The organism is Corynebacterium sp. HMSC036D03, from assembly GCF_001836185.1.
Classification (GTDB): domain Bacteria; phylum Actinomycetota; class Actinomycetes; order Mycobacteriales; family Mycobacteriaceae; genus Corynebacterium; species Corynebacterium simulans.
The window spans coordinates 1-57671 of the sequence record NZ_KV827749.1 but is presented as its reverse complement, the minus strand read 5'-3'; the positions used below and the strand labels follow the sequence as shown (position 1 = coordinate 57671).

Genomic DNA, 57671 nt, shown 5'->3' with positions numbered 1-57671 from the left:
CCGCTGAGCTGCGCACCCTGGGGGTTAAGGGCTTGTCGATGCCGGATTCTATCGGCGCTTTCCAAACCAACGGTCAAACCTATTTCGCCACCGCAAACGAGGGCGACGCCCGCGAGTGGGGCATCGATGAGAAAGATGGCGGCACGGGTGTCTACTCCGAGGAGGCCAAGCTGAAGGACCTCATTGAGGCAGGAAAGGTATGTGAGGGCGCGCTTGGCGACGCCAACCTCGACGAGCTTGCCAGCAAGAAAGTCGCCGGCAACCTGAAGGTCACCACGGCTTCCGGCTGGAATGCGGACAAAGAATGCTTCGATACGGTCTATAGCTTTGGCAGCCGTTCCTTTTCTATCTACGACGCCGCCGGCAATGTTGTATTCGATTCTGGCTCCGAGTTCGAGAAAATCAGCGCCAAACTGCATGCCGAAGGCGTCTTAAACCACAACGCCGACAATGAGTCTGCGGAGTTTGATGATCGCTCTGACAATAAGGGCCCGGAACCAGAGGCACTTGCTGTTGGCAAGGTTGACGACAGGACCTACGCATTCATCGGCGCCGAGCGCCTCGGCGGCATCTTTGTCTACGACGTCACCGACCCCACAAATGCTAAGTTCACCACCTACGTCAACAACCGTGACTTCAGCACCGATGAATTTTCCCAGGCCGGCGACCTAGGCCCTGAGGGCTTTGCGTTCGTGGACAAGAAGGACTCCCCAACCGGGCGTTACATGCTTATCGTCGGCAATGAGGTCTCCGGCACGACCACCACCTACGACATCGAAGACCTCACCTCGGCAGACGATCCCGCGCGCGCCTCTTCCGGGGCTTCGTCGCAAGGTTCTTCCCTGAGCTCGACCGGAAGCTCCGTGCATGGCTCCTCCGTGGGCGCGGCGCTGAGCATCTTCGCTTTAATCGCAGCGGTGGTGGGCGTGGCCTTCACGCCGGGCCTACGTGACCAGGTTCTCGGCTTCCTGCCTGGACATCTGCGCTCTGAACTGGAAAAATTCTTCTAGTAAAATTTTAGGCTCTTGATTCGCGCGAGCTTGCTACGGTAGATGAGTTATTAATTGCCTTCACTGGCTCCCGCGCCACACTCCAAGGAGAACTAATTCTCATGCGTCTTTCCACCACCATGGTCGCAGCTTGCGCCACCGGTCTCGCTCTCATCACCCCTGTCGCCGCAAACGCCGCTCCAGCTGCTCCCACGCCAGAACTATCCGCTGAATGCCAGGCCCAGGTAGATAAGGCTGTTCAGGACCACAAGGATGCTGTTGAGGCCGGCACCGCGGGTTCTTCTTTCATGGGCCCACAGGAGCTGCTCAAGGGAATCCTCAGCGGCTACGGTTCCTCCGGCATGCCGGCAACCCCGCCATGCGTTGCTGCAGAAAAGGACGCCGCCGCTAAGGCCAAGGAAGAGGAAAATTGGTCAAAGATGCCGGAGTGGGCACAGTCCGCTCGCCCATCTGAGGAGACCAAGGAAGTCTTCGCTTGGGTCTCCATCGCCCTGACCGGCGTCGCTACGGTTGTCCAGGTCCTCGCAATGGTTGCTAAGGCTAACCCGGCCATCCTCGAGCCGGTCAAGCAGATGCTGCGCAACGCAGGCGTCAAGTTCTAAAACCTTAAAGAAGCGGCACGCGCTCCTCACTTTCGCGGGGTAGGGCGCGTGCCGCTTTTCGTATGTGGAAGACCTATTCAGAAGGACTAGAACAGTTCGCGGGTGGCGAGCTCGGCGCCATCGACAAGCGCTTGTAGCTTTGCCCACGCAATCTGATAGTGCAGACGCCCACCCAGGCCGCAGTCAGTCGAGGCCACGACGTTTTCCGGGCCTACCAGCTCGGCAAACTTGATGATGCGATCGGCCACGAGCTGCGGGTGCTCCACCGCATTGGTGGAATGCGAAACCACGCCCGGGTAGATGACGGTTCCCTCCGGCAGCTTGTGGTCCTGCCACACGCGCCACTCGTGGGCATGGCGCGGCGAAGCGCCCTCGAAGGAGAAACCACCGACCTTGGCCTGCAGAATCTCTTCGATGATGTCACCGAACGGGATGTCGGTGACATGCGGTCCATGCCACGATCCCCAGCAGATGTGCAAGCGGGTCTGCTCGCGCGGGATGTCCTTGATGGACTCGTTGAGCACCGCGATGCGCTCATGCAGGAAAGCCTGGAAGTCAGCCACTGACGGCTCCGGCACCACGCTATCCCAGGCCTCTGCCAGGTCAGGGGCATCGAACTGAACAGTCAGACCAGCATCGGTGATGGCCTTGTACTCCGCTTTCAGGGCCTCACCGCAGGCGCGGACCAGGTCGATGTCTTCCTCATAGAACTTGTTGGGAAGGCGCGCCGCCGAGCCCGGCGACAATGCCGCCACGAAGCCGTTGCTGGCCCCTGCCTTGCTCATCGCCTGCTTCAGCAAAGAAACATCCGCATCCACCTGGTCATGGCCAATGTAGGTCACGGGACCGGTGAACTCTGGGTTCGCCACCTTCTTGCGACCGGTAAAAATGCCCGAGTCAGGGTCGTTATAGGCCTCCGCGAAAAGCGCTCGGTCACGGCGATCCTTCATCGAAGAAAGGCGAATCTTACCTGGCGCTTTACGACGTCGTCTACCGAGCGCTCCAGGATCTCGTGAAAGGCTTCGTCGCTAATTTCTCCGGCAGAACGCTGAAGGTTAGCCTCCAGCAGTTCCTCCGTACGCGGCAGCGAACCCACGTGGGTAGTGCGAATCTTGTTGACCATAAGTGCGTGTACCTCCGATTTTTCACTTCTAGACTGTGCTGTCTAGATTAACCGAAGGCTCCACGCGCGTTAAGGCTTTTGGCGCTTTAGATTCACCTGCTAAGTTCACCCATTAAAGTCACGCGGCCGTCTAGCCCAGAATTCCGGCACCCATCGTGGCCTTCAAGTCACCCATCAGGTTGCCCGAACGCTCCACGCGCAGGTGTTCGCCAAGGACCATCATGGTGGACTCCGCGCCGTCGACAAGCGTTAAGTACACATCCGACTCGCCCTTGTTGTTGACCAGCACCTGCTTGAGCTTGGCGATGTTTTCCATCGTGCACTGATCCGTGCGCATGGTAAGGCGCAGCGGCAGGCCCGCTCCCCCACCTGGCCCCAAATCCGGCACCCGGATATCGGAGCAGAACAGGGACATACGCTCGTCACGAATCTTGACCTGTACTTTGGCCAAAATGATGTTGTCTTCCGCAATCTGCGGTGCCACCAGCGAATAGACCTGGTTGAAGACCAGAATATCCACCTGCGCGCCGTTGTGGTCTTCCATATTCACGATCGCCCACGGAGAGCCATCACGCTTGGAAAAGCGCCTGTCAACGCCCGAGATGATGCCGCCGATAACCAGCTCCTGGCCGTTGTGAACCTCGCCGGAGAGAATCTTCGGCAGTGGCGTATCCGTCTGCGACTCAAGTGCTTCCTCGAAACCGTCCAGCGGATGGCCGGAGACGTAAAGACCCAGCATCTCGCGCTCCAAGGCGAGCTCATGCTTGCGCTCCCAGTTGTCGTCCGGGATATCAATGGCGAAGGCAGAAGCCACTTCAGATTGCTCATCGCCGCCGAAGCCAGCAAAAAGGTCGAACTGCCCCTTGTCCGCTGCCTTCTTCGTGGTCTGCACGGCATCGACTGCATCCTCGTGGATGAGCATCAAGCCCTTGCGCGGGTGCTCCATGGAATCGAAGGCGCCGGCCTTGATGAGCGATTCCGTCACGCGCTTGGTGCAAGCGGTCAGCTCAATCTTGTCGAGGTAATCCGAAAAAGAGGTAAATGCGCCCTTTTCCTTGCGGGTCTTGACGATGGACTCCACCACTTCCGAGCCGACGTTACGGATAGCGCCCATGCCGAAGCGAATATCCTCACCGACCGCCTGGAAGTTCTCCACAGACTCGTTGACGTCGGGCGAAAGCACCTTGATGCCAAGGTGGCGGCAATCGGAAAGATAGATAGCGGACTTATCTTTCTTATCGCCCACCGAGGTCAGCAGTGCTGCCATGTACTCCGGCGCGTAGTAGGCCTTGAGATACGCGGTCCAGAAGGAAACCAGGCCGTAGCCTGCGGCGTGGGACTTGTTAAACGCGTAGGAAGCGAAGGGCTCAATCGTGCCCCACAGCGCATCCATGGCGTCCTTGGAGTAGCCGTTTTCCTGCATGCCGCCCCAGAACTTGTCGTACTGCTGGGCTAGGACTTCCGGCTTCTTCTTACCCATGGCCTTGCGGAAGCCATCTGCCTCACCAGCGGTGTAATTGGCTACCTTCTGGGAGATACGCATGATCTGCTCCTGGTAGACGATAAGACCATAGGTCTCATCGAGGATCTCACGCAGCGGCTCCTCCAGCTCGGGGTGAATCGGCGTGATTTCCTTGCGGCCGTTCTTGCGGTCCGCATAGTCCCAGTGTGCGTTAACGCCCATCGGGCCCGGGCGGTATAGCGCCAGCGACGCGACGATGTCTTTAAAGCCCGTCGGTTTCATGCGCTTAAGCAGCTCCTGCATGCCGCCGGAGTCCAGCTGGAACACGCCCAGGGTCTCGCCGCGGGAAAGCAGCTCGTATACCTTTGACACGTTAGGGTCGTCGGCGTGGATTTCCTCCAGTTGGATTTCCTCGCCGCGGTTTTTCTTGATGTTTTCTAGGCAATCGCCGATGACTGTGAGGTTTCGCAGTCCCAGGAAGTCCATCTTCAGCAGGCCAATGGCCTCGCATGCCGGGTAATCCCAGCCGGTAATATACGCGCCGTCGGCAGGCCTTTGCCACATCGGAATGTGGTCCATCAGGCGCACGGACGCCATAATCACCGCACAAGCGTGCACACCGGCCTGGCGGACGACGCCCTCGAGACCACGCGCGGTCTCATAAATCTTCTTGACGTCCGGGTCCGTCTCAATCATCTGCCGGACCTCGGTGGCCTCTGAGTAGCGCTCGTGCTCCGGGTCCATGATGCCCGATAGCGGAATGTCCTTCGCCATGATGGCAGGCGGCAGCGCGCCGTTGATGCGGTCAGCCATCTGGAAGCCTGGCTGGCCAAAGTGCACTTTCGCGGAGTCCTTGATGGCCTGCTTGGTCTTCACGGTGCCGAAGGTAATCACCTGCGCGACCTTGTCCTCGCCCCAACGATCGGCGGCGTACTGAATCATCTCGCCACGGCGGCGGTCGTCGAAGTCGATATCAATATCCGGTGCGGATGGACGCTCCGGGTTGAGGAATCGCTCGAAGAGGAGGTCGTGCTCAATTGGGTCAATATTCGTGATGGTAAGCGCGTAAGCCACCAGCGCACCTGCCGCGGAACCACGCCCCGGCCCCACGCGAATGCCCACGGATCGCGCATGCTTGATGAGCTCGGCCACGATGAGGAAGTAGGAAGGATAACCCTTCATATCGATGACGCTGATTTCATACTCAGCGCGCTTCACGTACTCCTCCGGCACCTCCTTGCCCGGGAAGCGATCCTGCAGGCCCTCCATCACCTCGTGGGTCAGCCAGGAAGTTGGCGTGTGACCTTCCGGCACGTCCGCAATCGGCATGCGGTCGTGGGTATGCTCCTCCCAAATCTCGCCGTAGTCCTGTACGCGTTCGGCGATCCACAGGGTGTTATCGCAGCCGTCTGGAATCATGTCATCCCAGATCTCACGCATCTGCGCTGCGGATTTGATGTAGTAACCGGTGCCGTCAAACTTGAAGCGATCCGGGTCCATGAAGGTCTTGCCGGTCTGCACACACAGCATTGCCTCATGCGAGGGCGCCTGGCTTTCCAGCACGTAGTGGCAGTCATTGGTAACAAGCGGCGGCAGGTCCAGTTTGCGGCCGATTTCCAACAGGCCGTCACGCGTGCGCTTCTCGATGTCGAGCCCGTGGTCCATGAGCTCCAAGAAGAAGTTATCCTTGCCATAGATGTCCTGCCACATCGCGGCAGCCTCCAGCGCCTCGTCGAACTGGCCTAAGCGCAGGCGAGTCTGGACGTCGCCAGACGGGCAGCCGGTAGTGGCGATGATGCCTTCTGCATGCTCTGCGATGAGCTCGGCATCCATACGCGGCCACTTACCCAATTGGCCCTCATAAGAAGCCAGCGAGGAAAGCTTGAACAGGTTTTTTAGGCCCGTCGCGTTTTCCGCCAGCATCGTTTGGTGCAGGTAAGCACCCGATGCGGAGACGTCGTCACGCTTTTGATCAGGAGTGCCCCACAGCACGCGCTTTTTGTTAAAGCGCGACTCCGGCGCCATGTAGGCCTCAATGCCGATGATGGGCTTCACACCCGCGCTGGTCATCCTCTTATAGAAAGCGTTAGAGCCATACATATTGCCGTGGTCGGTCATGCCCACGGCCGGCATCTCCTGGCGCACCACCTCATCGGCGAGCATGTCCACCTTGGCCATGCCGTCCAACATCGAGAACTCGGTGTGATTGTGAAGGTGAACAAAGGAGGAGTTTTTCGCCATGCGGGTTAGTTTAGCGGGCGCGTCAAACCCCGACGCCGCGCCGAAAATACTGACAAGAATTCTTCGCAGTTTCGGCTGCCAACGAGTACATTATTTCCCGATGATTTACACCATTGCTGCCTATCTCATGTGGGGCTTCTTCCCCGCTTTCTTCCCGCTTTTGCTGCCAGCGAGCCCGCTGGAGATTCTGGCGCACCGCATCGTGTGGACTGCCGTGCTGGTTACCGGTTTCCTTTTCCTCACCGGCGGTTGGCGCGAGTTACGGGCGTTTAGCGCACGCACGTGGGGATGGATGCTCGCGTGTGGTGTCGCCATTACGGTCAACTGGGGCACTTACGTCATTGCGATTAACTCCGGGCATGTTGCCGACGCCGCGCTGGGCTACTTCATCAACCCGCTTGTTTCGGTGGCGCTCGGCATCATCTTCTTGAAGGAAACGCTCAACAAGGCGCAGGCGGCATCGGTTGGCGTGGCCTTCATCGCCGTTATCTGGCTGACGTTTATGACCGGCCAGGCACCGTATATCTCCCTGGCTTTGGCGTTTAGCTTTGGCATCTACGGCCTTATGAAAAAGCGCATCCACGTCTCCTCTACTGGTTCGGTGGCGGCGGAGACCATCGCGATGCTGCCGGTGGCAATCGGCTATCTGGTCTGGCTAACCTTCCAAGGCCAATCCACATTTGCCAGCGAAGGCCCCAGCCACATTGTGCTTCTGATTGCCTCCGGCCTGATCACCGCTTTGCCGCTGCTGTGCTTTGCCAAGGGCGCCAAACAGCTACCGCTGGCCACAGTGGGCATGCTGCAGTACATGACCCCTATCATGCAGATGCTCTGGGCACTGTTTGTCAATCACGAGCACATGTCCACCGCCCGCTGGATTGGCTTTGGCATCATCTGGGTGGCGGTTATCATCTACCTCGCGGATCTGGTCCGCACGCGCCGCGCTTCCCGACGCCGCGCCCGCTAACGCATCTCTTTCCGCGCTGCCTTTGCTCGGCGGCGCCTTTCTTTTTCTTCCCGCGCATCAAGCGCCCAGCGCGGCATCTGAAAAATCATAAACAAGCAATAGACGGCCACGAAGGCACAGATGCCAATCGAAAGCGGCTCACCGGAAGTAAAAAACAGAAACACCAGCCCAATAAGACAGAACACCAGCCCCGCCCACACGGCAATGTAGGCAAAGCGGTAGTTCGGCATCCAGGCGCTGGTATCGGCAAAAATGCGCATCTTTATCCTCTTCTGTGTTCCTTCTTCCGGTTCTTTTGCGAGCCCTTTCGCGAGAGCCCGTGCTTGAGCATGCACTAGTACTGCAAGGAATTTAGGGGCCGGACGCCAAAGCTGCCCCAGGCGGCGTCGGCAGGCGCGGGTTCTACTGCAGCAACCAACTCGTTGCCGGCAATCTCGCGCAGGCTATCGCCATCAGCCCAGACGATGACCGCATCCACCTTCGACGGCACATTCGCTTGGCCTACTCCCGCATAGGAATCGCGCAGGCGCTTTATCTCCGTATCGATAACGCCAGCGCGGTCTGCTCCTGCAGTAGGCTCCGGCACTGCCAAAGGTGCCGCCATCCCTAAGATGATGGCGCTCATGCGCGGGGCCGGCTCCGCCAGAGCGGCGACCTGCTGCGAGTTCAATGACTCGTCAAAGCTGACCAACGCATATGCTGGTTCATCGGCAGCAGCAAGCGCGTCTGCTGCCCGAGCTACGTATTCCTCCCGCGACTCGTTATCGGGGCCTAGCTGATCCCCCTGCAGAGCCACCGTGGACTTGGTACCGAAAAGCCCAAAGCACAGCAGGATGAATAGAACAAGCATTACTGCCATAACGCCCGCTGCTATCCGACGCCGCCGATAAATCTCCGGTGGATGCTTCATCCGCGTAGTTCCTCCAGCGCAAAGCGCAGATCATCCGGATACGGCGCCGACACCTCGAAGTACTTGCCCGTTCCCGGGTGGGCAAAGCCCAACGTCACCGCATGCAGCCACTGCCTAACCAGCCGCAGGCGCTTGGCCAGGTTCGGATCGCAGCCATACATGGGATCGCCCACGCAGGGATGCCCCGTTGCCGCCATGTGCACGCGAATCTGGTGGGTGCGCCCAGTTTCTAGGTGTACCTCGAGCAGGCTGGCCTCGCGAAAGGCTTCAAGTAGCTTGTAGTGGGTCACGGCGTGCTTGCCATCGTCTACCACCGCAAACTTCCAGCCGGAGGAGGGATGGCGGCCAATCGGCGCATCGATGGTTCCCACAATCGGGTCCGGGAGGCCCTGGACCACCGCGTGATAGGTCTTGGTCACGGTGCGTTCTTTAAACGCTGCCTTCAGCTGCGAATAGGCGCGCTCACTTGCGGCCACCACCATCACGCCCGAGGTGCCGACGTCAAGGCGGTGGACGATGCCCTTGCGTTCGGTAGGCCCGGCGTCGGCAAGCTGGTAGCCCGCCGCGCGCAAACCGCCGATGACTGTGGGGCCTTCCCAGCCCAGCGTCGGATGCGCCGCCACGCCCACCGGCTTGTGCACGCAAATGACATCGTCATCGGCATAGAGCACATCCATGCCCTCGACGAGTTCTTCCTTCGGAATCAGCGGCTCCTCCGGCGCGGGCATCATGACGTCAATCCAGCCGCCTGCCTCCAAGCGGTCGGACTTGGCTACCGCAGCACCGTCCATCTCGACGTCGCCAGCCATGCACAAATCCGCAGCCTTTGCCCGGGAGATACCGATGAGCTTGGCCAAGGCGGCGTCGGCACGCATGCCCTCGAGGCCTTCTGGAATCGGAAGTCTACGACTCTCGCGCATCGCCACCTGCCTTTTCTGCTTGCTTCTTTGTATCTTCCAGCAACATCGCCACAATGAATACCACTACGCCGCAGGTAATCGAGGCATCCGCCAGATTAAATACTGCGAACCGTCCCACGGAGATGTAATCCACTACATGACCAAACCAAAAGCCCGGCTCGCGGAAGAGTCGGTCGATGAGGTTACCCAGCGCGCCGCCGGCGATCATGGCTAAGCTCACGGCCTGCCATTTGTCCTTCATCCGCGGCGCCGCGATAGCCACGCCCACGACGAATGCCAGCTGAATGGTGGTAAACAGCCAAGTACTGCCCTCGCCGCCCATAGAAAAGGCCGCGCCGGGGTTAAACAGAAGGTAGAAGCGGAACCATCCGCCGATAATATTCATCGGCTCCCCCTCAGTGAGGATGGACAGCATTATTTGCTTTACTGCTTGGTCAATGACGGCCACCGCGGTAACTACCGCGGCCATCAGCCCAACGAAACTCCTTCTTTTTTGACTCACCCAAGTCATTCTAAACACCCGCTTCCGGTAATTTGGAATGCTGTGTTCCGTGTTAAAGCTTTAGCCACCGTTTCTGTCCTCGCGCTCGCCGCCTCACCGCTTAGCGCCTGCTCCTATGAAAAGCCTGCGCCAACCGTTGAGCAGCCGGTGGGCCTGCCAATCGACGCCCCGCGCATCACCGTCGAATCCGCAGGCAGCGGAGAAAAGCGGGTGCTTTCCTACCACGACATCGATGCCGAGCAGAAAGTCACCTATTCCGTAACCGAGGGCTTTAGCCAGGACCTGATGAAGTCTTCTGCGGCCAAGGACTTCAATGCCTCCAAGATTAAGGCGGCCACCACGACGCTGCCGCTAGAGGCCAGCGTCGATGAGGCTACCGAGAACGTCGAGGGCCAGCTGCCTGCTACCCGCAACGTTTTTGCCACCAGCGGCACGCCGGAATACTCCGGGGATGCTGATGCTTCCTCCGGCGAGGGATTCCAGTTTGGCTGGCGTGCCGAGGACTCGGGCCAGATGTCTTCGCTGCGCTTGGCCGCGCCGCAAGACGGCACCGACGAGGCCCGCGGCATTACTGAACAGGCCATCATGAAGCTGACTTCCCTACCTGTAGTCTTCCCGGACGAGGAAATCGGCAAGGGCGCAAAGTGGTCAGTGGAATCCCGCGTGGCCGGCGAGTCCACGTTGCTACAAACCGCAACTTATACGCTGGATGAGCAGGACGGCGACGTCGTCAAGCTCAGTGTTTCTGTAAAGCAGCGCCCATCCCTGGGCGCGCTGTCTTTCGAAGGGCAAGCCGCGGGCACGGAGCTGGCTGATAAAGAGCTCAAGGTCATGGACTCCACAACCGATTCCTCTGGCCAGCTGACCGTGGACCTATCGCAGCCGCTGCCAACCGACGGCGAGGTGGCCATCGACACCAAAATCACCTACGGCGCCGACTCCTCCGACCTGCGCGTGGTGCAGTCCACCACCACAGATCTGAAGTTCTCCCCAGCTAAGTAGTTCCCGGCTTCGAGTTTTAGCTCTTCTTTTCTAGCGCTTGTTCGCTTGTTACTGCGCCGGCTGCTCGGCCGGAGCGCTTTCTGCCGGCGCACCTGCAGCGCCGCCTGCGGTATCCGCGCACATCGGCGGGACTTGCTCTGGCGGCACGATGTTGGAAACCAGGATGCAGGCCCAGTTCTTCGACAGCTTCCAGTCGCCGTTTTCGAAGACAAACTCAACCTGGTCTGCGGTCTGGCCCTGGCCGTCCGGGGTAGAGAAGTTAACGGTAGCCAGCGCGGATTCTGGGCTGTAGCCCGGCAGCACTGGGTCGACGACCTCAAAAACTGCGCCGGACTCTGCCTGGGAGGCTGCCATGACGTCGAAAAGCTCTGGCGCCTCCTCGGAGCCTTGCACGGTCTTGGTCTTTTCCTCGACCGGCACGTTCGGGTCGGTGGCCTTGGTCAGGATGGCGTTGAGGGCAGCTGCATCCGGAATCTCAGTGGAGGCAATTGAGGTCTCCTCTGCACTCGAGGACTTCTCAGCAGATGATGGTTTAGCCTTGTCAGCTTCATCGGAAGAAGAGCAGGCAGCCAAAGCGGTAGCAGCACTAACGGCCATGAGAGCGGCCCCGAGCTTGGTGAACTTCACTTTTTCTCCTCACGTTGGGTGGCGCGACTTCGCATCTTAGCGCACGATAATTGTCGCTTTTCTTCACACCACATTACCCACGCCACTTCCATTTCCGTGCGCCCCGCGCCCACCAACACCATCTTTTTCGCTACTAATACCCCGCCGCTAATCGCTAGGGTGGAGTCCATGACTATCGCGCTTATCGCCACCGGCGGCACCATCGCCTGCACCGCGGCCGCGGACGGCTCGCTCATTCCAACAGTCACCGGCCAGGAACTGGCCCGTAGCCTTTCGGCAGACATTGAAGTCATCGAATTCCGCCAACTCGACTCCAGCTCCATCACCTTGGCGGATCTCGATGAGCTGCTCGGCACCGTCCACGTGCAACTCACCCGCACCGACATCGACGGCATCCTCATCACCCATGGCACGGATTCCATGGAAGAAACCGCCATGGCGCTTTCCATTTTTGATCCGGGCACAAAGCCCGTTGTTCTCACAGGCGCGCAGCGGTCTTTCGATCATCCCGGAGGCGACGGTCCGCGCAACCTCCACGACAGCCTGCACCTCATCGAGCAAGGAACCCCCGGTGTTTATATCCAGTTCGGAGGCATGACCATCCCGGCGCGCGGGGCACGCAAGAACCACACCTTTCATCTCAACGGCTTTGAATCGATGCCCGTTGGCGAATCCAATCTCTTTCCCCTACCGCTTGCCCCACTCGCACCACACCCGGTTGCCATCCTTGCCGCGTACCCCGGCGCTGACGCCACGCTTGTCGACGCCGCCATTCCCCACTTTTCGGGCCTCGTCATCGAGGCGCTCGGTTCCGGAAACATGGGCGAAGGTATGGGCGAAGGCGTAGCGCGCGCACTCGAAGCAGGCCTTCCCGTTGCCATCAGCACCCGCGTGCCCTACGGCACTACTTCCCTCGCCTACGGCGGCTCCGGTGGTGGTGCAACGCTTGCCGATAAAGGCGCGGTTAGTGCTGGCGCTTTCCGCCCCGGTCAAGCGCGAATCCTTCTCGCCGCCGCCCTCGCCACCGGCACTCCCGTCTCCGAAGTTTTCGCCGCCAAAGCAGCGCCGAAACAATACTCGCGCTAGCTTTACACAGCGCCTGACTCAGTGCCTGGTTCAGCATCCGGATCAGCGTCCTGCGCAAACCACTCCGGCCATACCAAAGAATCAAGTGGGTCCCCGGGCATTAGATCCGGATCATCAGCAGCAAAGGATTTGGTGCGGCCGGGGCCTGTCGCACGCGTTTCAAACCGCACGCTGACCACACCGTGACCGGCGCCCTGAATCCAGCCGTGGCCATAATCGGGATGATAAACGTCTTGCGTTGCCCGCCACGTGCTATCGGGTTCGTCCTCGATGCTTACTTCCACGCGCCCCTCATCAAGTGCGTTGTCCGAAACTCCGGCCTCGTAGTCATCGTCCGCTTTACTCGGCGGGCGCACCACCACGCGGTCCAGCTCAGGAAAGAGTACGTCTTGGCGCGCGGCCTCCAAGCCCGAATAGCTCACGCCCACCAAACGAATCGGACCAAGCTCATCGGGATAGCGCGCGAGCTTGAATGCCGTTGCTTTTAAGGTTTCCACATCATCCGTGGCATAAGGAAGCGTGGCCGAGCGCGATTCGATGTGGAAATCTGCCATCCGCAGTTTGACGGAGACGGTGCGGGCACCGCGGCCGTCGCGAAGCAAGCGCCGATGCGCGCCCTCCGCCGCCCTCACAATCGCAGCGTCTACCTCCGCTACCGTGAGCAAATCCTTAGGATAGGTATGCTCCGTGGAAATCTGCTTGGCCACTGCGCGCGGGGCCACCGCCCTGTCGTCGATGCCTTGAGCGAGCTTCCACAAACCCACACCAATCGTCGCGCCTAAAGAAATCTCCACTTCTTTTTGCGACATCGCCGCCAGCTGCCCGATGGTCTCCACACCGATAGCCGCGAGCTTCGTCCTCGTTACAGGCCCTACGCCCCACAGCTTTCCCACCGGCATGGGGTGGAGAATCTCCAACTGTTTTTCTGCTGGAATCACAAACGTGCCGTCCGGCTTCGCCTCCCCAGAACCAATCTTGGCAAATTGCTTACCCGAACCCGCCCCAATCGAACTCGGCAGGCCAGTCTCCGCACGAATCAGCTCCCGCAGGTTATCTGCCCATTCTTTTACTTCTTCTGGGCTCGCGCCGATCAAAGCTTCAGGCTCCATAAAGGCCTCATCAACGGAAAGCTGCTCTATAACTCCCACGTGTTCCGCGAGAATCTTAAACACTCTTTTCGACGCCGCTGAGTACACCACGTGCCGCGGCTGCACCACCACTCCGCGCAGGCCAACCAACTGCTGGGCGCGGAAAGTGGGCATGGCTGAGTGGGCGCCAAAAACGCGGGCCTCATAGGATGCGCCCGCCACGACGCCGCGCCCGCCGACGCCCGCGACCAACACCGGGCGCCCACGCAACGTCGGCCGGGTCAGCTGCTCGACGGACGCGAAGAAAGCGTCCATGTCGATGTGTAAAACCCAACGCTGCATGCGCCCCATTTTAGAACATGCGTCCTAAATGTCACGCACTGCCCAGCTTTCTAGCATGGAAAACACGCGAAAAGTCTTGCAGATCTCATAAAGCACGAAGGTGATCACCGCCTCACTAATAGCACGATTTTTTAGACAACGCCCGTGGCTTGTATGCAAGATGAATGCATGTCGAATGCAAGTACGCCAGCCGCCGAGCGCGCCTATGAATGGGTCAAGCGTGCAATCATCGAAGGTGACATTGCCGAATCCGAGATGCTCTCCGAGGCAGTCATCGCTTCAGAGCTCGGGATGAGCAGGACTCCCATGCGCGAGGCCTTCCTCCGCTTGGAAGTTGAGGGCTTTTTGAAGCTCTATCCCAAACGCGGCGCGCTGGTGGTCCCGATCAGCCCGCGCGAGATTCGCGAGGTCTACGAGGCGCGCCTGCTTGTCGACGCCCACTCCGCCCGCCATATCTGCGCCCTCCCCGCCGCAGAGCGCGCCGTCATTGCTGATCGCCTCGATGCGACCATCGCGGAACAAGACGCCGCGCTCAACGCCGGTGACCTGCGCACATACGCCCACCTCGATGCGCGTTTCCACCAAACCATCATGGACAACGGCGGCAATAGCCTGCTTGCCCATCTCGGTCACACGCTGCGCGAGCGTCAGCAGCGCTTCACAGCCACGGCAATTGGCCGCAATGTGGAGCGAGCGCGTGGCTTCGTCGCCCAGCACCGCCTGCTTGCCGAAGCCCTCCGCCACGGCAACTACTCCACCTACCTCACCGAACTCGAAGACCACCTGACTACTTCTAGGAATCAACTGTGACCGCTCAAACCTCAACATCCACATCGTCGCTTTCCCATGTGCCCGCGACTGAGTCCGTGCCTAGCGCATCGCCGGCGCCGGAGGTGTTGCCTTCGTTTAGGCCTCATTCGTGGTTTCCCGTCGCCGGTTCAATGGTGGCGGTCGCGTGGGGCGGCAACGAGTTCACCCCATTGTTGGTGATGTACCGCGAGACTTCGCACTTTTCACAGGTGACCGTAAATGGTTTGCTCGCGGCTTATGTCTTGGGAATCATCCCCGCGTTGCTTGTGGGAGGCCCGCTATCTGACCTCATCGGCCGCAAGCCTACTCTCCTGCCGGCCGCGCCTTTGTCGCTGCTGGGATCTTTCCTGCTGTCCATCGCTCCGCATGAGCCGCTTATCATCGCGCTAGGTCGCGTGCTGTGTGGCATGGCGCTGGGCCTTGTTATGGCGGTGGGTTCCACGTGGATTACCGAGCTTGTCTCCCGGGCTGGAGGGGACCCCGCGGCCGGTGCAAGAAAAGCTTCGCTGTGCCTTACCATCGGATTCTTGGTAGGCGCCGGAATTGCCTCGGTACTGGCGCAATGGGGCCCTTGGCCCACGCACTTAGCTTATATCCTGCACATTCTGCTGACTCTCGCGACTGCGGTTTGGCTGACGTATACTCCGGAAACTCGTGAGCCACGCCACGGTACGGTAAAGACCACCATCTTGGAGCTGAAGGTTCGCGAGATGCTCGAAATGCTGCATATCCCGGCCGCCGCTCACAAGCGCTTCCTGCGCGTGGTCGTTCCCGTTGCCCCGTGGGTATTCGGATGTGCCGGTGCCGCCTATGCCTTGCTCCCGCAGTTGCTCGCCACGTCTGCGGGGCAAACGCCCATTGCGTTCTCCGGCCTCATGACCGTCATTACTTTGGGCTGCGGCGTTGGCGTGCAAATGCTCGGACGCCTCATCGATACCCATAAGTCCGCCCGAGCATCCGCGATCGCCATGGCGGTTATTACGCTCGGGGCTTTCGTCGCGGCCTTCGCAGCGCAGACGTTGTCGCTGCCTTTGGGCATCGCCGCTGCCGCCACGATGGGCGCTGGCTACGGCCTCGCCCTTGTCGCAGGACTCTCCGAGGTCCAGCGGATCGCCGGTGAAGAGGAGCTGGCAGGCCTCACCGCCGTGTACTACTCCATCTCCTATACCGGCTTCTTCATCCCTATGGCGTTTAGCGCGCTATCGGCCTACATCGGATTTACGAAGCTTTTCATCATCGGCAGCATTTTGGCCATTTTGTGTCTAATCAACGTCACTATTGCCTGGCGTGCGCACCTGCCCGGCGCACAGCGCTGACTTTGCGCACTGTGGCCTAAATAGTCACCTCCGCATCAAGAAAGGCGAATTCATAGTACCCATGCGCCGCGAGACGATTTACCTTCTCGCGGCTGCCCACAGACAATGCCAAATGATTCCACCCAGCCGAAGCTAGCCGCTTTTCATGGCCTGGTCGCGCCATGATTTCGAAACGGGCACCGTCTTCGAAACTCAGAAAATAGGTCTTTAGCCCTGTACGTACATGGCCATGTGTTCGATTCGCATACCTGCAAATCTACATAGAAAAATACCCGGTTAACTGGTCAAAAGAAACGCGCCCGGAAGGAGACACTATCTCCTTCCGGGCATTATTCACTTAAGCTCTGACATCCAGGTGTCTATACGTTCGTGCGCGCGACGGTCGCGGTGACGTCCTTAACCACCTTGTGGCCTTCGAGAGGCTCGGTAACCACATTGAACTCGGTGGCCAGAACCTCGGCCGCAATGTGCTCCGCGTGACGCTGTGCCCATTCTTCCTTCTCGGCCGGAACGGACAGGACAACGCTGATGCGGTCATAGACTTCAAAGTCCTCGGCTTTACGGGCATCCTGCAGGCCGCGGATGACGTCGGCGGCCCAGCCTTCTGCCTCGAGCTCCTCGGTCACCTCGGTGTCCAAGACCACGAGGCCATCGATGCCGTCGATACGCGCCGTCGATGCCGGATTCGCCGCCTGCAGACGCTCGGTGTACTCATCAGCGCCCAGAACGATATCGCCGTCAACGACAACCTCATCACCACGGCGCTCGTAATTACCCGCCTTCAGGTTCTTGATTGCGCGCTGGACGTCCTTGCCCAAGCGCGGACCCGCGATCTTTGCATTACAGACAACCTCGAAGGTGCCCACGGAATCGACGTCGTCGGTCAGAACGACATCCTTCACGTTGACCTCATCGCGGATGATGTCCGCAAAGTCAGCGAGCTGCGCGGAATCAGCCATGGCCACGGTCAGCTTCGGCAGCGGCAGGCGGTTACGCAGCTTGTTGGACTTACGCACACTCGATGCTGCGGAAGCTACCGCACGCACCGCGTCCATCGCGGAAACCAGCTCCGCATCAGCCGGGTAATCCTCAGCCTTCGGGTAGCTAGCCAGGTGCACGGAGCGCTCACCGGTCAAGCCGCGGTAGATGACCTCAGCCACGTGTGGCAGCAGCGGAGCCACCACGCGGGTGACAGTCTCCAGCACGGTGTAGAGGGTGTTAAAGGCCTCTGCGTGCTCTTCCTCGCCCGACCAAAAGCGGTCACGCGAGCGACGCACGTACCAGTTGGTCAGCACGTCCGCGAAGTGACGCACCTCCTCCGTCGCCGCAGCGATATCAGTATTCGCCAGCGCCGCATCGGTATGCTCCACCAAGTCATGGGTCTTAGCCAGGATGTAGCGGTCAAGAACATTGCCCGAAGTGACATCAAACTTCGCCTCGCGGCTCGCGTAGAGCTGCAGGAAGGTATACGCATTCCAGATCGGCAAAATAGCCTGGCGCACGCCCTCGCGGATGCCCTGCTCCGTGACGATCAGATTGCCGCCGCGCAGAATCGGGCTGGACATCAAGAACCAGCGCATCGCATCCGAACCATCGCGGTCAAAGACCTCGTTGACGTTCGGGTAGTTGCCCTTAGACTTCGACATCTTCAGACCATCATTGCCCAAGACGATGCCGTGAGCGACGACCTTCTTATACGCCGGACGGTCAAACAGCGCCGTAGACAGTACGTGCATCACGTAGAACCAACCACGCGTCTGGCCCGAGTACTCCACGATGAAGTCAGACGGCGAATGCGTCTCGAACCACTCTTTGTTCTCAAACGGGTAGTGCTTTTGCGCAAACGGCATCGAACCAGACTCGAACCAGCAATCTAGCACGTCCGGCACACGCACCATCATGGACTTGCCCGTCGGGTCATCCGGGTTCGGGCGGGTCAGCTCATCGATGTATGGGCGGTGCAAGGAGGTAGGACGCACGCCGAAGTCTGCCTCCAGCTCATCCAAAGAACCGTAGACATCAACGCGCGGGTACTCCGGGTTATCGGAAACCCACGCCGGAATCGGTGCACCCCAGTAGCGAGTACGTGAGATGTTCCAGTCTCGTGCGCCTTCCAGCCACTTACCGAACTGGCCATCGCGGATATGCTCCGGCAACCACTCGATTTCGTTGTGGTTTAGCTCCACCATGCGGTCACGGAACTCGGTCACCTTCACAAACCACGCCGGCATTGCCTTGTAAATAAGAGGCTCGCCCGAACGCCAAGAGTGCGGGTAGGAGTGCTCAATCGTCACGTGGCGAACCACGCGGCCAGCAGCTTTAAGTTCCTTGATGATGTCCTTGTTCGCATCGAAGACCAACTGGCCCTCATACGGCGGAACCTGCGAGGTAAACTCGCCGTCCTCATCCACTGGGATGGCAAGTTCGATGCCGTACTTCTGGCAGGTCAACATATCGTCCTCACCAAAGGCTGGAGCCTGATGAACCACGCCGGTGCCGTCTTCAGTGGTGACGTAATCTGCAAGGATGACCTGGTAGGCGTTCTCCAGATCTGGGAAGAAACCGAAGATCGGCTGGTAGGTAAAGCCTTCCAACTGATTGCCCTGGAAAGTTTCGAGGACTTCTACCTCGCCGAGTTCCTTAGCCAACGTCGCCGTCAAAGCCTCGGCCATGATGAACGTGTGGCCCGCGAAGTCGCCATCCGTAGCTTTGAACAGGACATAGTTAACCTCAGGGTGGACCGCCAATGCAGCATTCGACGGCAAAGTCCAAGGTGTCGTAGTCCAGGCGAGGAAGGAGGCGTCGGCAAGCGCAGGATGTGCGGAAAGCGTCTCCGCAGCCGCCGAATCAGCCTTCGCACCAGTAACCGGGAAAGTCACCGTCAGCGTCGGGTCTTGGCGCATCTTATAAGAATCATCCAGGCGAGTTTCCTGGTTAGACAGCGAAGTATGCTCCGCCCAGGAATAAGGCAGCACGCGGAAGCCCTGGTAGATAAGGCCCTTATCGTAGAGCTCCTTGAAAGCCCACATAACAGATTCCATGTAGTTGATATCGAGCGTCTTGTAGCCGTTCTCGAAATCAACCCAGCGTGCCTGGCGGTTGACATAGTCTTCCCACTCATCTGCATACTGCATAACGGACTTCTCGCAGTACCCATTGAACTTGGCTAGACCCATGTCCTGAATCTGAGCCTTGTCCGTGATGCCCAGCTGCTTTTCCGCCTCCAGCTCAGCCGGCAAGCCGTGGGTATCCCAACCGAAGATACGTGGCACATAATTGCCTGCCATCGTGCGGTAACGAGGGACGATGTCCTTGACGTAGCCGGTCAGGAGGTGACCGTAGTGTGGCAGGCCATTCGCGAAGGGAGGGCCATCGTAGAAGATGTACTCAGGACAATCCTTGGTCTGGTCCAAGCTGGCTTTGAAGGTTTCGTCTTCCTTCCAGAACTTCTGGACGATTTCCTCCATGTCGGGGAAACGGGTGGAACCACCGGTCATGTCTACCTTGGGGTAGACACCGCCTACGTTTTCGCTCATTAATCTTCCTTCACTCGAGTGCTGGTGCAGGGACGCGCCTTGCGGCTCGCGGTACCACCCTGCTTGGCGCGAAAATGCGCCCGCTTCATTTCGGTGAAGGAGATTTCGGTCCCACCCGCTCGGTTCTACTTTTAAGCTCTGTGGCTTAGGTTCTTCCGAGATGCTCCCCGGTGATGGCCGGATCATTGCATACGTGAGGAAATTATACCCACGGCGTCAACTTTTCACAGGCTGAGGTTCCCGAGTGGTGCAAATGGATATCAATGAGTCGGTTGAGACAAAGTTATCCACAGGTTGAAAATTGCCCCTTGTGCCTTGTCGATAGGGCTTTTTAGGGTGGGGTTTATGACTTCACTTCAGGCATTCTTAGCGGCAATACGCCCAGGCATGGACATCGTGGCTGGGTGCGCAGGGCTGTCTGAAAAGGCTTTGATTTCGGCTGGCGCGCCGGATAAAACGGCACAGCAATTGCTCGCGCTTTACGACGTCTACTTTGGCCACACCGCTTTCACCCGCCGGCAACGCGATTCCGTGGCCGCGGCGCAAAGGCTTGGTCATTCCCTGCCCACAATCGAAGTTATCGAACGCTACGCAATGCGCGCGAAGACCCAACGTGCAGCGTGGCAGATGCGCGAGGAACTGTGCAATACCAAGGCCGATACCCTCGCGATGGAGCAGCTAGCGAAGAAAAAGCTGAAGGCGCTCAATAGCGAGCGCGAGCCAGAGCAAGGAGTAAAGCTTTATCGCCGCAAGGATAAGCCATGGACTTTAGCGATCACCGGCCCATCGACTTTAATCGCGGATATGCATGCGGCTATCGACCCTGCTTCTCCCCTGGAGTCTTTGGAGAACCTCTTCTTCCCCGCTGCTAAGGACTCAACAAGGGTGTCTAGCGCAACCGGAGAAAGGCCGCGGGTACATACCAACGTCATCGTACAACTGCCCGCGCTGGCAAAGATCTTGCAGGGCGACGGCGAGGAGATAAGCCTGCAAATGACAAACGGCGCCGTCATGTCCGGCGCGGAATTCGTGAGAAGAGCACTGGACTCGTGCCTTGACTTCGCCACACTCGTGCATCCACATGAGGGGCCAGTGAATCTCTATCGCACGAAGCGCTTTGCCAACCACAAGCAAAGACTGATGGCGGGAGCGGAAAATCCCACCTGTGCTTGGCCAGGTTGTAATCACCCGGCAGATACTAGTCAGGTGCATCACTTAAACGCCTGGTCGCAGGGAGGCCCAACGAACATGGCAAATCTTGCGACTTTGTGTCATTACCACAACGGCGTGAACGAGGACGACCCTAACGCCCCGCCGTTACGCGGTAGGTTAGCCAGGGTCGATGGAAAGGTGCGCTGGCAGCGCGGCTAGCAAAAAGGCAACAACCACGACTATATGCAATGCAATGTCAGGGCAATGCGCCACAATCTAGGAGGCAGGGTACTCCCCTGCCTCCTCGTCCTGCGCAAGATCAGGTTTGCGCTTGCGTAGACCGTCTATCACGAACAGCACCATGCCTAGGCCGGCAGAAGCGAAGAGAAGATACAGCGACCAATCAGCTGCAGTCAGAATGAAGTTGACGAGAGCTAGGAAAGCCACGAACGCCAAGACGAGTGCTGCAACAAGCATTTAAACCTCCAGAAAAGCGCCCTCCCGGATACTCGGAAGGGCGCTTTATAAATAGCTTTTACTTGCCAGCCTCGCCGTTAGGAGCAGCGGTGCCGCGAGTCTCAAGCTCCTCCAGCTGGGACTCCAGCAGGGTCTTCAGACGGGTGCGGTACTCGCGCTCGAAGGTGCGCAGCTCAGCGATACGAGCCTCAAGAGCCGTCTGCTGCTGCTTGACGGTATTCATGACCTCGGTGTGCTTCTTCTCAGCGTCAGCCTGCAGGGCAGCAGCCTTCTCCTCTGCCTGGCGAATCTGTGCCTCAGCGCGGGAGTTAGCCTCGGACTCGGTCTGCTTTGCCTTAGCCTCAGCCTCGGAAACCAGCTTCTTGGAGAGAGTATCAGCGTCTGCGAGCTGTGCGTCGAACTTCTGCTGAGCGTCTACGAGCTGTGCCTTGGAGCGGGAATCAGCATCGGTCAGCTGCTTCTCGGCGGCAGTGCGTGCCTCGGAGAGCATGGACTCGGACTCTGCCTTTGCCTCGGAGGTCAGGCGGTCTGCCATCTCCTGCGCCAAGCCCAGAACGCGAGCTGCCTGCATGTGGGTCTCTGGGGTAGCCAGGCCGTCGGCAGCCTTGGTTGCGGCAGCGCCAACACCTGCACCAGCCAGACCAGAAGCCGCTGCGGTCTTTGCAGAGCCAGCGTTCTTCTTCAGGTCCTCGTTCTCCTTCTTGGAAGCCTCGAGGTCCTTCTTAGCCTGAGTAGCCTCTGCCCGAGCTGCCTCGAGCTCTTGCTTTGCCTTTGCAGCGTCCTCCCGTGCAGCCTTCAGCTCAGCATCGTTGTTCGAGGAAGCAGCAGCCGAAGCCTTAGCGGACTCAGCGTTCTTTGCCTGTTCCTGCGCACGCTTTGCTTCTTCCTTAGCCTTGGCAACTTCATTCTTGGAATCAGCAAGCTTGGTCTCGTACTCAGCGCGCAGCTTGGACTCGATCTCCTTACGGAGGGTACCTTCGTCTGCACCCGTAGTAGCTGCGGACCCTGCAGCGGCACCCGCTACAGCACCAGCGCCGCCCTTGGACTGCAGCTGCTCTACCTGAGACTGCAGGTCATCATTCTCGTCCTGCAGCTGGGCAAGGGTGTCCTCGACGAGGTCCAGGAACTGGTCGACCTCATCCTCGTTGTAGCCACGCTTGCCAATTGGCGGCTTGCTAAAAGCGACGTTGTGAACATCAGCTGGTGACAGTGGCATTGACTTCTCTTCCCCTTCGAGTCGGTGCAACTCCGGTGGGTCCGGAGTTTTTGGGAGATGTAAACGTATCCCGAGAGTACCTAAATTCTGAACTCAGGTGTCTACACAGGATGCGCTAACAAAGAACTTGTGCGTTTAATTTTACGGAATATCAGTAAAGACTATATCCAAAAGCCCACATTATCTAACGTTGCACGCAGTCTCAACGTTAACGGGAGGTTTTAATACACCCGCACTACAAGAACACTCCAACAACAACCAGTTGCAAGAGCATCAAAATCAGGAACAAAACAAGGATGGACATGTCCAGTGTCACACCGCCCAGACGCAGCGGCGGGACCACGCGACGGAGCGCCTTTACTGGCGGGTCAGTAACTACAAACAGCGGCTCTGCCACCACCATGAACCACCGCGGTGGGTTAAATTGGCGCGAGAAAGACTGAATCATCTCGATGATGATTCGCAGGGCCAAAATCCACGAGAAGATGCGTAGAAGCAGCAACAAACTATATCCGATAATGCTCACCCGCTCGAGCCTATATGAATTACCCCCGTGTTCGGCACTCGGCTCGCTAATGGCGAACGCCGCCCTACCCTTCCCCCACCAACACTTAGAGGAAAAATAAGACGGCGCTACTTTAAAAGCTTCTATCTAACGCAGGTGCGCTGCGCGCTCGAGCTCCAGGGTGGAGATGCCTGCATCCTTCGGCACAATGGCGAAGACGCGACGGTCGGTGTCCATACCCTTGGTCAGGTTGAGCATGCGGCCCTCGAGACCGAAGCAAAGGCCAGCAGCGAAGTCAATGAAGCGCTTTGCCGACGCCTTGTCCGCATCGGTCAGCTCAAAGACAACGGCGTCGCCATCACGGAACGGTGCGCCCACCTTGGCCGCATCGTTGAAGGAAACGAGGGAAAGCGCGACGATAGTCGGAACGAACTCCTCCTGCGCTGCCGGCTCGAAAGAGCGCGGCGCGTAAGCAGCAGAGCCGTTGGACTCATAGCTGCGCTCGTCTGCGTAGTATGCATCGTCCGCTTCGATGTCCACCGGACCCAGTCCGAAGAACTCTTTCGTCCTATCAATCAATGACATTTCTGGTCTCCCTCTGACCCTAATTGTTGAGCATGTTATTTGGTGCGAATGTTACTCATGTGAAAGCAGTGAATTGCACCCGTGAAATGCGCTTTTGCGTTGCCACTTAACCTACTGGGCGGGGTCCCATGATGCCGGTTCCGACACGCACGATATCGCTTCCCGCGGCAATCGCCGCAGCCATATCTGCGCTCATTCCCGCCGACATCAAAAGCTTCCGTCCAAGGCGGCTGCCCACCTCGTCACAGAGCTTGCGAACTCGGGCAAAAACTTCGACCGGGTCCGCATCTAGGGGCGGAACGACCATGAAACCGCGCAGTTCGAGGTTGTCGAGATCCTCCACGAGGCCCACAAGCTCATCGACATCCGCATAGGCTACTCCCCCGCGCGCAGTATCTCCGTCGTGGGAGAGCTGGATGAACACCGGCAGTTTTCCTTCGCGCTCGCCCGCTTGCAAAGCATTGCCGACGCCCCGGTCCAACGCGCGCGCAAGCTTTTCCGTGTCCAACGAATGCACGCTTTGTGCCCACCGAGCGACGTGTTTGGCCTTCTTCGTCTGAATCTGGCCAATCATATGGAAACGCATCTGCGGCAACTCCGCCGCCTTGGCACGGGCTTCTTGTTCGCGGTTCTCGGCGACGTCAGTGATACCAAGCTCGGCGAGAAGCGCGACGTCGGCAGCCGGGTGGAACTTGGTCACCGGCAGCAGTTCGGGCGCAGGACGGCCGGCATTCTTGGCGATTTCTGCGATATCAGCGCGGGTGCGCTCGAGGTTTTCCTGTAATTGCTGCTTGCGTGTCATTTATGCCTCCAACCAAATAACACCGGCTTGGCGTCCGGTAGTGCCTTCGCGGCGGTAAGAAAAGAAGTCGCTGTCTTCGATGGTGCAGCGAGGGTCAGCTTCAATGTTGGTAATTCCCATCCCCATCAGCTGACGGACAAGGCCCTTGCGCACGTCGACGCCCCAGGTGCCCTTCTTTGTGCGGGCCTTCGCCCCGGGCAAGTGCTTCTCGACGTCGTTTGCCATAGCCTCAGGCACCTCATAGTTCAGTCCCGATGCGGCGGGGCCGAGAAGAACTTGAATATTGGAGGGGCTCGCGCCCAGCTCGAACATCGTAGTAACCGTGTTGCGAATGATCCCGTTGCGGGCGCCGAGCCGACCGGCATGGGCAGCGGCGATAACGCCGGCGGAGATGTCGCTGAGCAACACGGGGGTGCAATCAGCAACCAGAACTCCGAGTCCTAAGCGTTTTTCGGTAGTGACGATTGCGTCGGTCGCCGCCACTGGGGTGCCAACATGGCTACGATCGACGCGAGTGACAGTGTTGGTGTGGAGTTGTTCCATCCACACAATCTCATTGAGCCCGAGAACTCTGGCGAGACGGACGCGGTTTTGGGCGACGTTTGCCGGGTCATCGCCGACGTGGTCGCCTAGGTTGAAAGAGTCGTAAGGCGATGACGAAACCCCGCCCGCACGAGTCGTAAAGACCATGCGAACGGGGCGTTTAGGTGCTTCCTCGTTTACTGGCATGCACTCCAGGTTAGCGCAGTATTTCGCTGCTTTAACGCATGAAGGACGGCACGTCGAGATCGTCATCGCCGTCATCGTGGCGACGATCGTCACGACGATCTGCAGGGCGGGACAGGCGGTAGTCGTCACGGCGATCTTCACGAGCAAAACGATCGGAGCTGGTGAACAGACCGTTGGAGGAATGGCGTGGACGGTAGGTCTCAGCCGGCTGCTCCTCATAACGCGGCTGCGCAGGTTCCTCGTAGCGCGGTTGCTGCTGTACCGGCTGCTGCTGTACTGGCTCCGGCTGCAGCGGTTGCTGCTGGTGCATTGGCTGCTGTTGTGCCGACTGCTGCACCGACTGCTGTGCCGAAGCTTCCTGGCGGTTATCGAAAAGGGAGCCCGGACGCTGCTGCTGCGGCTGGGACGGTGCCGGCTGAGCTGCGGTGGTCATGTTGGCCTGTGCATCAAAGCCGGTGGCGATGATGGTGACGCGGACTTCGTCGCCCAGGTTGTCATCGATGATGGTACCGAAGATGATATTGGCGTCTTCGTCAGCGCGCTCCTCGACCATGGATGCAGCGGCGTTAACCTCATGCAGACCAAGATCAGAGCCGCCGGCGATGGAGAGCAGAACGCCCTTTGCGCCTTCCATGGTGGACTCGAGCAGCGGGGAGTTGATTGCCTGCTCAGCGGCATTGAGCGCACGGTTGTCACCGCGTGCAGAGCCGATGCCCATGAGAGCGGAGCCGGCATCGGCCATGACGGAGCGGACGTCGGCAAAGTCGACGTTAATCATGCCCGGGATGGTAATCAGGTTCGTAATACCCTGGACACCGTTGTGGAGGACCTCATCGGCTGCGCGGAATGCCTCGACGATGGACAGCTCCTCGCCGCCCAGCTGCATCAGGCGGTCGTTCGGAATAACAATGAGCGTGTCGCAGACGTCGCGCAGCTCCTCGATGCCAGACATTGCCTGGCGGGTACGGCGTGCGCCCTCGAACTTGAATGGACGGGTAACAACGCCGACGGTCAGCGCCCCCATCTTTTTCGCGATGGAAGCAACGACCGGAGCGGCGCCGGTACCAGTGCCGCCACCCTCGCCGGCGGTGACGAAGACCATGTCCGAGCCTTCCAGGGCATCCTCAATCTCAGTCTTGTGGTCTTCTGCGGAGGTCTTGCCAACCTCCGGGTTAGCGCCCGCGCCGAGACCGCGGGTGGCTTCGCGGCCGATATCGAGCTTGGTGTCAGCATCCGAGAAAATCAGCGCCTGGGAGTCAGTGTTAATCGCGACGAACTGAACGCCCTTCAGACCTTCTTCGATCATGCGGTTCACGGCGTTAACGCCGCCGCCGCCGACACCGACGACCTTGATTTCCGCGAGGTTATTGCTAGTTGAGATCATGTGAGGGGTGCTCACCTTTCACTGTTGGTGCGTAAACGAGGATTTTTATTGCACGCGACTTTTTCTCACGCGCGGTTATTTCCATCTTTATGGAAGTGCCGTAGTTTTTCACGTACATTTTGCCGCGTGTCGGTACCCTCAAGTTGTAGTTTAGGGTTGCTGACGTGCGGGTTTTCAAATCACAAACGCCCCACGCACCCCACCTGTATGACCAAGATGGGCTCTGCGCAGGGCGTTAAATTCAGACGGCTATTTCGTGGTTACCAATTCGGGGTTTGAAATATTCCACTGCCCGCCTTCCATCTTCAAAACCGTCTCGAAAGCCAAAGCCTTATTGGCGTTATCCTCCGAGGCGCCCCAGAAGACGCTGCGGTCATCCTTCAGGTGGAAGATCATCGAATAAGCGTTTTTAGCCTCGAGAGACTTCACCTGTGCACGCAACGGCTGTGGCAAAGCGGCGACTACCTCCACGGCATCACTCATCTCCTCCGAGCCGGGCTCGGCGCTGCCGGTAATTTCCACTGCGCCCTCCGGAGGGGTGTCCTCGGCGAATTCTTCACCCTCGGCGTCGATAAGCTTGTTCTTATCACGGAAAGCCACCGCCTCGTGTTCTGTAACCTCCACGCTCAAGGTGGACGGAAATGCGCGCGATACGGTTGCGGACTTTACCCACGGCAAGCGTGCGACTCCCGACGCCGCTGCACGGGCATCCACCCGCACTAGGTTCTCGCCTTTAGCGACGCCACTGGCTTCTTCCACCTGCGCTGCATCGACGTGGCTTATGCCTTGTACCTCGAAGGAAGAAACCTTGAACACAGGAAACATCCACACGGCAACTGCCGCCAGCACAACGACCGCCACGAGCCCCGTGACAGAAACCGCAATTGTCTTCTTAGTCATTAAGCGCCTTCAGCTCATCGAGGATCTCCGCGGCCAGCATCGTGACTGAACCCGCGCCGATGGTGAGTACGACATCGCCAGGGCGCACCAGGGACACAACATCTTGAGCCGCCTCCGAGAAATCCGGTTCGAAAATGACCTTCATCTCTTCCGGCATTTTGTCGGTGATGATGCGGGAGGTAATGCCCTCCACCGGTTGCTCCCGAGCGCCGTAGATGTCAAGGACAACGGCGGCGTCGGCAAGCGCGAGTGCTGCAGCGAACTCCTTGTCGAATTCCATCGTGCGGGAGTACAGGTGCGGCTGGAAGCATGCGATAACGCGCGCCCCCTTGCCTTCTGCCTCTACCTTTTGGCGGGCAGCACCGAGGACTGCGGTGACCTCGGTTGGGTGGTGGGCATAGTCATCGAAGACGCGCACCTCGTGCTCGGTGCCGCGATACTCAAAGCGACGGCGCACACCGGTGAAATCACTAAGGCCCACCGCGAGATCGTCCAGGTCGCCGCCGGCCAAGCCGCCCGCGATAAGCGAGGCCAAAGAGTTAAGCACCATGTGATGCCCCGGAATCTGCAGCTCATAGGAGAGCTCTTTCGACTTTCCGCCGGGCAGCGTGACGCGTGCACGGACTTGCATGCCAATGACAGAGACCTGCTCTTCTACTACCTCAGCGGCCAAGGGAATCTCCGGATACTGTGCGGCTGCTTGAGCGCTGCCGTAGCCAAGAACGTTGATTCCGCGGTCAAGGGCGCGTTTACCGGCCTGCGCTGCATGCTCATCCTCCAAGCAGACGACGAGATGTCCGCCGGGCACGATACGATCGGCGAAGTCGTCGAAGACTTGGTAATAGGCCTCAGCATTGTGGAAGAAATCCAGGTGGTCCGGCTCGATGTTGGTAATCACCGCGACTTCAGGGCTATAGCGCAGCAAGGAAGCATCGGATTCATCGGCCTCGGCAACAAAGGCGTTGCCAGTTCCGCCATGGGCGTTGGTGCCCGCGCGGTTGAGCTGGCCGCCAATGGCAAAGGAAGGATCAAGACCTGCCTGCTGCATTGCAGAAACAGTCATCGAGGTGGTGGAAGTCTTGCCATGCGTACCGGCGAGGAGCACCTGCTGGTGGCCCTCCATCAGCTCGGCGAGAAGGTCAGAGCGGCGAATCACCGGAATACCGGCCTCGCGGGCGCCGACCAACTCCGGGTTATCCTGCGGGATGGCTGCGAAGGAAGTGACCACGACAGTCGGCTTCTCCCCCGCCAGCTCGACATTTTCTGCCGCGTGGCCTACCGCAATCTTTACGCCCATCGTGCGCAGGATTTCCACCGGCGTGGACTCCTTAACGTCGGAACCGGTAACGACGCCACCGCGCGAAGCGAGGATGCGCGCCAGGCCAGACATGCCAGAGCCGCCGATGCCCACCATGTGGACGCGAGTGAGGTCATAAGAGTCAGTCATCTTCTTTAAATTCCTTCAGCTTCAAAGATCTTGCGCGAGGGTTTTAGGCGCGCGCTTGCTCGATGGTGGTTGCGATTCGGTCAGCAATGGTGTTGGCAACGTCGCCAGCAGAGTTCGTCGCCGCGGCCGCGCGCATTTCCTTTAAGCGAGCGTCATCTTCCATAATGCCGCGGACCTCGGAGACCAAGCGCTGGGGGTTGAGTTCGGCGTCGGCGATCTGCACGGCAGCACCGGCTTCTACTAGCTCGCGGGAGTTCAGTGCCTGCTCACCATTGCCGATTGGCAGTGGCACGTAAATGGCAGGAACGCCGGCAGCGGTTACCTCAGCGACCGTCATCGCGCCTGAGCGGCAAATCATCAAGTCAGCTACGGCAAGGGCGCCGGCCATATCGTCGATGTACGGCAGAGGCGTGTAATTCGGAGCAGGCGCCGGCGCCTCATTCTTCTTGCCGTAGGCATGCAGGACCTGGTACTTCTTGGTCAGCTCCGGCAACGCGCCCGCCACTGCCTTATTGATGCTGGCTGCGCCCTGCGAGCCACCGGTAATGACGATGGTGGGCATATCCTCGCGCAGCCCCCAGCGCTTACGGGCCTCCGCAGCCACAGAACCGTCAGGGTCTTGACCCATTCCTGGGCGCACTGGGATACCCACGACCTCGCCAGGCATGCCGGAGTTCGGGTGCGCGTTGAAGCCGATTCCGCCCAAACGCACTCCAAGCTTATTTGCAATGCCCGAAAGCGCGTTGGTTTCTAGCACATAAAAAGGCATGCCTAGAGTCTTTGCAGCAAGGTAGGCCGAAGCGGAAACGTATCCGCCCGTACCAAAGACCACGTCAGCCTCAACGTCTTTTAAAACCTTGCGGGTTTGCATTACCGACTTTGCAACGTTCAAAGGAAGCTTAAACAGATCGACATTCACCTTGCGCGGAACCGGAACAGGGGTCACCATGCGCAGATCCACCCCGCGGGCGGGAACGATATCGCGCTCCAGTCCCTTCTCGGTGCCCAACGCGGTTAACTTCGCGCCGTGACGCTGCCGGAGCGCTTCACCCACTGCGAGCGCTGGTTCGATATGGCCTGCGGTGCCGCCACCTGCAAGGACGACAGAAATGGGGGTGGAATTCATGACCTACAGGCTACCAGCGCCACCCAGGCCTACCGCTTCTCGCCGCGCCGCGGCAGGCGGTAATCACTAGGCCCACGGCTCGTCACCGTTCGGCCAAAGCGCTCCTCGCGCTCCGCTGGCCGACGCCCGCCCCGATTCTTCTGCGGCTGCGAGGCATGGCGGCCTCCCTTACGCTTCGGGGCGGCGTCGAAAAGCTGCGGCTCGGGGATGAAAAACAGACGGTCGAACAGCGGACGGCCGAAGTTCTGCATCGCAGAAATCTGCAGCGGCTCATGGCGCGCGACGTTACACAGCACGCCCATCGAACCGATGGTGATAAGCGCTGCGGAGCCGCCTGCGGAAATCATCGGCAGCTGAATGCCCGTCACAGGAAGAAGACCCACCACATAGCCGATGTTAATGAAGGCCTGGATAACAACGCCGACCGTCAATGTGGCGGCCAGCAGCGCCTGGAAAGAATCCTGCGCATTCTTTGCCGTACGCAGCCCGATGTAACCCAGTGCGGCAAACAAGCCGATAACCAGCAAGCCGCCCCACAGCCCGAGTTCCTCGCCGATGATGGCGAAGACGAAGTCATTCTTCGCCTCCGGCAGGTAGAACCACTTCGCACGGGATTGGCCGAGGCCAACGCCCCAGAACCCGCCGTCGGCAAGCGAAAGGAAGCCCTGGTAAGCCTGGAAACCGGTGCCCTGCGTGTCCTCGATGTTGCCGCGGAAAGCATCAAAGTAGGTGTGGAAACGGTGCGTACGGAAGCCGCCGCCCAGAAAGACTGCGGTTAAGCCCAACGCGCCGAGGCCAATGATGGTGGCAGCGACGCGCCAATTCACGCCCGCAAAAAGCAAGGTGAAGATAACCACCAAGGCAAACGACGCCGCCATGCCGATATCGCCCTGCAACACGATGAGCACGAACATCACAGACGCGATGAGCGAGTACATCATGAATGGGTCAGAAAGACGCATCGAACGGTGCGGCTTGCCCGCCAGCGCCGAAGCGCCGTACATCGCTACGGTGACACGTGCGAACTCAGAAGGCTGGAAAGCCACAGGGCCCAGCGGAATCCAGGACTGCGAACCCACCGTCTCACGACCGGTACCCACGCCAGGAATCAACACTGCGATGAGCAAGATGATGGACAAAAGCAGCAGCCACGGCACGAACTTACGCAGCGTATAAGGAGAAACCCGCAGCGCAATCCAGAACAAAATCAGGCCGCCTGCCACGAGCAGGCACTGGCGGATGGCATCTGTCCACACGTTGGAGTTTTCTGTGAAGGAGATCGCCATGGATGCGGAGAATGCCATGAGCACGCCAATGCCAATCAGCGAAAAGATGATAATCCGCAGCAGCTGGTAGTCCAGCCCCGGTTGCGCGCGGTAGTGCTGACGGATTTCGCCCACGCGTTGGCCGAGCGTCTTCGACGCTGGTTGTTGCGGCCTAGTTGCGGTCATGGAGTCTCCTGAATTGCGTGGTTAACGTGCGATGCGCTGGGCGGCTGCGGCGAAGAAGTCACCGCGCTGTGCCATGCCTTGGTACATATCCAACGATGCCCCAGCCGGCGCCAAAAGGACGGTATCGCCGGGTTCGGCGTGTTGCACGGCGACGGTAACCGCCTCCTCCATTGCCCTTAGGGGATCGGTGGATTCGATGACGGTGGTGGCAACTCCACGCTGCTGGAGGGCGTCGTAGAGCACTTGCTTGTCGACGCCCATTACAACCGCTGCTTTTAGCCTTTCCGCGTGGGCGTCGAGAAGATCGCTGACGTCGGCGCCTTTGAGCTGGCCGCCAGCGACCCACACCACATTGTCCAACCCGCGCATCGCGGCCTCGGCTGCATGGGGGTTGGTGGCTTTGGAGTTGTCGATGAAAGCGATGCCGTTATGGCGGTGCACTAGCTCGCCGCGGTGACCGGCGACGGTGTAGCTTTCGAGGCCTTCGGTGATTGAGGCCGGCTCGGCACCGGCGAGCAAAGCAGCGCAGGCGGCTGCTGCGGCGTCGAGAATGCCCGCCATACCAGAGGGCTGAAGGGCGGTGACATCGTCGATGACGGTGGCGCTAACGCCTGCCACGTTGTTAATAACGAGCTGACCGTCGATGACGCCTACTTCCCCATCATTCGGAATGGTGTGGGTAAAAGCGTGGGTGTCTGGAGAAAGCGCGCCGCGTTCTGCGGCGGCATCGGCGTATTCGCGGACCTGGGAGTCGTCGCGGCCGATGACCGCGTGGGCGCCGGCAAGCACCTTTGCCTTGGCCTCAGCGTAGGCACCGAAGGAACCGTGCCAATCGAGGTGGTCGTCGGCAAGGTTGAGAAGTACTCCGACCTCCGCGCGCAGCTGGGAGGACCAATGCAGCTGGAAGGAGGAAAGCTCAGCGACGAGGACGTCCACGCGTGGGCTGGCGGCTAGGGCGTCGAATGGCGAGGTGCCGATGTTTCCGACGGCTTGGGAGCGCTTTCCGGAGCGCTGCTCATCGGCGGCCATGATTGCGGCCAGCATGCCGGTGGTTGTGGTCTTGCCATTGGTGCCCGTGACGGCAAGCCAGGTGCGCGGTGCGCCGAAGACGCTGGCGGCATCAAGACGATAGGCCAGCTCGACATCCCCGATGACCTCTACCCCGGCCGCAGCTGCGGCGAGCAAAAGCGGCGAGGACGGCGCCCAGCCCGGAGAGGTAACAACGAGGGAGTAATCGGCGGGGTTGGCAGTGGCGGCGTCGATTGTGGTGACAGAAAGGTCGGCCTCCAGGCGTGCGCGGGAATCCGCGTTGCCATCAGCCACCACGACGTCGGCGCCGAGGCGCAGCAGTACGCTCGCACAGCCGCGGCCGGACACGCCCGCGCCGGCGACCAAGATGCGCCCGCGCAAGGAATCAGGCAGAGCCGCGGGCGAGACCTCGGAATTGGAGGCAGCAAAATCGAAGGCAGCGGACGACATGACTAGCCCACCAGCCCGATACCGGAATCAGCGAGCCAGTCGCCGTAGAAGATAGCAACGCCGGCCATAGCCGCCATGGCGGCAATCAACCAGAAGCGCACGACCACTGCGGTCTCTGCCCAGCCACCGTTTTCGAAGTGGTGGTGGATTGGAGCCATACGGAAGAAACGCTTACCGCTGGTGCGGAAGACCACGATCTGGATAACAACGGAGACGGTCTCGATGACAAAGAGCGCACCGACGATGATCATCAGCAGCTCGGTGCGGCTGGTCACGGAAATGCCTGCGACGAGGCCGCCGAGCGCGAGGGAGCCGGTATCTCCCATGAAGATCTTCGCCGGTGCCGCGTTCCACCACAGAAAGCCCAGACAGCCGCCTAGGCCAGCGGCGGTGAGAACCGCGAGATCCAGCGGGTCGCGGACCTGGTAGCAGCCGGCTGTGAACTCGGTGGCACAAGAGTTGCGGAACTGCCAGAAGGTCATGATGGTATACGCACCCATGACAATCGCGGTGGTGCCGGCTGCGAGACCATCCAGACCATCGGTAAGGTTCACGGCGTTCGACCACGCCGCGATCAAGATGTACATGAAGATCAAGAACACGATGGTTCCCACGATGGTCGGGCCAACCGCGAAGTCGAAAGTCTCAATATCTCGAACGAAGGACAGCTTCGTGGTACCAGGTGTCAGGCCAGTGTCATCCGGGCGCTGCAGGCAGAGCAGGCCAAAAGCCAATGCGAGGGCGAGCTGCCCCACCAACTTGGCGGTCTTGTTTAGGCCCAAGTTGCGCTGCTTGAAAAGCTTGATGAAGTCATCGGCAAAACCCAAGCCGCCGAGGCCCAGAGTCAAGCCCAACACCAAGATTCCGGAGAAGGTAAAGCCACCGTGGCCGGTCACCTGCCCGTAGATTCCCACCGTCAGGTAGCCCACCGTGATACCTGCCAGAATGGCCAGGCCGCCCATGGTCGGGGTGCCGCGCTTGCGCAGGTGCGACTTCGGGCCGTCCTCACGGATCTCCTGACCCTTGCCAACATCCGAGAAATAACGGATGAGCAGCGGGGTGATGAAAATCGCTACGAGAAAGCTGACCATACCAGCGATGATGATCTGTGTCACTTGCTTGGGTTCCTTCTAATATTCGTGAGCTAGCTCTGGTTGAGCTTTTCTGCAACGAGCCACAGGCGTTGGGCATTCGAAGCTTTGACGAGGACGACATCTTTGGCGTCCCTATTTGGCCAATCGTCCACGCCTACTGGCGCGGTACGCAGAAGGCCGTCAACAATTTTTGCGGCCTCATCAACATCGGCACAGATACTAGTATTTATACCCTTTGCTTGTGCCGCTTCCGCCATCGCCCGCGTGTTGACGCTAGTGCCCACGGCCACCAGATGGTCTACGTGGTACTTCGCCAGCTCACTGCCCAACTGGCGGTGCGAGTCGAGTGCGTCCTCGCCGAGCTCGCCCATCTCGCCGAGCACGGCGATGGAACGGGCGTCGGGACGCGCCGCCGCGGTATAAGCCAGCGCGGCGATGGCCGCACGCATGGAGTCTGGGTTTGCGTTGTAGGAGTCATCGATGAGTGTGACACCATCGCGACGGTTGCGCACGTCCATGCGGTGCTCCGACGCAATGCGGTGGCCAGACAGAGCGTTGGCTACCAGCTCGGCGCTTAGTCCCAGCTCGATGGCAGCTGCAGCGGCAGCCAAGGCGTTGGAGACCTGATGCGCGCCGAAAACCTGCAGTTTCACCGGCAGCGGCTGCGCGTCTGGGGTATGCATCATGAACGAGGCACGAGCGACGTCGTCAAGCTGGACCTGCGTAGCGTAGTACTGCACATTAGAGCCTTGCTTATCCACGGCCGAGTAGTAGACCACCTTCGCATCCGTGCGCGGCGCCATGCCGGCGACGAAAGGATCGTCCGCGTTGAGCACTGCGACGCCGCCGTCTTTCGCGCTCGGTAGGGCCTCGACGAGTTCGCCTTTGGCTTGGGCAATGTTCTCGCGGGAGCCGAACTCACCCAAATGGGCGGAGCCGACGTTCAAGACCACACCGACCTTGGGTGCGGTGATGTTAGTGAGGTGGCGAATGTGGCCGATACCGCGGGCGGACATCTCAGCCACCAAGTATTCGGTGTGCTCGTCGCAACGCAGAGCGGTATAGGGCAGGCCGACCTCGTTGTTAAAAGAGCCCGGAGGCGCGACGGTCTCCCCCGCTGCGCGGAAGATAGTGGCGATGAGATCCTTGGTGGAGGTCTTGCCGGCCGAGCCGGTCACGCCCACGATGTTGAGGGCGGAATCGGTAGCTAGGCGCTGCGTGACCGCGCGTGCCAGTGCGGACAAAGCCTCGATGACTGCGGCGGCTGAGCCGTCTTCATCGTTGGCATAAATGTCAGCGTTAGCGCCGTCGCCTTCGACCTTGCCCTTCGGCTCAACGACGATAGCCGACACGCCAACAGGACGTGCCGCCAGCACAGCAACTGCCCCGGATGCGACTGCTTTTTCTGCAAAATCGTGGCCGTCTACACGGGCACCCGGCAGTGCGAGAAAAAGCCCGCCCGGGGTGACTTTGCGGGAATCGAATTCGACGAATCCTGTCACCTGCGCGGAAGGATCTTCCACGCAATCGAGGCGACCGCCAGTGATGTCAGCGATTTCTTGAAGGGTCAATGCAATCATGCTTGTTCCTTTTCCACAGTGTCACCGTACCGCGCATTTTCCTGTGGCGCGTTGCCGGCTAGCTTTTCGTCGAGAGCGCGTGCGAGCTCCTCACGGTCGTCGAAGTGAACAGTCTCATCGCCGATGATTTGGCCGACTTCGTGCCCCTTGCCTACGACGATGACGGCGTCGCCAGGCATGGCCCAGCGGACTGCTTCGTCGATGGCGGCGGCGCGCGAGCCGACCTCGCGGATATCAGTGGAAGCTGAAGCCTTGCGTGCGCCCTCGATGACGGATGCGCGGATGGTGGCTGGGTCCTCGCTGCGCGGATTATCGTCAGTGACCACGACGAGGTCCGCGCGCTCTGCGGCGGCAGCACCCATCAGTGGGCGCTTGGAGGAGTCGCGGTCGCCTCCGGCGCCGACAACCACCGCGAGGCGCCCATCGGTTCCCTCGAGCTGGCCACGCAGAGTATCGAGAACGGCGGCGACTGCGGCCGGCTTATGGGCATAGTCAACCACGGCGACGAATTCCTGGCCGCGGTCGATACGCTCCATGCGGCCTGGAACGGCCACGCGCTCGATGCCGGCCAGGAACTGCTCGACGTCAACGCCAACGGCGGCCGCCATGCCCGTGGCCAGCGCAGCGTTGGCAATATTAAATCTTCCTGGCATCGGCAGCTCGAAGGAATGCTGCTGGCCTGCGAAGTTCATATCCACATGCTGCTCGCCAGTGACCTCGGTGCCGGTCTGGGTCGCGGTGACCAGAGTTGCATCGACGGCGTCGGCCAGTTGCTGTGCCTGCTCTGCTGCGGTGGTGGCAACCACGGTGCGCGGCTTACCGGCGGCGCGCTCCAGCATGCGCTTGCCCCACTCATCGTCGACGCAGATAACGGCGGAGGCGGCGGATTGCGGGCCGTCGAAAAGCGCGGCCTTGGCCTCGAAGTAATCCTCCATCGTCGGGTGGAAGTCAAGGTGATCTTGGCTGAGGTTGCTGAAACCGCCGACCTTGAAGTGTGTGCCCCGCACGCGGCCCAGCTCGAGAGCGTGGGAGGAAACCTCCATGACCACGTGGGTAACCCCCTCCGCGAGCATGCGTGCGAACAGCTCCTGCAGCGTCGGTGCTTCCGGGGTAGTCAACTTGGTGGGAACCGGCGTGCGGTTGATACGAGTGCCGGTGGTGCCGATGAGACCGACCTTGTAGCCAGCGTGGAGCAAGCCCGCCTCAAGCAGGTAGCTGGTGGTCGTCTTGCCGGAGGTGCCGGTGACCGCAATGACGGTCAGCGACTTCGTCGGGTGCTCATAGATTTCTGCGGCGATGAGCCCCAGCACGGCGCGGATGTCTTCGACCACGATGATCGGGCGGCGCTCCCCTGCTTCCTGCAAGTGCTGCAGGCCGGCTTCGTCGGTAAGGATCGCAGCTGCTTCGGTGCCGCCGGCGAACTGGGCGCCATGCACGCGAGTTCCAGGCAACGCTGCAAAGAGGCCGCCCGCAGCAATCGCCTTGGAGTCGAGACTGCAGGAGGAAACAGTGACGGTCTCGTCACCGATAACGCGCCCGCCGCCGATAGTAGCGAGGCTTTCTAGGTCTACGCTCATTGCTTTCTCCCCTTTTTGTAGTGCGAAGGTGTGGTATTCGTTGAAGTTTTATTGAGCGCGCAGGGTCAGCTCCGGCGCGGGCTTGGACGGTGGAATGTTGTCGCGGTTGAGCAGCCAGCTGGCGATGTCCTTGAACACCGGCGCAGCAGACTGGCCGCCGGAACCGTTGTCGTTGACGCCCGACTGCGGTTCGTCGAGCATGATGGCGACGACGAAACGAGGGTCGTCGGCAGGCGCGATGCCCGCGAAAGTGATCCAGTACGCGGAGTTGGAGTAGGCGCCAGTCTTCTCATCGACCTTCTGGGCGGTGCCCGTCTTACCGGAAAGCTGATAGCCCTCGATGTTATTGCCACCCGCGGTGCCGTTCTGGACGCCATTTGGATCCTTCTGGAACACGGCGCGGAACATATCGACGGTGGTCTTCGCGGTTTCCTCGCTAACCACGCGGGTCTTGCGCGGCTCGTCGAGTTTTTCCTTCTCGCCGTCTGGGCCGGTGATAGAGGAAATAATGCGCGGTTCGATGCGCTCTCCTCCGTTGGCAAGCGCTTGGTAGACGCTGGCCAATTGCAGGGTGGTCCAGGACTGGCCCTGGCCGATGGGCAGGTTGGCGAAGGTGCCGCCGGACCACTGTTCCTGAGCCGGTACGAGGCCTGCGGATTCATTTGGCAGTTCAATGCCGGTGGTCTCGCCAAGGCCGAAGGCCTCGAGATACTTGGCGTAGCGTTCCTGGCCCAGCTTCTGGGCGAGCATCAGGGTACCGACGTTGGAAGACTTACCGAAGATACCCGTAGTGGTGTACGGCTCGACGCCGTGCTGCCACGCATCGTTGACGGTCACACCGGACATGTCGATGGAGCCCGGGACTTGGTGGACCTCGTCCGGAGTGGTGACGCCTTCCTGCAATGCGGCAGCGGCGGTGATCACCTTGGCAACGGAACCTGGCTCATAAGGGTGGGACACGCTGCGGTTGTCGAAGGCCTTGTCTTCTTTGAGCTGTTTTTCAATGTCCTTGTTTGGGTCGATGGTGCCCGTGTTAGCCATGGCAAGAACCTCGCCAGTAGCGACGTCGAGAACGACTGCCTGGGCGTTCTTCGCCTTGGAGTTCACGCGGGCCTTTTCGAGCTTTTGCTGGACATAGGTCTGCAGGTCTAGGTCGAGGGTCAAGGTGACGTTCTTGCCGTCTGTAGCTGGAACCTGATCGCGCAGGGTGCCCGGGATGGCTTGGCCACTGGTGGAAACGTCCTCGGTGGAGCTGCCGTCGATACCGGTCAGTGTGGAATCGCCGGAGGCCTCGAAACCGAACTGGCCTTGGCCGTCCATGGAAACCTTACCGATGACGTTTTCGGCAATTGCGCCGTTGGGGTACTGGCGGATCTGCTGCTCGTCGGCAGCCAAGCCGTGGTACTCCTCGGCGATCTTTACGGCGACGTCAGGATCGACGTTGCGGACCAAGACCTCATACTGCGTATCAGCGTGGAGCTTATCGAGAATGTGCTTGGAATTGACGTCGCCAGTGCTAAGGCCCGCGGCCTTGATCTTGTCTGGGATGCCCTCAGCCATCTCCTTCAGGCGGGACTCGACCTTGTCATCTAGGAACTTGTTGCGGGAGGCTTCGTCCATGCTGTCGAAAGAATCCTCGCCAGTTGCCTCAATCTCTTCCTGCTCCCGTAGCTCTTCGCGCAAGCGGGTCGGGGAAACGGTCAGCGAGCGGGACTTCATGGTGTAGGCAAGGCGCTGGCCGTTGCGGTCAACAATCTCACCGCGGCGGGCGGAGTCGATGTAGACACGGGAACGCTGTGCCACCGCCTTTGCGGCAAGATCCGGGCCCCACACGAGCTGTACCCAAGCCAGGCGTCCGCCTAGGATAACGAGGACGACCATCAGCGCAGAAACGACGGTTTTAACGCGCTTGCTAAGGATTTCCTTCTGCGGCAAGAACTTGAAGCGGCCGGGTGCCGCAGGACCGCGAGTTTGCTTATCACGGCTGGCGGCAGTGACGCGCTCACTCGGGCGCAGCGCATTGGCACGCGGCATGGCAGAGCCAGTGTTGGCTCCTCGATGGGTGCGGTTTGTGGGACGGCCCTGACGGTAGCCTTCGTTGCGTCCTAGGCGACTGTGGCTAGTGCGATCCGCAGGGGTGCCCCTGCCGGCGCGCCCCTGGTCCCTCCGGGAACCGCCATAGCGGTCACCTGAATTGGGTCGAGTCACAAAGTCACCTTTTCCTTTTGCCGATTATCTTTTTACAGCTCATCGCGCTGCAGACAGTCTTGGATCAAGATTTTGCCCTATAAATGCGAAGTGCTCGCGCAGGCACGCGCGAGCACATCCGAAGAAACCACATTCACAGCTAGTTGGCATACGGCGCTTGCGCCGGAATGTTTGGCAATTCCACCTGCGCGCCCGGTGTCGGTGCTGGTGCGCCCTCACCAGCTGGCTGACGCTCGGTGCGCTGACGGCCTTGCGGCACCTCGTTCAAGCTACCGGAAACATCCTTGGTTGCATCCGGGTCACTGGAAGCCTGTCCCGGTCGAACCGGTGCGCCGTTGACGTCAACGATCGCTTCGGTTGCCGGATCCGCTGGGCGCTTCTCTTGCGGGTTACCTTCTGGGTCAACCTCAACGATGCCCGGCTGCGTCGGAACGCCCATCTTGGCCTCGTTGGCACGGCGCGCTACGTCGGATGCCGAACGCACGTTTTCGAGGTCGCGGTTCAAAGTCTCAAGCTGATTATCCAGCTCAGACTCCTGGACAGTGAGATCCTTGACCACGAAGGTCTGCGCGGTGGAGATACCGGACAGCCACATGGAGACGACCACGCCGAAAATCAGCAAGCCGATTGCGATGAAGGAAAGCCGGGTAAACAGCGAGTTCTTCTTGGTGGTTTGCTGCGGAAGCCGGCGGCCACGGAAGGACACGACTTGCTTCGAGCCCAAGCGGTTGCCGCGGCGCGTCGGCACTTGCGTGCGATGCGGGGCGCGGCGCGGAGTACGCTGTGGGACCGCACGGCGGCCTGGCTCGAGAAGAGTCGTGGCGGCTCCGGTATCAGTTCCGGTAGTAAAGTCGCGGCTCGCCCCCATGGTGCGGGTCCTTCCTAGTGCTGGGTTCTGAAAAGTCTGTGCAGAGTAGTTACGTTCAGGGATACGTTCGTTAAGACTCATGACGTGCCTCCCGGTGGGTGCAGCGAAGGCTCGCCCTCAAGACGCTCGATAGCGCGGACGCGAACCGAAGCAGCGCGGGAGTTTTCCTCGATCTCTTCAGCACTCGCCTTTTCCGCACCGCGGGTGACGGTCTTGAACTTCGGAGCCGTACCCGGCAGGTCCATTGGCAAACCGGCGGGAGTTTTCGACTTCGTCAGCTCAGCAAAAGCCTGTTTGACGATGCGATCTTCCAACGACTGATAGCTCATGAACACCGCACGCCCGCCAACGGTGAGCGCGTCAGTGATGACAGGAATAACCTGCTCGATTGCCTCCAACTCGCGGTTAACCTCCACGCGCAGCGCCTGGAAAGTGCGCTTTGCAGGGTGCCCGCCAGTGCGGCGGGTGGCAGCCGGGATGGTGGAATAAAGCAGTTCAACGAGGCGCTCAGAGTTACTAAAGGGCTCCTTCTCGCGCTCCTTGAGGACGGCGGAGGCAATCTTTCCGGCGAAGCGTTCATCGCCGTAGGTCTTCAAGATGCGCGCCAAATCGCCGTGGCTATAAGTATTGAGGATGTCCGCAGCGGTAATCCCATGCGAAGGGTCCATGCGCATGTCCAAAGGCGCGTCGGTCTTATAAGCAAAACCGCGTTCGACCTGGTCAAGCTGCATCGAGGAAACGCCCAAATCGAAGAGCGCTCCGGCGATTCCGTGCTCACGCGCGACGTCGAAAATCGCGCCCTCTGCGCGCTCAATTTCTGCACACACATCATCAAAGCGGGCATTGACGCCGACGAAGCGATCTCCGAAGGGCGCAAGGCGTTCGGTGGCTGCCGCCAAGGAGGCGCCATCGCGGTCGACACCAATTACGCGGACATTGGGGAACTTGTTCAAGAAGTATTCGGTGTGCCCGCCGGCCCCCAAGGTGCCGTCGATAAGCACTGCGTTATCGCCCGCAACTGCAGGTTCTAGCAGCTGTGCCATGCGCTCACGCATAACCGGCACGTGGCCGTGATTATCCGCTACGTCATAATTTACTGCCGAGTTATTGTCCTGAGCCGTCATCGCTGCTAGTCACCCCCCCACTTATGAAAAATTGTCTTACAGTGCAAAAGAGTGCGTATAGGGCCCTGTCCGAGGCAGGTTTCTGATATCGGGGAAGTACACCAGAGCATCCACCTCGGGCAGAGTCCGTACACGCACTCATCGCTAGCTGCATGTCTAAAGCAAGCCAGCGAGTACGTCATCGGCGTCTGCCGCCGAGTAAGCATCTTCAGTTTGCGCCTGGTACTCAGCCCACGCGGCTGCGTCCCAGATTTCAAGGAAGTCCACCGAACCGACAACCACGCACTCCTTCTTGAGGCTTGCGTACTCGCGGTGGGCTGCTGAAAGCGTGATTCGCCCGTGCCCATCTGGCCTTTGCTCGTCCGCACTTGCTGCCAAGTTACGGATAAACGCACGCGCATCTGGGTTCGTACGAGATACCGCCGCCGCTTTTCGCGCTCGCGCCGCAAATTCCTCACGCGGGTACACCGCTAAGGAATGGTCCTGACCTTTGGTGACCATGAGGCCACCCGCCAGCTCTTCACGGAACTTCGCTGGAAGCGTTAGCCGCCCTTTGTCATCGAGCTTGGGAGTGTAGGTACCGAGAAACATCCCGGGTCCACCTTCCTGTTACTCGAAACTCCGGATTCCTCTGTGTAGCCCCTCGAGCCGGCAGATGTTCAATACGCATCCACAGACCCTCGGTTCCACACTGTGCCCCACTCTACCCCACTTTCCCCCACTTCTGTCACCCTCGACTGCGTGTTTAAAAGCTTTTTAACAAATCAGACGAGGTAGAAGACCGTTTTGGCAGTGGGAAGAATTCCCCAGCCACCCCCTTGACAACGTCCTACAAACACCCCAATTACCCCACCAATCACACCAACATATTGCGCCCCACCGCCACTTTGAACCCCGCATATTGCGATTAGTGCAGTCCCCGCTCAGCCCGCGATGCGCGTTTACGGCTACCCCAATTGCAACCGCTTGCCCGGGTACCAACGTTTGGCGGCCCATCTTTATATCCGCTTCGACAAATACCCAGGGCTGGAAACCCAGAGTTCATGGCCGGTTTTCAATCACCCCATAGCGCGCTAACCCACGAACAGGAAGTCTGGTTTTCCAGGGCTGGTAATCCTCTTGAACACCCCACAGCCGCCTCGCACGCCGCCGGGATACGCACCGCCCAACACACACAAAAGGCCACACCCCCTCCCCGCGGTGGGGCAAAGTGGGGAATGTGGGGCGAAGTGGGGGATGTGGGGCGAAGTGGGAGATAGAGCTCAGAGAAAACTAAAAGCCCGCATCCAGAAGGATGCGGGCCCTAGCACCAAAGAAGCTGGCAGCTTATTCGAAACGGCGGCGGAAGTTCTCCTCAAGGCGGGAGCTCACGCCTTGACGGTTGCCAGCCGGGCGGCGCGGCGCGCTATAGCTAACGGCCTCTTTACGGCCGCGCAGCATCCACACGCCAGCACCGAACATCACGAGGAAGCCCAGCACAGACAAGGCCACAAACCACAGTGACTGCTGCGCCAAAGCTACGCCGCCAACCATCAGCAAAAGGCCAACAACGATGAGGGCAACCCCGCGCAAGGTAATGGCGCCGCCGCTACCGAAGCCGGAGTCACCCGTAACGGAGGAACCAAACTTGGGATCATCCTGCATCAAGGATCGTTCAATTTCACGCAGTGCCTGCTGCTCGTGCTCGGAAAGCGACACTTTTCCTCCAATTGATCTCAATGGGCATCGGGCCAAAAATCCACGCTGCGGTGCACCTACGCGCCACCGCGCAGGTTTTGGGTTACACCCTGATTCGTGAACTACTAACTATCTAACGCCCAGAGTAATCAGTAAGTTCCCGCAAGCACAGTCTGCCCCCACCGCTATTGGGCAACGTCACACCCGGAGCAAATAACTGACCCCGACACCACGCGGCTAGGCAGCAAGAGAACCGAAGACAATCCCCTCTTCAACCTCTGCCAAAAATTCCGCAGCCAAGGCCATTAGCCTTACAACGACTTCTTCATCCGGCGCATCATCCAGCCCGGAGGCTACACGAGAACGAAGGCGGGAATATCCACGGAAACGCTCCGCCCAATCCTTTTCGGAAGCGCCCACCATGGCCAGCTGCTCCCACGCACTCGAGGGCAACCGGCGCCGCTTTGACACTGCGGAATCTGCAATACGCGCACCGGCAGTGCGCAGACCTGTCTGGTATGCAAACTCGAGGGCTTGGTCCCAACGCTCAGCGGCAGCCATGGCGCGGGCCTGCGACAGAAGGTCTCCGGCTTGCGTTAGAAAACGGTCGCGCTTGAACGCGCCTGCGGCAGCGCGCGACCCCTTGAACTGTGCCGTTGCAGAAATAACCTGTGCCATGATGCTCCTCCTTTACTGTTGTTGACCATAAATCTAGAGCGTGCACTGGACATCTACTTCCAGATTAGTTCAAATGTTCGAATAAGGCAATGGTTTTCGCACTACAGCCAAATACTTTCGAACATTCCCTTCCCTTTTCGGGGCGTCGCCAAGCAGGGCAGGAACTTTTGCCGGAATTCCTTGTCGAACTCTGCCAAGATCTGCTGATATTAAAGACGTGAGTTTTCGTATTCGTCGCTTGAGCCCGCAAGAGTTCGTCATGCTGGCGCCCCCATTGGTCGATATTTACATCGCCGCGATGGGCTATAGCCCCGCCATGCGTGCAAACCGCATCAAGGCGTGGAAAGACGACGTCATGCGGCCGGGATTTACGGCGGTAATCGCGGAAGATGAGTATGGAATAGGCGGCGTCGCTTATGGCTTCATCGGTTCGCCCGACACCTGGTGGGACCGGCAGCTACGGAGGGGATTCGCCGAGGCCGGCGGAGCCACTCAGGAGCAGCTGGAGATTCTTCACAACTACTTTGAGCTCGCCGAGATTCATGTCGCGCCGAACCTGCAAGGGCATGGGCTGGGATTAGCGCTAATAAAGGAGCTGGCGTGGAACGCTCCTGCCAGTTACCTTTTACTGTCGACGCCGGAGGTCCCCGACGAGGCCAACGCGGCATTTCGGCTCTACCGTAAGGTGGGATTCTTCGATGTGCTGCGCGAGTTGGAATACCCCGCTGATTCCCGTGCCTTTGCAATTCTCGCGGCACGCCTGCCGCTTTCCACCACGTAACAGGGAATGTCCGGTTCAACAGGTAACGTGTGGGGAGTGAAAGACAACAGCATTCCTTCCCTAGAGCAGTTCCCGGATACCGCCCGCGAAAAGCTCCTAGAGTTTTTAGACCAGCGCCGCCCCGAGGTCGCCGAAATCGGCGGCCCCGTCGTTGGCGCCACGTCTTACCTGGAAAACTTTGTCCTCGACGGCGGCAAGCGTATCCGCCCCACCTACGCGTGGGCGGGTTTCTTGGGCGCACGTGGCTTGGACGGCGAGGAAGATCCGCAGGCCATGGCCACCGCCGCATCGTCGCTGGAATTCATTCAGGCCTGCGCGCTTATCCATGATGACATCATCGATTCATCTGATACCCGCCGCGGCAACCCCACGGTGCATCGCGCCGTCGCAGCGCAGCATCGCGCACAGGACTTCCACGGTGACGCAGACTTCTTTGGTCAGTCGGTTGCCATCCTCGTCGGTGACCTCGCACTGGCTTGGGCCGAAGACATGCTGCAAGGTTCAGGTCTAAGCAGCGCGGCTTTGCAGCGTGCGCGCGGCCCATGGGCGGGCATGCGCACCGAAGTCATCGGCGGCCAGCTGCTCGATATCTCGCTAGAGGCAGCGGGCTCTGAGGACCCCACTTTGGCCAATTCTGTGAACCGTTATAAGACGGCCGCCTACACCATCGAGCGTCCTCTGCATTTGGGCGCCGCGGTGGCAGGTGCTGACGCCGCGCTTATCAGCGCTTTCCGTGGCTACGGCCGCGACATCGGCATCGCCTTCCAGCTCCGCGATGATCAGCTGGGTGTCTTTGGTGACCCAGAAATCACCGGCAAGCCTGCAGGCGATGACCTGCGCGAAGGCAAGCGCACCGTGCTGCTCTCGCTGGCTTTGCAGCGCGCTGATGAAAAGGACCCAGCATCCGCGAAGGTGCTGCGCTCGCTCATCGGCAACACGGAAGACCCAGCCGAAATCGCGCAGATGGCTCAAATCATCGCTGACTCCGGCGCCCCGCAAATGCTGGAGGAGCAGATTTCGGCACTAACCGAATCCGGCTTGGGCCACTTGCGCAAGGCCCATGTTGATCCTGCAGTAACAGAGACCCTCGAGGCACTGGCTATTAAGTCCACTGCCCGTCGAATGTAGGCACTATGACCGCACCTGAGAAAGGTCACAAGACTTATACCGTGCGCCTGCCCAATGCGCTGCCGGTGGGAATCATCGCCAGCATCATCTTGGCCTTTGCCTCGTTTTCGGGCGGCGCCACGCGCAATCGCGGCGGATTCCTCGAAGCGCTAAACATCGGCTTCTTGGCTTATGGCCACGGCCGCAACGTGGGCATGGTGCTCTACTGGGTCGGCTTGTTTGGTCTGGTTGCGGCCTGGATTTTGGCAGGCCGCCAGGTTATTAATCCGCAGCTGAAGAACCCTCAGCACAAAGGTGGCCTACGCTCTATCCGCATCATGTTGAGCGCTTGGATTGCGCCTTTGCTCTTCGCCGCTCCCCTGGCCTCCCGCGATGTCTATTCCTATCTGATGCAGGGCGCCATGGTGCGCGATGGCTTCGATCCTTATACGGAAGGCGCGGCGGTCAATCCAGGCCCGTTCCTGCTGGAGGTCTCCCATGACTGGCGCAACACCACTACCCCATATGGCCCGCTGCACTTGTGGATGGCCGAGGCAGTCACGCGCGTAGTCGGGGACAATGTGGCCGCCGGTATCATCATCTACAAGGCGATTTCCCTGCTTGGCTTTGCGGTCATCGCGTGGGCGATTGTGCATCTCACCCGTGCCCTTGGCGGCGATCCTGCCCTAGCGCTGTGGCTTGGCGTGGCCAACCCAGTGGTGGTTTTGCACTTGGTAGCGGGCATGCACAACGAGTCCGTTATGGTGGCTTTGGTATCACTCGGCCTGCTGGCTGCAGTGAAGAAACGCTTCCACATTGGCTTGCTGCTCATTGGCGTCGCGGTGGCGCTTAAAGCCACAGCTATCTTCGCAGCTCCCTTCGTGGTGTGGATGATGGTGCTGCACTATGCGCCGGGCTCGGCCTCGCGCGGGCGCCAGCTTGGTGCTTTTGTGCTCTCCGGCATCGTGGCTTTGGCTGAGGTAGGCCTTGCAGTGGCTGCGATTACCTGGGCTTCGGGCAGCTCCTGGGGCTGGCTTTCGCAGATCAGCGGCAACTCTAAGGTGGTCAATCCCCTAGCTGGCCCTACCTTTGCCGCCGATGTCATGATTCCGTTGATTCAGATCTTCAGCCCGGATACCACCTACAACGGCGTGCTGAACGTACTGCGCACGATTTCGATGGCTTTGATGCTCATCGGCTTGGTGGCCATGTGGTGGCTGGGCCGCGGCAGCTTGCGCCGTGCCATCGCCGGCACTGCGGGCGCCTACCAGGTGGCGTTCCTCTTCAACTCGGTGACGCTGCCTTGGTACTACGCCTCGGTGCTGACGCTGATGGGCACCTTCCGCCCACCGCTGTTGCTGCTAAAGATAACCACCGGCGTATCGCTGTTTATCGGCGTCGCTTTCTCCGGCGATGGCAACCACCAGCTCTATAACTGGTGGTGGGATATCGCCATGGTCGTTGCCGCGTGGGCTTTAACGCAGTGGATCTTCGCTGGCGTCAGCCCCAAGATCGGCGATGGGCTGCGTAAGAACGCAGCCCAGGAACCCATAAAAGCAGAGTCTGCAGAAAAAGCTACTGCCTAGAAAGCAGAAGCCTGCGCGCGGCGGATAACTTCGCGCGCCAGGTGGCCGTGCAAGGCGTCGATCGGGCGGCCCGGGAGAGTTTCATCTTCGGTGAAAAGATGGATGAAGATCTCCTGGTCACTAAAACCGCCGTCGCTAAGCACAGTGATAACGCCTGAAACATACTTGGAGATAACGCCCTTCTGATTAAAGAAGGCAGCTGGCACCAAGCGGGTACCTTCTGCGTCGCGCCACGCGATGAACTTGCGGGCGCCCAGCAGATCAAACACGCGGGTAATCTGCAGGTCGAGCTTGTCCGCCACCTCTTGCAGCGTCAACAGCTCCTCGCCTTCCAGGAGGGCAGCGATTTCTTCGTTCTTGGCCTGTTCGGAATTCATCTGTGGATTAGTCACAGACACAACCTTAGCCGGATACCACATCGCTGCGTCTATCAGCCATACTGGATTACATGACAAGGCTGGAAGTAGGCGACATTCTCGAGGACCGCTATCGCGTCGATCGACCGATCGCGCGGGGCGGCATGTCCACGGTTTATCGCTGCGTCGACATGCGCTTAGGCCGTGCGGTGGCGGCGAAGGTAATGCATGAGCACTATCAAGACGATCCGGCCTTTGTGAAGCGTTTCGAGCGCGAGGCCCGCGCGATGGCGCAGCTGCAGCATCCAAACCTCGTGGGAGTGCATGACTTCTCTTCCGATGGCGTGCCGATTTTTCTCATCATGGAACTTATCACCGGCGGCACCTTGCGCGAGCTGCTCGCCGAGCGCGGCCCCATGCCGGCACACGCCGCGGCGGCGGTCATGCGCCCGATGCTCATGGGCCTGGATGAAGTCCATCGCGCGGGTTTGGTCCACCGCGATATCAAGCCAGACAACGTGCTGATTACCGCACAGAGCCGCGTGAAGGTGGGGGATTTTGGTCTGGTGCGCTCGGCCGCAGCGGAGCGGGGCTCGAGCCAGATCATCGGTACGGTGTCGTATCTTTCGCCAGAGCAGGTCACCGGTGAGCCGATTACGGCGGCCTCCGATGTTTATTCCGCCGGCATCGTCCTCTTCGAGCTTCTGACAGGCAGCGTTCCTTTCCGTGGTGCTACCCCATTGGAGCACGCGCAGGCACGCCTGCAGGCAGATGTGCCGGCGCCTTCGTCCCGCATTGCGGGAGTGCCGAAGCTTTTCGACGCCCTCGTCGCCACCGCCACGGCGCGGGAGAAGTCCGAGCGCTTCGCCGACGCAGGCGAGTTCTTGGACGCGCTTGACGACGTCACGCGGGAGCTCGCACTCCCCGACTTCACTGTCCCTGTCCCCCGCAACGCTGCCGCCGCCCGCACTGCCGAGCAGCCCACGGATTTCTCCGGCACGGGAGCTACCCACGTCTTCGATGCCACCACGGCGTTAGAAAGCTCGGCGCCCCAGCCGCGGCCTGCCGAAGAAGAACCGGCAACCGAATACCTTCCGCAGCAGCCACAGCGCGCGCCTCTTAGCTTCGAAACGCGCGCCGATACGCCAGCCGCGCCGCGGCCGGCGGCTTATCCATCGCAGACACGCATCGATCCCTACGCCGGGCAGGTGCCCCCGACTCCGCAAACTCCACCGGCTCCGATGCCGCAGCAGGCGCCGGCTCCTGCCCCGCAACAGCACAATCAGCTCTCCCGCATCGCGGAGGAGGAACCAGAAGAGCGCCGGGAAACTAACCGCAGTATCTTCTCACTGCTGCTTTTCCTGGCGCTCGTGGCACTAGCTACCGTCGCCGTGGCGATCGGCGGCTGGTGGTTTGGCTCAGGCAACTACGGCTTCTTGCCGCAGTTCCTAGCCTAAGTAGCGGTCTTTGCCCGCTAGTTGCGCAGCATCTCCGCTATGAGGAAGGACAACTCCAGGGACTGCTGGGTGTTGAGACGCGGGTCCACTGCGGACTCGTAACGACCCGGCAGGTCTAGGTCGGTGATGTCCTCAGCGCCGCCCAAGCACTCGGTGACGTCCTCGCCGGTGAACTCAAGGTGCACGCCGCCTGGGTGGGTGCCCAGCTCGCGGTGGACCTCGAAGAAGCCTTGGACCTCGTCGACGATCTTGTCGAAGTGACGGGTCTTGTAACCATTCGACGCCGTGAAGGTGTTGCCATGCATTGGATCGCACTGCCAGACCACCTTGTGGCCGGAGTCTTCTACTGCCTTGACCACTGCTGGCAAGACGGTACGCACCTTGTCGTGGCCCATGCGGGTGATCATGGTCAGGCGTCCTGGTTCGCGGTTCGGGTCGAGCTTTTCTGCGTACTCCACCGCCTGCTCCGGGGTAACTCCAGGGCCAAGCTTGATGCCCACGGGGTTACCGATGAGCGCGGCGAAGTTGACGTGGAAGTCCTCGAGGCCGCGGGTACGCTCACCAATCCACAGCTGGTGGGCGGAAAGATCGTAAAGCTTGGTCTCGCCGTTGGTGTCCACGCCAAGGCGCAGCATGGAACGCTCGTAGTCCTTCAACAGGGCCTCGTGGGAGCAGTAGATCTCAGCAGAACGTAGGGTCTCGTCAGAAACTCCGCAGGCGTTCATGAAAGCCAAGCCGTTTTCGATTTCATCGGCCAGCGCCTGGTAGCGCGCACCAGCCGAGGAGTTTGCCACGAATTCGCGGTTCCACTCGTGCAGGCGGTACAGGTCGGCGGTGCCAGACGAAGTCAACGAACGCACCAGGTTCATGGCAGCCGAAGAATTAGCGTAGGCCCGAATCATGCGGGCTGGGTCGTGACGCCGGGCCTCTTCGGTGGGCTCAACACCGTTGACGATGTCGCCGCGGTAGTTGAGCAAACCTTTTGAGTCCATGTCCGCCGAACGCGGCTTCGCGTACTGACCGGCGATGCGACCCAACTTCACAACTGGGGTCGAAGCGCCATAGGTGAGCACCACTGCCATCTGCAGCAAGGTTTTCACGTTGCCGCGGATGTGCGGCTCGGTATTGGATTCAAAGGTCTCAGCGCAGTCGCCGCCTTGCAGCAGGAATGCCTTGCCGAGCGCGACGTCGGCAAGCTTGCGCTTAAGCTCCTCAATCTCCGGTGCCACGACAATGGGCGGCACGGATTCCAGAATCTTGCGCACGTTATCTGCCTGCGCGCGATCCCAGCTCGGCTGCTGCTTGGCATTGCGTGCGATGGCATCCCGGAATCGCTCCTCGATGCCGGCAGGCAAAGGCGGAAGATCCGGAAGTGCTTCTTTAGGGATATCTACTGTCCAACTCACATGGCTATTTAACCATTAGCCCCCTGCCGCAGGATAGTTTGGGACTAGATAGTTACTTGGTTGGCCCTTGTCAGCGGTAGTGCCTCCATGCAGGCGCGAAACTTGGCTAGGTTATGACGGGCGTCGACAAGCGCGTCGTGATTGCCCTGCGGCACCGGCGGCAACTTTGGGCAGCCGGCGAATTCCCAGTACTGCTTGAGCTCGCGGGTATAGCGCGGGATGCGCTTGGGCAAGCCCGCCATATCGCCCCACAACTGGGCCAAAACCACGTGGTCATAGGCACCCACCCAAGCCCAGAGCTCGACCGGAGTGGAATGCTTGGTGAGAAACTCTATGAGCTCCTCGCGAATGCGATCGCGCGACTTCCAGACGGGATCGCTCGGGGAAGGCAGCTTATCGAGAACGTTCTCGCGCACCCACGCGTTGGCATGCGCGGGGTTGAAGTCGGTAGATACCGCATAAAATTCGCTGCCATCTTCGCCGACGATGCCAATGGAGACCAGCTCGATGGTCTTTCCATTCTCAATAAACTCGGTGTCATAGAAGTAGCGCACGGGGCCTAATCTTACTTGGCTTCCCTCCCCAGCATGCCTTGGGGTCTGGGGTGCAAGAGGCGGTGCTTGGCGACGCCGCCCGACCCCCGCTCCCACGCATACACCTGCTAGTCGCGGCGGCGTGCGCTGCAGCAGGGGGCCCGCTCGCAGCGGTGGGCCTTTGGGTCTTGCCGCGGAGTGTTTTCCGGATGATAATCCTGCTGTGCAGGCGCGTCGATGAGATGCGAGATGTCCGGCGGTTTGAGCAGCCAGCCTACAATCGGCACGCGCCCCAGCGCCCATAGCGCCAGAGAGGCAATGGCGGCAAAGACGAAGCAGGCGATCAACCAGAACCAGGTGTTATCCAGCAAGTGCTCGCCGTGCAGGGTGACCTCATGTGGGAACCAAGCCATGAAGAAGCCATAGCCCACTGTAAGGCCGATGGGATGCGCCAAGTAGATGGGCAGCGTGTGCGAGCCAATAGAGCGCAATCCCTTGGACAGAACCGGGACATAAGAGACCCAAATCGCAAGCACAATGCCCAGCGGGACCTCCAAGGCCTGTTCCACGAAGCGGACCAAGATGTGCACCTCGTTAGAGGTCAGGTACTCCGCACCGGGCAGCGGCCACGGAATGAAGACCTCCTCGGGATAAGAATCCCAAGCACGGCGGAAAAAGGAGCCGCAGAGGTAAGCCACAATGGTTCCGCCGTAGAAGAAGACGGTGGAAAGGCCAAAGTGTCCCTTGAAAGGTGCCTCGATTTCGGAGGCGAAGCGGGTAATCCAATCCCGGAAGAAAGCCGCGGCTACGAACATCGGCAGGAACATCATCGCCTTGGCAATGAAGGTAAAGTGCGCCTGCCACGCCATGAACAACAGCGGCGTAAAGCTTAAAAGCACGGCCAGCCAGCCGGGCAGCTTGCGTACGCACCACAAGAAGATGTTGAAGAAGATCAGAGAATGGATAAACCAGGCCATCGTATGGCCAAAGACCATGTTGAACAGCATCTCGTTGCGGTCAAAGATGTCGCTTTCGAAGACCCAGTGCAATTCGAGGCGTTTTACCTGCAATTCCACGGCCATCCACACCACATAGGGCACGATGAAATACCACAGGCGGCGCGCGAAAAGCTGCGGGAAGGTGAAGTTAAAAACCTTCGTAGAAAAGTAGCCGCTGACGAGGAAGAAGAGGGGCAAACGCAGCGGGTCTAGCCAGAGGTTGAGGGCCGCAAGTCGGGTCTCGCTGGATTCAGGAACAGTGAGCGTGACGTGCAAAAGAACAACGCCAAGGATGGAAATACCCTTGGCGATGTCAGGCCACGCTAATCGAGCCTTAGGGGAACTCACCGCCTAGTACGCCTCGTATTTTGGTTCCGCACATGCAGGATAGCCCTTGCCTGCTTGCAGGGAGGCTTTGACCTCAGAGGCATAGACATCAACATATGGCTGGCCGGAAAGCTCGGCCAATTCCTGCATAATGTAATCGGTGAAAGCACGAATGGTGTCATGCTCATTCGGGTCCAAACCGCGTTCCGCTGCCCACTCATGCGGATCGATCGGCTCGGCAACGCGCATGCCGACCTTTGTCGGACGCGGCACCCAGCTGCCGATCGGATTGGCCTTGCGGGTACCGATCATGGCGATCGGGATGACCTTCTTCCCAGTGGTCATGGCGATGCGCCCCATACCAGTACGACCTTTGTAGATGCGGCCATCAGGAGAACGGGTGCCCTCCGGGTAGATGCCAAACAGGTCTCCCCTATTCAAAATCTGCTGTGCGGATTCCAGCATGGCATCGCTGGCGTTGTCACTGTCGCGCTCGACGGGGACCTGGCCGACCGAGCTGAAGAACCACGCTTGCGCGCGGCCCACCAGGCCCGGAGTGGTGAAATACTCGCTCTTGGCCAAGAAGGTGATCTGACGCGGGCACATCAGCGGGAAGAAGAAAGAGTCCATCACCGCTTGGTGCGTGGAGACAAGAATCGCTGGACCTGCAGCGGGAATATTATCCATGCCTTCAGTCCACGGGCGGTTCCACAACCGCAAGGCAGGACCGAAAAAGATGTTCTTAAATGCCCAGTACCACTTGTTTCGCATCGCGTTGTCCCTGTCGTTTAATTAACCTACGGCAAGCCCATTGCGGGCTAGGTCAGCTACGCCAATCATACCCGCCGCTGAGCCCAGATCTGCGGTGGCCACGCGGGCCAGCGGGCGATGCCCCGCCCCTACTATCTGGCGCGCCATGTTCTCGCGCGCGGTTTCTAGGTAGAGATCCGCATCATTGGCGACGCCGCCGCCAATCACGATCAGCTCGGGATCCAAGACGTCTGCCACGATGGAAAGGCCCTGGCCCAGCCAGGTTCCGAAGTGCTCCATGACAGCTAGGCCGAGAGGATCGCCGGCACGTGCGGCGGTGGTGATTTCTACTCCCTCGGCACCTACTGGCAGCGTGGTGGAATAGCTTGGGCGCAGCTCCTCACAGGTATCGGGCAATGCGGTACCGGAGGCATAGCGTTCCAGGCAGCCGCGCTTGCCGCAGGAGCACTCGCGTCCACCCGGGACCACGGTAAGGTGGCCGAATTCTGGGGCCGTGCCGAACGCGCCGCGGTAAATCTTGTCCTCGGTCATCAGGGTTGCGCCAATGCCGGTGCCGACAGAGAAGAACACCCAGTCCTTGGCGCCGCGACCGGCACCGAAGCGCCACTCTCCCCACGCTGCGGAGTTAGCGTCATGCTCGAGGCGTACGGGTAGACCGAGCCGCTTATTTAAGATTTCGCGCACTGGCGCATCGCGCCACGGCAAGTGCGGGGCAAAGCGCACGGTTTCGCACTGGGGATCCAAAAAGCCGGCGAGTGCCAAGCCGACTGCGGAGATCTCATTCTTCTCACGCAGGGTGTCTACGGCCTGGACGATGTCATCTTCTAGCTGGCGGGCGTTATCTGCGGTTGGCACGCTCACCGAATCAACAATGTCGCCCTCCGCGCTGATGGTCGCCGCGCGTAGGTTGGTGCCGCCGATGTCGAATCCAATGGTGAATTCGGAGTCCGCGGCAGGTTGAGCGTGTTCAAGCATGCACAACAGGATATACCCCCGCCGGGGTATTGGTCACATTCTGCATGTTCGAGCGGAATCGATAAAGAAATTAATCTCTATCACTAAGCCAAGATTTCACGCAGGCGACCACCCATGATTTCCCACGTCCACGCCGTCTCCACATGGTTGCGGCCAGCCTGGCCCATGCGGCGGGCGTGGGGAACATCGCCTAGCAAGGCGCACAACGCCTCCTCCAATTCGGCAACACTTGAACCGCGCACCACGATGCCGGTGTCATCCGTGACGGTCTCCGGGGCACCGCCGGAGTCACCGGCAATGACGGACACGCCGCAGGCCTGGGCCTCAAGGTAAACGATGCCCAGGCCTTCGACGTCGAGGCCTCCCCCACGGGTACGCGCGGGCATGGCAAAAACATCAGCGGCGTGCAGAGCCATCTGCAGCTCCGTAGTGTCTTTGGCCTCGCGGATGCTGACGTCGGGGGCATAGATTTCGGCGAGCCGCTCTAGAGCTTTCCGGTAGCGGCCGCGACCAATGATGAGCAGTTGTGCATTGGGAAATTGCGCGCGAACCTTCGGCAGAGCTCGCAGCAGCTGGTCTTGACCCTTGCGCGGGACCAAGCGGGAAATACACGTGATGACGGGACCATCTGACAAACCGAAGTGCGCACGCGCAGCCTGCTTTTTCTGCTCATCGGCCGGCTGAAAATCCTCCAGACTCACTGCAGAGGGAAGATGCACCCACTCCGGCCCAGGGCCAAAGGGCGCTTGCAAGCGACGCAGCGTGTAGTCGGAGATATACGTAATAACATCAGCGTGCTCTCCGATGCGCCGCAGCGCCTGACGGGCAACCGGAAGCATGGACCACCCCACCTCATGGCCGTGAGTAGTGGCCACAACCTTGGTCGCGCCGGCTTCCTTGGCAGCCTTGCCCATCAATGCAAGAGGGGCTGCCGCACCGAACCAAACGGTGTCGATGTCATAGGCCTTGATAAGCCGCTGCATCTCGCGCACGGTTGCCGGAGTAGGCAGCATGATGCGCCGCGGCCAACGGATGACGTGGTAGGGCTGGGCGGCGTCGTAAAGCGCGGCGGCCTCAGCATCCTGCGTCGAGGCAAAGACGACAACCTCGGAAGGATCCAGGGTGGAGACGAAGTCCCGTAGATATGACTGAATCCCGCCAATCGTAGGCGGGAAGTCATTGCTAACCAGTAGTGTGCGCGCCATGCGCCCTACTCTAGTAGCGCACGGCTCCTTGGATCGGCATAGAGTCCACCGGAACAACCTGAACCGGCACGCCATAGGTCGAAGCATGTACTACCTTGCCATCGCCGACGTACATGCCGACGTGGGTAACTCCTGGGTAGTAACCGATGATGTCACCGGGTTCGAGCTGATCGAGCGGGACCTGGGTGCCACCTGCGAGCTGCGCCTGGGAGGTACGCGGAATGGACTTGCCCATCTGCTGATAACTCCACACCATAAGACCCGAGCAGTCAAAGACGTCAGGGCCCGTAGCACCCCAGCCATACGGCGCGCCCAAGCGGGTAAGGGCAGCTTCGACGGCCTTGGAACCGGAACCGTCGGACAATGCGGCAACGTCAACGTCCTTAGCACCGAAGCGGCCCACAAAGGCAGCGCGCTGCTCCTCGCTTAGGCTATCGACCTTTTCCTCGATCTCCTTCTTCTGTGTTTCGAGCTCTTCCTGCTCCTTAAGAAGGCGATCCCGCTGCTGTCCAAGCTCCGCAGCCTTATCCTGTGCGGCCTTTACGGCAGCGGCGGCCTCGTCTTGCAGTCCACGAGCGACGTCGGCGGCTGCAGCCTTGTCATCAAGATTGCGTTGCGCGGTGCGCGAAAGCGCACCAAGGTAGCCCATACGTTCAACAGCGGTGCCAGGATCTGCGGCATCCAAAGCGGCTGCGACGGCACTGGTGGAATCACCGCGGTAGCGCGACTGGGCGATGCCGTTGATGCGATCTTGTTGGTCTGTTACGGCAACAGCTGCAGCATCCGCTTTTATGCGCGCGTCATCGGCGCGCTTCTGGAGTTCTTTTACTTCCTTTTCGGTAGCGGCCAGCGCATCCTCGGAAGCCTTGACTTCCTCGTTCTTGGCGGCCACGCGCTGGGCGACGTCCGCGACACGGTCAACCAACTTCTGCAGGTCCTCGCTCGCAGGACTGCCAGGTTCCTCCGCGGGCGCTGCGGCAGCCGGTGCTTCCTGGACTTGCTCGACCTCTTGTGCCGTCGCGGGAGGCACGACCGCCACGCCCCAAGCGGTGGATACGGTAAGCGCTGCGGCCAATGCCGCGTAGAAAGTGCGGCGGGCCCGCAAAGTGGAAGAAAGCACAGTAGTAGTTCCCAAACTTAAAAAATAATAATAGACCGCTTGATACTAGCGTATATCTCGCACTGAAAGCGAGTATACGAACAAAGAACTATAAAACCACAAATAGCCCCTGCCGTCCATAAATAATTGGAGGCAAGGGCTAGTAATGCCGAATGCAGCTGCTTAAGCCTTAGAAGCGAACTGCGGAGTGGATCGGCATGTAATCCAGAGGGCGCTCCTGAACCGGGACACCGGAGTTCAAAGCGTCGATGATGGTGCCGTTGCCGGTGTAGATACCGACGTGGGATGCACCAGAGTAGTAGACGATGATGTCGCCCGGCTGCAGAGCATCCAGGGAGACCTGCTTGCCAGCAGCAGCCTGAGCCTGGGAGGTGCGTGGGATCTCAACGCCAGCCTGGCGGTATGCCCAAGAGGTCAGACCGGAGCAGTCGAATGCGCTCGGGCCGTTTGCGCCGTAAACGTACGGTGCACCAATGGCGGAGCGTGCAGCTGCGAGAGCCTTCTGGCCTGCAGACTGTGCCGGAGCAGCGGCCGGAGCCGGTGCCTGTACGGACGCTGCGTAGTTTACGTTCTCCTGCTGCAGGGACGGAACATACTGCTGGATGTTCGGAACCTGGTTGATGTTCGGGACGTTCTCCAGACCCGCAACCTCGAAGCGGTAGTCGGTGTTAGGAATGACTACCTCGGCACCCTGTGCAACTGCTGGGACTGCAACTGCTGCGGACGCTGCAGCAACTGCGGTGGTTGCAATACGGCGGGTAGTGATTGCGCCCTGACGACGGTGCTTAGACACGAATTAAACTCCAAATCTTCCTGTGTGCCTACTTCGAATGAGCACGCGTAATTACTTCGCAGAAATACTGGAAGTAAAGATTCACGCTCTGGTTCACAATTTCTGCAAACCATTCGGAGCTCTGACCCGGGGCGGGCCTAGCGTTCGTTGATGCTCCGTTCCTGTAGGAGCATCTCCACTCGGCCCCCGGTTTAGGAGGGGCCAGATGCGGCACTTAAATCTTCAGTTCGTTATTGAGCACCACTTCGTCGGTAACTCAATGTCTCAAATAGGTTACGAAACTGTCACGGCCAATGTCGAATCACCGACCCAAAACCACGGCCGTTATCATCCCGTTATCTTCCATTGACATTTCCGAAATGTTTCAGACCTTTAGCCGGGGAACGCTCCCCGTTATCACTTTGAGACAAAGCCTAACCTGCGAAAATAATGGCCGCTAATGCCGTTTGCGGGAAACTCATTATCATCAACTTTTGAACCAAATTTAGCGTAAAAAATTGAGACAGTGACCTTCCTCACAGCTCAGTTTTGGGCCAGAATTGGAGGCTCACCAGCCCCAATTTTCACACACATTTGAACTCAGTTTTGGCGAGTTTATGCGCTCGGAGAATGCGCTACGTCCCATTACGTTGTTAGCAGTTCCACCCCAGGGC

Annotated in this window: 50 protein-coding genes and 1 pseudogene (1 of these 51 running past the window's edge); 12 read left to right on the top strand and 39 right to left on the bottom strand. The window is 59.8% G+C overall.

Features of this window, described 5'->3' with window-relative positions:
- Positions 1-1010: the 3' portion of a choice-of-anchor I family protein gene (locus HMPREF2692_RS09910; RefSeq protein WP_061923407.1), read on the top strand. The gene continues 910 nt to the left of window position 1, outside the view; 1010 of the gene's 1920 nt are visible here — the last part of the coding sequence; its start codon lies off the left edge, out of view; its stop codon occupies positions 1008-1010.
- A gap of 101 nt (positions 1011-1111) precedes the next feature.
- Positions 1112-1612, top strand: a complete 501-nt coding sequence (locus HMPREF2692_RS09905) for a hypothetical protein (RefSeq protein ID WP_061923410.1) — start codon at positions 1112-1114, stop codon at positions 1610-1612.
- Between the two features lie 86 nt (positions 1613-1698).
- Here HMPREF2692_RS09905 and HMPREF2692_RS09900 read toward each other — a convergent pair.
- Positions 1699-2735, bottom strand: a pseudogene (locus HMPREF2692_RS09900) (cobalamin-independent methionine synthase II family protein).
- Between the two features lie 130 nt (positions 2736-2865).
- On the bottom strand, positions 2866-6438 hold the full coding sequence (gene dnaE / locus HMPREF2692_RS09895; RefSeq protein ID WP_061923413.1) for a DNA polymerase III subunit alpha: 3573 nt from the start codon (positions 6436-6438) through the stop codon (positions 2866-2868).
- 100 nt (positions 6439-6538) lie between these two features.
- On the opposite strand from dnaE, the gene rarD reads away from it, so the two are divergent.
- A complete protein-coding gene (gene rarD, locus HMPREF2692_RS09890; RefSeq protein ID WP_062038271.1) occupies positions 6539-7405 on the top strand; it encodes an EamA family transporter RarD in 867 nt (288 codons plus the stop codon).
- Here rarD and HMPREF2692_RS09885 read toward each other — a convergent pair.
- The 4 genes from HMPREF2692_RS09885 to lspA all read right to left on the bottom strand — a co-directional run bounded on the left by HMPREF2692_RS09885 (position 7402) and on the right by lspA (position 9746).
- Entirely contained in the window at positions 7402-7665 is a 264-nt protein-coding gene (locus HMPREF2692_RS09885; protein WP_062038268.1) for a hypothetical protein, read from the bottom strand. The two genes, rarD and HMPREF2692_RS09885, sit on opposite strands and share 4 nt — an antisense overlap.
- Before the next feature lie 74 nt (positions 7666-7739).
- Complete coding sequence (locus HMPREF2692_RS09880; RefSeq protein ID WP_070823518.1) at positions 7740-8315, bottom strand: hypothetical protein; 576 nt, start codon at positions 8313-8315, stop codon at positions 7740-7742.
- Positions 8312-9235: an RluA family pseudouridine synthase gene (locus tag HMPREF2692_RS09875; RefSeq protein ID WP_062038263.1), complete on the bottom strand. Its 924-nt coding sequence runs from the start codon at positions 9233-9235 to the stop codon at positions 8312-8314. Before HMPREF2692_RS09875 ends, HMPREF2692_RS09880 begins: the two co-directional genes overlap by 4 nt.
- On the bottom strand, positions 9219-9746 hold the full coding sequence (gene lspA / locus HMPREF2692_RS09870; protein WP_061923430.1) for a signal peptidase II: 528 nt from the start codon (positions 9744-9746) through the stop codon (positions 9219-9221). The genes HMPREF2692_RS09875 and lspA overlap by 17 nt, the downstream gene beginning before the upstream one ends.
- A 33-nt stretch (positions 9747-9779) precedes the next feature.
- Between lspA and HMPREF2692_RS09865 the strand changes: the two genes are divergently transcribed.
- On the top strand, positions 9780-10739 hold the full coding sequence (locus tag HMPREF2692_RS09865) for a hypothetical protein (RefSeq protein ID WP_062038261.1): 960 nt from the start codon (positions 9780-9782) through the stop codon (positions 10737-10739).
- Between the two features lie 48 nt (positions 10740-10787).
- Here the strand turns inward: HMPREF2692_RS09865 and HMPREF2692_RS09860 are convergent, their stop codons facing one another.
- Positions 10788-11366 (bottom strand): WKL family lipoprotein, encoded by a 579-nt coding sequence (locus HMPREF2692_RS09860; protein ID WP_070433289.1) that lies wholly within the window; start codon positions 11364-11366, stop codon positions 10788-10790.
- Positions 11367-11534: 168 nt separating this feature from the next.
- Here HMPREF2692_RS09860 and HMPREF2692_RS09855 point away from each other — a divergent pair, with 168 nt between their 5' ends.
- On the top strand, positions 11535-12452 hold the full coding sequence (locus HMPREF2692_RS09855) for an asparaginase (RefSeq protein WP_061923439.1): 918 nt from the start codon (positions 11535-11537) through the stop codon (positions 12450-12452).
- A 2-nt stretch (positions 12453-12454) separates the two neighbouring features.
- Here HMPREF2692_RS09855 and HMPREF2692_RS09850 read toward each other — a convergent pair whose 3' ends face one another.
- Entirely contained in the window at positions 12455-13882 is a 1428-nt protein-coding gene (locus HMPREF2692_RS09850; RefSeq protein ID WP_070823665.1) for a DNA polymerase IV, read from the bottom strand.
- Between the two features lie 168 nt (positions 13883-14050).
- Here HMPREF2692_RS09850 and HMPREF2692_RS09845 point away from each other — a divergent pair, with 168 nt between their 5' ends.
- Together HMPREF2692_RS09845 and HMPREF2692_RS09840 are read left to right on the top strand one after the other, a co-directional pair.
- A complete protein-coding gene (locus tag HMPREF2692_RS09845) occupies positions 14051-14692 on the top strand; it encodes a GntR family transcriptional regulator (RefSeq protein ID WP_061923442.1) in 642 nt (213 codons plus the stop codon).
- A gap of 131 nt (positions 14693-14823) precedes the next feature.
- Positions 14824-16008, top strand: a complete 1185-nt coding sequence (locus HMPREF2692_RS09840) for an MFS transporter (RefSeq protein ID WP_070823516.1) — start codon at positions 14824-14826, stop codon at positions 16006-16008.
- A 359-nt stretch (positions 16009-16367) separates the two neighbouring features.
- On the opposite strand, the gene ileS is transcribed toward HMPREF2692_RS09840, so the two are convergent.
- On the bottom strand, positions 16368-19544 hold the full coding sequence (gene ileS / locus HMPREF2692_RS09835; protein ID WP_070823514.1) for an isoleucine--tRNA ligase: 3177 nt from the start codon (positions 19542-19544) through the stop codon (positions 16368-16370).
- 345 nt (positions 19545-19889) lie between these two features.
- Between ileS and HMPREF2692_RS09830 the strand changes: the two genes are divergently transcribed.
- The gene (locus HMPREF2692_RS09830) at positions 19890-20915 is read left to right on the top strand and encodes an HNH endonuclease signature motif containing protein (protein ID WP_070823512.1); all 1026 of its coding nucleotides are present in this window, start codon (positions 19890-19892) and stop codon (positions 20913-20915) included.
- Positions 20916-20972: 57 nt separating this feature from the next.
- On the opposite strand, the gene HMPREF2692_RS09825 is transcribed toward HMPREF2692_RS09830, so the two are convergent.
- The 21 genes from HMPREF2692_RS09825 to HMPREF2692_RS09725 all read right to left on the bottom strand — a co-directional run bounded on the left by HMPREF2692_RS09825 (position 20973) and on the right by HMPREF2692_RS09725 (position 43603).
- Positions 20973-21173 carry a hypothetical protein gene (locus HMPREF2692_RS09825; protein WP_061923455.1) on the bottom strand — a complete coding sequence of 67 codons (201 nt, stop codon included), beginning with the start codon at positions 21171-21173 and terminating at the stop codon, positions 20973-20975.
- 58 nt (positions 21174-21231) lie between these two features.
- Positions 21232-22389 carry a DivIVA domain-containing protein gene (locus HMPREF2692_RS09820; protein ID WP_061923458.1) on the bottom strand — a complete coding sequence of 386 codons (1158 nt, stop codon included), beginning with the start codon at positions 22387-22389 and terminating at the stop codon, positions 21232-21234.
- Between the two features lie 235 nt (positions 22390-22624).
- Positions 22625-22915, bottom strand: coding sequence for a YggT family protein (locus HMPREF2692_RS09815; RefSeq protein WP_070823511.1), 291 nt, complete (start codon positions 22913-22915; stop codon positions 22625-22627).
- A gap of 126 nt (positions 22916-23041) precedes the next feature.
- The gene (locus tag HMPREF2692_RS09810) at positions 23042-23479 is read right to left on the bottom strand and encodes a cell division protein SepF (RefSeq protein WP_061923465.1); all 438 of its coding nucleotides are present in this window, start codon (positions 23477-23479) and stop codon (positions 23042-23044) included.
- A 106-nt stretch (positions 23480-23585) separates the two neighbouring features.
- A complete protein-coding gene (locus HMPREF2692_RS09805; RefSeq protein WP_070823509.1) occupies positions 23586-24281 on the bottom strand; it encodes a YggS family pyridoxal phosphate-dependent enzyme in 696 nt (231 codons plus the stop codon).
- Entirely contained in the window at positions 24282-25010 is a 729-nt protein-coding gene (pgeF, locus tag HMPREF2692_RS09800; protein ID WP_062038240.1) for a peptidoglycan editing factor PgeF, read from the bottom strand.
- A gap of 31 nt (positions 25011-25041) precedes the next feature.
- Positions 25042-26394 carry a cell division protein FtsZ gene (ftsZ, locus tag HMPREF2692_RS09795; protein ID WP_061923474.1) on the bottom strand — a complete coding sequence of 451 codons (1353 nt, stop codon included), beginning with the start codon at positions 26392-26394 and terminating at the stop codon, positions 25042-25044.
- A gap of 249 nt (positions 26395-26643) precedes the next feature.
- The gene (locus tag HMPREF2692_RS09790) at positions 26644-27294 is read right to left on the bottom strand and encodes a cell division protein FtsQ/DivIB (RefSeq protein WP_061923477.1); all 651 of its coding nucleotides are present in this window, start codon (positions 27292-27294) and stop codon (positions 26644-26646) included.
- On the bottom strand, positions 27287-28741 hold the full coding sequence (gene murC, locus HMPREF2692_RS09785; protein ID WP_061923482.1) for a UDP-N-acetylmuramate--L-alanine ligase: 1455 nt from the start codon (positions 28739-28741) through the stop codon (positions 27287-27289). The genes HMPREF2692_RS09790 and murC overlap by 8 nt, the downstream gene beginning before the upstream one ends.
- Before the next feature lie 43 nt (positions 28742-28784).
- The gene (gene murG / locus HMPREF2692_RS09780) at positions 28785-29867 is read right to left on the bottom strand and encodes an undecaprenyldiphospho-muramoylpentapeptide beta-N-acetylglucosaminyltransferase (protein ID WP_061923485.1); all 1083 of its coding nucleotides are present in this window, start codon (positions 29865-29867) and stop codon (positions 28785-28787) included.
- A gap of 29 nt (positions 29868-29896) precedes the next feature.
- Positions 29897-31318 (bottom strand): FtsW/RodA/SpoVE family cell cycle protein, encoded by a 1422-nt coding sequence (locus tag HMPREF2692_RS09775; RefSeq protein ID WP_061923488.1) that lies wholly within the window; start codon positions 31316-31318, stop codon positions 29897-29899.
- Between the two features lie 21 nt (positions 31319-31339).
- Positions 31340-32797, bottom strand: coding sequence for a UDP-N-acetylmuramoyl-L-alanine--D-glutamate ligase (gene murD, locus HMPREF2692_RS09770; RefSeq protein ID WP_061923491.1), 1458 nt, complete (start codon positions 32795-32797; stop codon positions 31340-31342).
- A 2-nt stretch (positions 32798-32799) separates the two neighbouring features.
- Positions 32800-33912, bottom strand: a complete 1113-nt coding sequence (mraY, locus tag HMPREF2692_RS09765; RefSeq protein ID WP_070823507.1) for a phospho-N-acetylmuramoyl-pentapeptide-transferase — start codon at positions 33910-33912, stop codon at positions 32800-32802.
- A gap of 29 nt (positions 33913-33941) precedes the next feature.
- Positions 33942-35471 (bottom strand): UDP-N-acetylmuramoyl-tripeptide--D-alanyl-D-alanine ligase, encoded by a 1530-nt coding sequence (gene murF / locus HMPREF2692_RS09760; protein ID WP_070823505.1) that lies wholly within the window; start codon positions 35469-35471, stop codon positions 33942-33944.
- Entirely contained in the window at positions 35468-37048 is a 1581-nt protein-coding gene (locus HMPREF2692_RS09755) for a UDP-N-acetylmuramoyl-L-alanyl-D-glutamate--2,6-diaminopimelate ligase (protein ID WP_070823503.1), read from the bottom strand. The genes murF and HMPREF2692_RS09755 overlap by 4 nt, the downstream gene beginning before the upstream one ends.
- Positions 37049-37096: 48 nt before the next feature.
- On the bottom strand, positions 37097-38929 hold the full coding sequence (locus HMPREF2692_RS09750) for a peptidoglycan D,D-transpeptidase FtsI family protein (protein ID WP_061923698.1): 1833 nt from the start codon (positions 38927-38929) through the stop codon (positions 37097-37099).
- A 466-nt stretch (positions 38930-39395) separates the two neighbouring features.
- Complete coding sequence (locus tag HMPREF2692_RS13180) at positions 39396-40205, bottom strand: cell division protein FtsL (RefSeq protein WP_246823444.1); 810 nt, start codon at positions 40203-40205, stop codon at positions 39396-39398.
- Positions 40202-41248, bottom strand: coding sequence for a 16S rRNA (cytosine(1402)-N(4))-methyltransferase RsmH (rsmH, locus tag HMPREF2692_RS09740; RefSeq protein WP_062043943.1), 1047 nt, complete (start codon positions 41246-41248; stop codon positions 40202-40204). Before rsmH ends, HMPREF2692_RS13180 begins: the two co-directional genes overlap by 4 nt.
- 156 nt (positions 41249-41404) lie before the next feature.
- Positions 41405-41839 carry a division/cell wall cluster transcriptional repressor MraZ gene (gene mraZ / locus HMPREF2692_RS09735; RefSeq protein ID WP_061923504.1) on the bottom strand — a complete coding sequence of 145 codons (435 nt, stop codon included), beginning with the start codon at positions 41837-41839 and terminating at the stop codon, positions 41405-41407.
- A 735-nt stretch (positions 41840-42574) separates the two neighbouring features.
- Positions 42575-42946 (bottom strand): DUF3040 domain-containing protein, encoded by a 372-nt coding sequence (locus HMPREF2692_RS09730; RefSeq protein ID WP_062043940.1) that lies wholly within the window; start codon positions 42944-42946, stop codon positions 42575-42577.
- A gap of 216 nt (positions 42947-43162) precedes the next feature.
- Positions 43163-43603, bottom strand: a complete 441-nt coding sequence (locus tag HMPREF2692_RS09725; RefSeq protein WP_062043937.1) for an SAV_6107 family HEPN domain-containing protein — start codon at positions 43601-43603, stop codon at positions 43163-43165.
- A gap of 217 nt (positions 43604-43820) precedes the next feature.
- Between HMPREF2692_RS09725 and HMPREF2692_RS09720 the strand changes: the two genes are divergently transcribed.
- From HMPREF2692_RS09720 to HMPREF2692_RS09710, 3 genes are read left to right on the top strand one after another with little or no spacing between them, the layout of a single operon-like run.
- Entirely contained in the window at positions 43821-44384 is a 564-nt protein-coding gene (locus tag HMPREF2692_RS09720; protein WP_070823499.1) for a GNAT family N-acetyltransferase, read from the top strand.
- Positions 44385-44420: 36 nt separating this feature from the next.
- Entirely contained in the window at positions 44421-45512 is a 1092-nt protein-coding gene (locus HMPREF2692_RS09715; protein ID WP_246815027.1) for a polyprenyl synthetase family protein, read from the top strand.
- Positions 45513-45517: 5 nt separating this feature from the next.
- A complete protein-coding gene (locus HMPREF2692_RS09710; RefSeq protein ID WP_070823497.1) occupies positions 45518-47077 on the top strand; it encodes an alpha-(1->6)-mannopyranosyltransferase A in 1560 nt (519 codons plus the stop codon).
- On the opposite strand, the gene HMPREF2692_RS09705 is transcribed toward HMPREF2692_RS09710, so the two are convergent.
- Positions 47074-47454, bottom strand: a complete 381-nt coding sequence (locus HMPREF2692_RS09705) for an Rv2175c family DNA-binding protein (protein ID WP_246823451.1) — start codon at positions 47452-47454, stop codon at positions 47074-47076. The genes HMPREF2692_RS09710 and HMPREF2692_RS09705 overlap by 4 nt on opposite strands.
- A 71-nt stretch (positions 47455-47525) precedes the next feature.
- On the opposite strand from HMPREF2692_RS09705, the gene HMPREF2692_RS09700 reads away from it, so the two are divergent.
- Positions 47526-48890: a protein kinase domain-containing protein gene (locus tag HMPREF2692_RS09700; RefSeq protein WP_070823496.1), complete on the top strand. Its 1365-nt coding sequence runs from the start codon at positions 47526-47528 to the stop codon at positions 48888-48890.
- A 17-nt stretch (positions 48891-48907) separates the two neighbouring features.
- On the opposite strand, the gene HMPREF2692_RS09695 is transcribed toward HMPREF2692_RS09700, so the two are convergent.
- The 8 genes from HMPREF2692_RS09695 to HMPREF2692_RS09660 all read right to left on the bottom strand — a co-directional run bounded on the left by HMPREF2692_RS09695 (position 48908) and on the right by HMPREF2692_RS09660 (position 57018).
- Positions 48908-50296: a class II 3-deoxy-7-phosphoheptulonate synthase gene (locus HMPREF2692_RS09695; protein WP_061923528.1), complete on the bottom strand. Its 1389-nt coding sequence runs from the start codon at positions 50294-50296 to the stop codon at positions 48908-48910.
- Between the two features lie 44 nt (positions 50297-50340).
- Complete coding sequence (locus HMPREF2692_RS09690) at positions 50341-50850, bottom strand: polyadenylate-specific 3'-exoribonuclease AS (protein ID WP_061923531.1); 510 nt, start codon at positions 50848-50850, stop codon at positions 50341-50343.
- Positions 50851-50957: 107 nt separating this feature from the next.
- Complete coding sequence (locus tag HMPREF2692_RS09685) at positions 50958-52175, bottom strand: acyltransferase family protein (protein WP_141761323.1); 1218 nt, start codon at positions 52173-52175, stop codon at positions 50958-50960.
- A gap of 3 nt (positions 52176-52178) precedes the next feature.
- Positions 52179-52925, bottom strand: coding sequence for a lysophospholipid acyltransferase family protein (locus tag HMPREF2692_RS09680; RefSeq protein WP_070823494.1), 747 nt, complete (start codon positions 52923-52925; stop codon positions 52179-52181).
- A 21-nt stretch (positions 52926-52946) separates the two neighbouring features.
- Positions 52947-53900: an ROK family protein gene (locus tag HMPREF2692_RS09675; protein WP_070823492.1), complete on the bottom strand. Its 954-nt coding sequence runs from the start codon at positions 53898-53900 to the stop codon at positions 52947-52949.
- 83 nt (positions 53901-53983) lie between these two features.
- Positions 53984-55105: a glycosyltransferase family 4 protein gene (locus tag HMPREF2692_RS09670; RefSeq protein ID WP_070823490.1), complete on the bottom strand. Its 1122-nt coding sequence runs from the start codon at positions 55103-55105 to the stop codon at positions 53984-53986.
- A 10-nt stretch (positions 55106-55115) separates the two neighbouring features.
- Positions 55116-56225 (bottom strand): C40 family peptidase, encoded by a 1110-nt coding sequence (locus HMPREF2692_RS09665; RefSeq protein WP_246823443.1) that lies wholly within the window; start codon positions 56223-56225, stop codon positions 55116-55118.
- A gap of 169 nt (positions 56226-56394) precedes the next feature.
- Entirely contained in the window at positions 56395-57018 is a 624-nt protein-coding gene (locus HMPREF2692_RS09660) for a C40 family peptidase (protein WP_062038183.1), read from the bottom strand.
- Positions 57019-57671: the final 653 nt, after the last annotated feature.

Excerpts from the sequence above, each read along its gene's own strand:
- HMPREF2692_RS09905 (WP_061923410.1), top strand. The coding sequence starts at position 1,112 with ATGCGTCTTTCCACCACCATGGTCGCAGCTTGCGCCACCGGTCTCGCT.
- dnaE (WP_061923413.1), bottom strand. The coding sequence starts at position 6,438 with ATGGCGAAAAACTCCTCCTTTGTTCACCTTCACAATCACACCGAGTTC.
- rarD (WP_062038271.1), top strand. The coding sequence starts at position 6,539 with ATGATTTACACCATTGCTGCCTATCTCATGTGGGGCTTCTTCCCCGCT.
- HMPREF2692_RS09885 (WP_062038268.1), bottom strand. The coding sequence starts at position 7,665 with ATGCGCATTTTTGCCGATACCAGCGCCTGGATGCCGAACTACCGCTTT.
- HMPREF2692_RS09880 (WP_070823518.1), bottom strand. The coding sequence starts at position 8,315 with ATGAAGCATCCACCGGAGATTTATCGGCGGCGTCGGATAGCAGCGGGC.
- HMPREF2692_RS09875 (WP_062038263.1), bottom strand. The coding sequence starts at position 9,235 with ATGCGCGAGAGTCGTAGACTTCCGATTCCAGAAGGCCTCGAGGGCATG.
- lspA (WP_061923430.1), bottom strand. The coding sequence starts at position 9,746 with ATGACTTGGGTGAGTCAAAAAAGAAGGAGTTTCGTTGGGCTGATGGCC.
- HMPREF2692_RS09855 (WP_061923439.1), top strand. The coding sequence starts at position 11,535 with ATGACTATCGCGCTTATCGCCACCGGCGGCACCATCGCCTGCACCGCG.
- HMPREF2692_RS09850 (WP_070823665.1), bottom strand. The coding sequence starts at position 13,882 with ATGCAGCGTTGGGTTTTACACATCGACATGGACGCTTTCTTCGCGTCC.
- HMPREF2692_RS09845 (WP_061923442.1), top strand. The coding sequence starts at position 14,051 with ATGTCGAATGCAAGTACGCCAGCCGCCGAGCGCGCCTATGAATGGGTC.
- HMPREF2692_RS09840 (WP_070823516.1), top strand. The coding sequence starts at position 14,824 with ATGGTGGCGGTCGCGTGGGGCGGCAACGAGTTCACCCCATTGTTGGTG.
- ileS (WP_070823514.1), bottom strand. The coding sequence starts at position 19,544 with ATGAGCGAAAACGTAGGCGGTGTCTACCCCAAGGTAGACATGACCGGT.
- HMPREF2692_RS09830 (WP_070823512.1), top strand. The coding sequence starts at position 19,890 with ATGACTTCACTTCAGGCATTCTTAGCGGCAATACGCCCAGGCATGGAC.
- HMPREF2692_RS09825 (WP_061923455.1), bottom strand. The coding sequence starts at position 21,173 with ATGCTTGTTGCAGCACTCGTCTTGGCGTTCGTGGCTTTCCTAGCTCTC.
- HMPREF2692_RS09820 (WP_061923458.1), bottom strand. The coding sequence starts at position 22,389 with ATGCCACTGTCACCAGCTGATGTTCACAACGTCGCTTTTAGCAAGCCG.
- HMPREF2692_RS09810 (WP_061923465.1), bottom strand. The coding sequence starts at position 23,479 with ATGTCATTGATTGATAGGACGAAAGAGTTCTTCGGACTGGGTCCGGTG.
- HMPREF2692_RS09805 (WP_070823509.1), bottom strand. The coding sequence starts at position 24,281 with ATGACACGCAAGCAGCAATTACAGGAAAACCTCGAGCGCACCCGCGCT.
- pgeF (WP_062038240.1), bottom strand. The coding sequence starts at position 25,010 with ATGCCAGTAAACGAGGAAGCACCTAAACGCCCCGTTCGCATGGTCTTT.
- ftsZ (WP_061923474.1), bottom strand. The coding sequence starts at position 26,394 with ATGATCTCAACTAGCAATAACCTCGCGGAAATCAAGGTCGTCGGTGTC.
- HMPREF2692_RS09790 (WP_061923477.1), bottom strand. The coding sequence starts at position 27,294 with ATGACTAAGAAGACAATTGCGGTTTCTGTCACGGGGCTCGTGGCGGTC.
- murC (WP_061923482.1), bottom strand. The coding sequence starts at position 28,741 with ATGACTGACTCTTATGACCTCACTCGCGTCCACATGGTGGGCATCGGC.
- murG (WP_061923485.1), bottom strand. The coding sequence starts at position 29,867 with ATGAATTCCACCCCCATTTCTGTCGTCCTTGCAGGTGGCGGCACCGCA.
- HMPREF2692_RS09775 (WP_061923488.1), bottom strand. The coding sequence starts at position 31,318 with ATGACCGCAACTAGGCCGCAACAACCAGCGTCGAAGACGCTCGGCCAA.
- murD (WP_061923491.1), bottom strand. The coding sequence starts at position 32,797 with ATGTCGTCCGCTGCCTTCGATTTTGCTGCCTCCAATTCCGAGGTCTCG.
- murF (WP_070823505.1), bottom strand. The coding sequence starts at position 35,471 with ATGATTGCATTGACCCTTCAAGAAATCGCTGACATCACTGGCGGTCGC.
- HMPREF2692_RS09755 (WP_070823503.1), bottom strand. The coding sequence starts at position 37,048 with ATGAGCGTAGACCTAGAAAGCCTCGCTACTATCGGCGGCGGGCGCGTT.
- HMPREF2692_RS09750 (WP_061923698.1), bottom strand. The coding sequence starts at position 38,929 with ATGGTCGTCCTCGTTATCCTAGGCGGACGCCTGGCTTGGGTACAGCTC.
- HMPREF2692_RS13180 (WP_246823444.1), bottom strand. The coding sequence starts at position 40,205 with ATGAGTCTTAACGAACGTATCCCTGAACGTAACTACTCTGCACAGACT.
- rsmH (WP_062043943.1), bottom strand. The coding sequence starts at position 41,248 with ATGACGGCTCAGGACAATAACTCGGCAGTAAATTATGACGTAGCGGAT.
- mraZ (WP_061923504.1), bottom strand. The coding sequence starts at position 41,839 with ATGTTTCTCGGTACCTACACTCCCAAGCTCGATGACAAAGGGCGGCTA.
- HMPREF2692_RS09725 (WP_062043937.1), bottom strand. The coding sequence starts at position 43,603 with ATGGCACAGGTTATTTCTGCAACGGCACAGTTCAAGGGGTCGCGCGCT.
- HMPREF2692_RS09710 (WP_070823497.1), top strand. The coding sequence starts at position 45,518 with ATGACCGCACCTGAGAAAGGTCACAAGACTTATACCGTGCGCCTGCCC.
- HMPREF2692_RS09705 (WP_246823451.1), bottom strand. The coding sequence starts at position 47,454 with ATGAATTCCGAACAGGCCAAGAACGAAGAAATCGCTGCCCTCCTGGAA.
- HMPREF2692_RS09700 (WP_070823496.1), top strand. The coding sequence starts at position 47,526 with ATGACAAGGCTGGAAGTAGGCGACATTCTCGAGGACCGCTATCGCGTC.
- HMPREF2692_RS09680 (WP_070823494.1), bottom strand. The coding sequence starts at position 52,925 with ATGCGAAACAAGTGGTACTGGGCATTTAAGAACATCTTTTTCGGTCCT.
- HMPREF2692_RS09675 (WP_070823492.1), bottom strand. The coding sequence starts at position 53,900 with ATGCTTGAACACGCTCAACCTGCCGCGGACTCCGAATTCACCATTGGA.
- HMPREF2692_RS09670 (WP_070823490.1), bottom strand. The coding sequence starts at position 55,105 with ATGGCGCGCACACTACTGGTTAGCAATGACTTCCCGCCTACGATTGGC.